Source organism: Lysinibacillus sp. EB271-A1-10B (genome assembly GCF_058791335.1).
This window is the reverse complement of the sequence record NZ_JBYTDL010000001.1, coordinates 175,675-233,345: the sequence shown is the minus strand read 5'-3', so window position 1 is coordinate 233,345 and position 57,671 is coordinate 175,675. Positions and strand designations below refer to the sequence as shown.

The 57,671-nt window shown below is 38.5% G+C and carries 60 protein-coding genes (2 of these 60 only partly in view); all 60 read left to right on the top strand.

Annotated elements, in window-relative coordinates:
- Window positions 1-3,469 carry the 3' portion of a chromosome segregation protein SMC gene (gene smc, locus AC3WSK_RS01145; RefSeq protein WP_492411486.1) on the top strand. 113 nt of this gene lie to the left of the window's left edge, so the window shows 3,469 of its 3,582 coding nt (coding positions 114-3,582); the start codon falls outside the window, past its left edge; the stop codon is at window positions 3,467-3,469.
- Window positions 3,466-4,719 (top strand): signal recognition particle-docking protein FtsY, encoded by a 1,254-nt coding sequence (gene ftsY, locus AC3WSK_RS01140; RefSeq protein WP_492411484.1) that lies wholly within the window; start codon window positions 3,466-3,468, stop codon window positions 4,717-4,719. Before smc ends, ftsY begins: the two co-directional genes overlap by 4 nt.
- 189 nt (window positions 4,720-4,908) lie before the next feature.
- Complete coding sequence (locus tag AC3WSK_RS01135; protein WP_079560437.1) at window positions 4,909-5,244, top strand: putative DNA-binding protein; 336 nt, start codon at window positions 4,909-4,911, stop codon at window positions 5,242-5,244.
- Window positions 5,245-5,256: 12 nt separating this feature from the next.
- Window positions 5,257-6,615, top strand: coding sequence for a signal recognition particle protein (ffh, locus tag AC3WSK_RS01130; RefSeq protein WP_079560438.1), 1,359 nt, complete (start codon window positions 5,257-5,259; stop codon window positions 6,613-6,615).
- Window positions 6,616-6,709: 94 nt separating this feature from the next.
- Window positions 6,710-6,982: a 30S ribosomal protein S16 gene (gene rpsP, locus AC3WSK_RS01125; protein WP_053483320.1), complete on the top strand. Its 273-nt coding sequence runs from the start codon at window positions 6,710-6,712 to the stop codon at window positions 6,980-6,982.
- Between the two features lie 15 nt (window positions 6,983-6,997).
- Complete coding sequence (locus tag AC3WSK_RS01120) at window positions 6,998-7,231, top strand: KH domain-containing protein (protein WP_004269410.1); 234 nt, start codon at window positions 6,998-7,000, stop codon at window positions 7,229-7,231.
- Between the two features lie 389 nt (window positions 7,232-7,620).
- On the top strand, window positions 7,621-8,136 hold the full coding sequence (gene rimM / locus AC3WSK_RS01115; protein ID WP_427482554.1) for a ribosome maturation factor RimM: 516 nt from the start codon (window positions 7,621-7,623) through the stop codon (window positions 8,134-8,136).
- Window positions 8,136-8,873 (top strand): tRNA (guanosine(37)-N1)-methyltransferase TrmD, encoded by a 738-nt coding sequence (gene trmD / locus AC3WSK_RS01110; RefSeq protein WP_427482761.1) that lies wholly within the window; start codon window positions 8,136-8,138, stop codon window positions 8,871-8,873. Before rimM ends, trmD begins: the two co-directional genes overlap by 1 nt.
- 116 nt (window positions 8,874-8,989) lie before the next feature.
- A complete protein-coding gene (rplS, locus tag AC3WSK_RS01105) occupies window positions 8,990-9,334 on the top strand; it encodes a 50S ribosomal protein L19 (RefSeq protein WP_079560440.1) in 345 nt (114 codons plus the stop codon).
- Between the two features lie 106 nt (window positions 9,335-9,440).
- A complete protein-coding gene (gene lepB / locus AC3WSK_RS01100) occupies window positions 9,441-10,010 on the top strand; it encodes a signal peptidase I (protein ID WP_079560441.1) in 570 nt (189 codons plus the stop codon).
- A 56-nt stretch (window positions 10,011-10,066) separates the two neighbouring features.
- Complete coding sequence (ylqF, locus tag AC3WSK_RS01095) at window positions 10,067-10,942, top strand: ribosome biogenesis GTPase YlqF (protein WP_492411480.1); 876 nt, start codon at window positions 10,067-10,069, stop codon at window positions 10,940-10,942.
- 248 nt (window positions 10,943-11,190) lie between these two features.
- A complete protein-coding gene (gene rnhB, locus AC3WSK_RS01090) occupies window positions 11,191-11,949 on the top strand; it encodes a ribonuclease HII (RefSeq protein ID WP_079560443.1) in 759 nt (252 codons plus the stop codon).
- 473 nt (window positions 11,950-12,422) lie between these two features.
- Window positions 12,423-14,315, top strand: a complete 1,893-nt coding sequence (locus AC3WSK_RS01085) for a TP0910 N-terminal domain-containing protein (protein WP_492411478.1) — start codon at window positions 12,423-12,425, stop codon at window positions 14,313-14,315.
- A complete protein-coding gene (locus AC3WSK_RS01080) occupies window positions 14,312-14,614 on the top strand; it encodes an EscU/YscU/HrcU family type III secretion system export apparatus switch protein (RefSeq protein ID WP_079560445.1) in 303 nt (100 codons plus the stop codon). Before AC3WSK_RS01085 ends, AC3WSK_RS01080 begins: the two co-directional genes overlap by 4 nt.
- 160 nt (window positions 14,615-14,774) lie before the next feature.
- Window positions 14,775-15,935 (top strand): ADP-forming succinate--CoA ligase subunit beta, encoded by a 1,161-nt coding sequence (gene sucC, locus AC3WSK_RS01075; protein WP_079560446.1) that lies wholly within the window; start codon window positions 14,775-14,777, stop codon window positions 15,933-15,935.
- A gap of 17 nt (window positions 15,936-15,952) precedes the next feature.
- Window positions 15,953-16,855 (top strand): succinate--CoA ligase subunit alpha, encoded by a 903-nt coding sequence (gene sucD / locus AC3WSK_RS01070; RefSeq protein WP_079560447.1) that lies wholly within the window; start codon window positions 15,953-15,955, stop codon window positions 16,853-16,855.
- Window positions 16,856-17,052: 197 nt separating this feature from the next.
- Window positions 17,053-17,949, top strand: a complete 897-nt coding sequence (dprA, locus tag AC3WSK_RS01065) for a DNA-processing protein DprA (RefSeq protein WP_492411476.1) — start codon at window positions 17,053-17,055, stop codon at window positions 17,947-17,949.
- A 91-nt stretch (window positions 17,950-18,040) separates the two neighbouring features.
- Window positions 18,041-20,119: a type I DNA topoisomerase gene (gene topA / locus AC3WSK_RS01060; protein WP_079560449.1), complete on the top strand. Its 2,079-nt coding sequence runs from the start codon at window positions 18,041-18,043 to the stop codon at window positions 20,117-20,119.
- A gap of 18 nt (window positions 20,120-20,137) precedes the next feature.
- The gene (gene trmFO, locus AC3WSK_RS01055) at window positions 20,138-21,451 is read left to right on the top strand and encodes an FADH(2)-oxidizing methylenetetrahydrofolate--tRNA-(uracil(54)-C(5))-methyltransferase TrmFO (protein ID WP_427482565.1); all 1,314 of its coding nucleotides are present in this window, start codon (window positions 20,138-20,140) and stop codon (window positions 21,449-21,451) included.
- Between the two features lie 540 nt (window positions 21,452-21,991).
- Entirely contained in the window at window positions 21,992-22,891 is a 900-nt protein-coding gene (gene xerC / locus AC3WSK_RS01050) for a tyrosine recombinase XerC (RefSeq protein WP_079560451.1), read from the top strand.
- A gap of 20 nt (window positions 22,892-22,911) precedes the next feature.
- Complete coding sequence (gene hslV, locus AC3WSK_RS01045) at window positions 22,912-23,457, top strand: ATP-dependent protease subunit HslV (RefSeq protein ID WP_079560452.1); 546 nt, start codon at window positions 22,912-22,914, stop codon at window positions 23,455-23,457.
- Complete coding sequence (gene hslU / locus AC3WSK_RS01040) at window positions 23,457-24,857, top strand: ATP-dependent protease ATPase subunit HslU (RefSeq protein ID WP_079560453.1); 1,401 nt, start codon at window positions 23,457-23,459, stop codon at window positions 24,855-24,857. Before hslV ends, hslU begins: the two co-directional genes overlap by 1 nt.
- Window positions 24,858-24,944: 87 nt before the next feature.
- A complete protein-coding gene (gene codY / locus AC3WSK_RS01035; protein WP_049668434.1) occupies window positions 24,945-25,724 on the top strand; it encodes a GTP-sensing pleiotropic transcriptional regulator CodY in 780 nt (259 codons plus the stop codon).
- A gap of 953 nt (window positions 25,725-26,677) precedes the next feature.
- Window positions 26,678-27,070, top strand: coding sequence for a flagellar basal body rod protein FlgB (flgB, locus tag AC3WSK_RS01030; RefSeq protein WP_386826810.1), 393 nt, complete (start codon window positions 26,678-26,680; stop codon window positions 27,068-27,070).
- Window positions 27,071-27,073: 3 nt separating this feature from the next.
- Window positions 27,074-27,535: a flagellar basal body rod protein FlgC gene (gene flgC / locus AC3WSK_RS01025; RefSeq protein ID WP_492411472.1), complete on the top strand. Its 462-nt coding sequence runs from the start codon at window positions 27,074-27,076 to the stop codon at window positions 27,533-27,535.
- A gap of 23 nt (window positions 27,536-27,558) precedes the next feature.
- The gene (gene fliE / locus AC3WSK_RS01020) at window positions 27,559-27,864 is read left to right on the top strand and encodes a flagellar hook-basal body complex protein FliE (protein ID WP_049668437.1); all 306 of its coding nucleotides are present in this window, start codon (window positions 27,559-27,561) and stop codon (window positions 27,862-27,864) included.
- Window positions 27,865-28,206: 342 nt separating this feature from the next.
- Window positions 28,207-29,799 (top strand): flagellar basal-body MS-ring/collar protein FliF, encoded by a 1,593-nt coding sequence (gene fliF / locus AC3WSK_RS01015; protein ID WP_079560457.1) that lies wholly within the window; start codon window positions 28,207-28,209, stop codon window positions 29,797-29,799.
- Between the two features lie 15 nt (window positions 29,800-29,814).
- Complete coding sequence (gene fliG / locus AC3WSK_RS01010) at window positions 29,815-30,828, top strand: flagellar motor switch protein FliG (protein WP_079560458.1); 1,014 nt, start codon at window positions 29,815-29,817, stop codon at window positions 30,826-30,828.
- Window positions 30,821-31,609, top strand: a complete 789-nt coding sequence (fliH, locus tag AC3WSK_RS01005; protein WP_079560459.1) for a flagellar assembly protein FliH — start codon at window positions 30,821-30,823, stop codon at window positions 31,607-31,609. The genes fliG and fliH overlap by 8 nt, the downstream gene beginning before the upstream one ends.
- 5 nt (window positions 31,610-31,614) lie before the next feature.
- Window positions 31,615-32,940, top strand: a complete 1,326-nt coding sequence (gene fliI, locus AC3WSK_RS01000; protein WP_079560460.1) for a flagellar protein export ATPase FliI — start codon at window positions 31,615-31,617, stop codon at window positions 32,938-32,940.
- A 1-nt stretch (window position 32,941) separates the two neighbouring features.
- Window positions 32,942-33,391, top strand: coding sequence for a flagellar export protein FliJ (fliJ, locus tag AC3WSK_RS00995; protein WP_079560461.1), 450 nt, complete (start codon window positions 32,942-32,944; stop codon window positions 33,389-33,391).
- Window positions 33,392-33,395: 4 nt separating this feature from the next.
- Window positions 33,396-34,004, top strand: coding sequence for a MotE family protein (locus AC3WSK_RS00990; RefSeq protein ID WP_427482763.1), 609 nt, complete (start codon window positions 33,396-33,398; stop codon window positions 34,002-34,004).
- Window positions 34,005-34,025: 21 nt separating this feature from the next.
- A complete protein-coding gene (locus tag AC3WSK_RS00985) occupies window positions 34,026-35,309 on the top strand; it encodes a flagellar hook-length control protein FliK (RefSeq protein WP_492411468.1) in 1,284 nt (427 codons plus the stop codon).
- Between the two features lie 2 nt (window positions 35,310-35,311).
- Complete coding sequence (gene flgD / locus AC3WSK_RS00980) at window positions 35,312-36,001, top strand: flagellar hook assembly protein FlgD (RefSeq protein WP_427482573.1); 690 nt, start codon at window positions 35,312-35,314, stop codon at window positions 35,999-36,001.
- Window positions 36,002-36,016: 15 nt separating this feature from the next.
- Window positions 36,017-36,388: a TIGR02530 family flagellar biosynthesis protein gene (locus AC3WSK_RS00975; RefSeq protein WP_079560864.1), complete on the top strand. Its 372-nt coding sequence runs from the start codon at window positions 36,017-36,019 to the stop codon at window positions 36,386-36,388.
- A gap of 79 nt (window positions 36,389-36,467) precedes the next feature.
- Window positions 36,468-37,433 carry a flagellar hook-basal body complex protein gene (locus AC3WSK_RS00970; RefSeq protein ID WP_079560465.1) on the top strand — a complete coding sequence of 322 codons (966 nt, stop codon included), beginning with the start codon at window positions 36,468-36,470 and terminating at the stop codon, window positions 37,431-37,433.
- 114 nt (window positions 37,434-37,547) lie between these two features.
- On the top strand, window positions 37,548-37,769 hold the full coding sequence (locus AC3WSK_RS00965) for a flagellar FlbD family protein (protein WP_049668748.1): 222 nt from the start codon (window positions 37,548-37,550) through the stop codon (window positions 37,767-37,769).
- Window positions 37,759-38,187, top strand: coding sequence for a flagellar basal body-associated protein FliL (gene fliL / locus AC3WSK_RS00960; RefSeq protein ID WP_079560466.1), 429 nt, complete (start codon window positions 37,759-37,761; stop codon window positions 38,185-38,187). The genes AC3WSK_RS00965 and fliL overlap by 11 nt, the downstream gene beginning before the upstream one ends.
- Before the next feature lie 31 nt (window positions 38,188-38,218).
- Window positions 38,219-39,214: a flagellar motor switch protein FliM gene (gene fliM / locus AC3WSK_RS00955; protein ID WP_079560467.1), complete on the top strand. Its 996-nt coding sequence runs from the start codon at window positions 38,219-38,221 to the stop codon at window positions 39,212-39,214.
- Window positions 39,207-40,445 carry a flagellar motor switch phosphatase FliY gene (gene fliY, locus AC3WSK_RS00950; RefSeq protein WP_079560468.1) on the top strand — a complete coding sequence of 413 codons (1,239 nt, stop codon included), beginning with the start codon at window positions 39,207-39,209 and terminating at the stop codon, window positions 40,443-40,445. Before fliM ends, fliY begins: the two co-directional genes overlap by 8 nt.
- Before the next feature lie 21 nt (window positions 40,446-40,466).
- Window positions 40,467-40,829, top strand: coding sequence for a response regulator (locus AC3WSK_RS00945; protein ID WP_079560469.1), 363 nt, complete (start codon window positions 40,467-40,469; stop codon window positions 40,827-40,829).
- Window positions 40,830-40,833: 4 nt separating this feature from the next.
- A complete protein-coding gene (locus AC3WSK_RS00940; RefSeq protein WP_079560470.1) occupies window positions 40,834-41,505 on the top strand; it encodes a flagellar biosynthetic protein FliO in 672 nt (223 codons plus the stop codon).
- Window positions 41,502-42,167 (top strand): flagellar type III secretion system pore protein FliP, encoded by a 666-nt coding sequence (gene fliP / locus AC3WSK_RS00935; protein ID WP_079560471.1) that lies wholly within the window; start codon window positions 41,502-41,504, stop codon window positions 42,165-42,167. Before AC3WSK_RS00940 ends, fliP begins: the two co-directional genes overlap by 4 nt.
- 13 nt (window positions 42,168-42,180) lie before the next feature.
- Window positions 42,181-42,450 carry a flagellar biosynthesis protein FliQ gene (gene fliQ / locus AC3WSK_RS00930; protein WP_079560472.1) on the top strand — a complete coding sequence of 90 codons (270 nt, stop codon included), beginning with the start codon at window positions 42,181-42,183 and terminating at the stop codon, window positions 42,448-42,450.
- A 4-nt stretch (window positions 42,451-42,454) separates the two neighbouring features.
- Window positions 42,455-43,231 carry a flagellar biosynthetic protein FliR gene (gene fliR, locus AC3WSK_RS00925; protein WP_079560473.1) on the top strand — a complete coding sequence of 259 codons (777 nt, stop codon included), beginning with the start codon at window positions 42,455-42,457 and terminating at the stop codon, window positions 43,229-43,231.
- 1 nt (window position 43,232) lies between these two features.
- Entirely contained in the window at window positions 43,233-44,321 is a 1,089-nt protein-coding gene (flhB, locus tag AC3WSK_RS00920) for a flagellar biosynthesis protein FlhB (protein ID WP_079560474.1), read from the top strand.
- Window positions 44,322-44,344: 23 nt separating this feature from the next.
- Complete coding sequence (gene flhA, locus AC3WSK_RS00915) at window positions 44,345-46,378, top strand: flagellar biosynthesis protein FlhA (RefSeq protein ID WP_492411461.1); 2,034 nt, start codon at window positions 44,345-44,347, stop codon at window positions 46,376-46,378.
- Window positions 46,375-47,571 carry a flagellar biosynthesis GTPase FlhF gene (gene flhF, locus AC3WSK_RS00910; RefSeq protein WP_079560476.1) on the top strand — a complete coding sequence of 399 codons (1,197 nt, stop codon included), beginning with the start codon at window positions 46,375-46,377 and terminating at the stop codon, window positions 47,569-47,571. Before flhA ends, flhF begins: the two co-directional genes overlap by 4 nt.
- Entirely contained in the window at window positions 47,568-48,443 is an 876-nt protein-coding gene (locus AC3WSK_RS00905; RefSeq protein WP_427482578.1) for a MinD/ParA family protein, read from the top strand. The genes flhF and AC3WSK_RS00905 overlap by 4 nt, the downstream gene beginning before the upstream one ends.
- Window positions 48,444-49,598, top strand: a complete 1,155-nt coding sequence (locus AC3WSK_RS00900; RefSeq protein WP_427482580.1) for a protein-glutamate methylesterase/protein-glutamine glutaminase — start codon at window positions 48,444-48,446, stop codon at window positions 49,596-49,598.
- Between the two features lie 14 nt (window positions 49,599-49,612).
- Window positions 49,613-51,673: a chemotaxis protein CheW gene (locus AC3WSK_RS00895; RefSeq protein ID WP_492411458.1), complete on the top strand. Its 2,061-nt coding sequence runs from the start codon at window positions 49,613-49,615 to the stop codon at window positions 51,671-51,673.
- 27 nt (window positions 51,674-51,700) lie between these two features.
- Window positions 51,701-52,147: a chemotaxis protein CheW gene (locus tag AC3WSK_RS00890; RefSeq protein WP_079560480.1), complete on the top strand. Its 447-nt coding sequence runs from the start codon at window positions 51,701-51,703 to the stop codon at window positions 52,145-52,147.
- Between the two features lie 9 nt (window positions 52,148-52,156).
- On the top strand, window positions 52,157-52,789 hold the full coding sequence (locus AC3WSK_RS00885) for a chemotaxis protein CheC (protein WP_079560481.1): 633 nt from the start codon (window positions 52,157-52,159) through the stop codon (window positions 52,787-52,789).
- A 3-nt stretch (window positions 52,790-52,792) separates the two neighbouring features.
- Window positions 52,793-53,296, top strand: a complete 504-nt coding sequence (locus tag AC3WSK_RS00880) for a chemotaxis protein CheD (protein ID WP_079560865.1) — start codon at window positions 52,793-52,795, stop codon at window positions 53,294-53,296.
- A complete protein-coding gene (locus AC3WSK_RS00875) occupies window positions 53,296-53,670 on the top strand; it encodes a hypothetical protein (protein WP_079560482.1) in 375 nt (124 codons plus the stop codon). The genes AC3WSK_RS00880 and AC3WSK_RS00875 overlap by 1 nt, the downstream gene beginning before the upstream one ends.
- Before the next feature lie 423 nt (window positions 53,671-54,093).
- A complete protein-coding gene (locus AC3WSK_RS00870; RefSeq protein WP_079560483.1) occupies window positions 54,094-54,864 on the top strand; it encodes a FliA/WhiG family RNA polymerase sigma factor in 771 nt (256 codons plus the stop codon).
- Window positions 54,865-54,900: 36 nt separating this feature from the next.
- Window positions 54,901-55,209: an RNA polymerase subunit sigma gene (locus tag AC3WSK_RS00865; protein ID WP_427482584.1), complete on the top strand. Its 309-nt coding sequence runs from the start codon at window positions 54,901-54,903 to the stop codon at window positions 55,207-55,209.
- 9 nt (window positions 55,210-55,218) lie between these two features.
- Window positions 55,219-55,815, top strand: coding sequence for a DUF6115 domain-containing protein (locus AC3WSK_RS00860; RefSeq protein WP_427482586.1), 597 nt, complete (start codon window positions 55,219-55,221; stop codon window positions 55,813-55,815).
- Between the two features lie 157 nt (window positions 55,816-55,972).
- The gene (gene rpsB / locus AC3WSK_RS00855; protein ID WP_049668466.1) at window positions 55,973-56,692 is read left to right on the top strand and encodes a 30S ribosomal protein S2; all 720 of its coding nucleotides are present in this window, start codon (window positions 55,973-55,975) and stop codon (window positions 56,690-56,692) included.
- 101 nt (window positions 56,693-56,793) lie between these two features.
- A protein-coding gene (gene tsf, locus AC3WSK_RS00850; protein ID WP_079560486.1) for a translation elongation factor Ts crosses the window boundary here: on the top strand, window positions 56,794-57,671 show its 5' portion. The gene runs 10 nt beyond the window's last position; only the first 878 of its 888 coding nucleotides appear in the window; the start codon lies at window positions 56,794-56,796; its stop codon lies off the right edge, out of view.

The following is a 57,671-nucleotide window of genomic DNA, read 5'->3' as shown; positions in this document are numbered from 1 at the left end:
TAATGTCATCGATGCCATTCGTTGGGTACTTGGGGAGCAATCGGCAAAGTCGTTACGTGGGGCAAAGATGGAGGATGTTATTTTTGCTGGGAGTGACTCACGTAAGCCACTGAACTTTGCAGAGGTAACGCTTATTTTAGATAACACAGATGAACAGCTTGCTTTTTCATATACAGAAGTCAGCGTAACAAGACGCGTATACCGTTCAGGTGATAGTGAATATTTACTTAATAACCAGCAGTGTCGCCTGAAGGATATTACGGACTTGTTTATGGACTCGGGACTTGGGAAAGAGGCCTTCTCCATTATTTCGCAGGGCCGTGTCGATGAAATTTTAAATAGCCGACCTGATGACCGTCGTTCAATTTTTGAAGAGGCAGCTGGCGTGTTAAAGTATAAACTAAGAAAGAAGAAGGCAGAGCATAAGCTTGTTGAAACAGATGAAAATTTGTATCGTGTTTTAGATATTTTACATGAGCTAGATAGTCGTCTAGAGCCGTTAGAAATTCAGGCTTCAAGTGCAAGAGATTATGTGCAAATGTCAACAGAGTTAAAGGATTTTGATATCGCCATCCTTGTGCACGATTTAAAAAATTGTGCACAATCTTTGCATGCTCTAAAAACTGAGTACACAGAACTTTATGAAACAGAGCAAAAACAAGCTCATCATATTTCTTCGATAGAAAAGCAAACTGCCAGTATACGTAAGCTTTTAAAAGAGCTAGATGATTATTTAGATACTACTCAGGCCGAGTTTGTTAATGCAACGATGGAGGTAGAGCGTTGGGATGGTCGTAAAGCGTTAATGGCTGAAAAGCGACAAAATGCTTCTAATCAACTACTTCAATTAAATACGGCATTACAAGAAGCAAAAGATGAGGTTGAGTCTCTTATAGCTCAAGAACAAGAGAAAAAAGAGTTGTTTGGTGAAAAGCAGCAAGAGGTATCGGAGCTGAAACAAGGCATTAAGCAATTAGAACAATCTTTAAATCGCTCTGTTTCTGAAATTGAACAAGAAATTGAAGAACAAAAAAACCGATATATCGACTCCTTAAACGAAGAAGCAACGGTGAAAAATGAATTAAAAAATATTGAACAACAAATAGTGCAGCAAAAAGCGATGGCGGCACGAATGTCAGGCCAAACGGATGAAATCGGGCAAGAACTTTCGCAAGTTTTAGCGGAAAAAGAGAAGCTAGTTGTTGCGCATACTACAACAACAAGCGAATTACAGGAAAAGCTTGAGCAATATGAAGCATTGCAAATACAGCTTAAGAACGTGAATGCATCGTTTAATGAAAAGCAGGAAATGCTTTATAAAGCTTATCAGCATCAGCAACAACTTAAGGCTAGAAAAGATACGTTAGCTGAACTGGAAGCTGATTTCTCTGGGTTCTTCCATGGAGTAAAAGAAGTATTATTAGCGCGTGATAAAGGTGAATTAGCTGGGATTGAAGGAGCTGTTGCTGAGTTAATTCAAGTGGATGGGAAATATTCACAGGCTATTGAAACGGCATTGGGGGCAGCCTCTCAGCATATTGTGACAACCGATGAACGATATGCTCAACAGGCGATTCGTTGGTTAAAACAAAAGAGAGCTGGACGCGCAACATTTTTACCGAAGACAGTTATCAAGTCACGAAAAATTAATCTATCTATGATTCAGCTAGCTACTGAGCACCCAGCATTTGTTCAAATGGCTGATGCACTTGTCACGTTCGGTGAAGAGAACCGTACAATTGTCGAGAACCTCCTTGGTAATGTCATCGTTGCATCAAGTTTAGAAGGTGCAAGTCAAATTGCTCGATTATGCGGATTTAGATATCGTGTTGTAACACTTGATGGTGATATCGTCAATGCGGGCGGTTCATTAACAGGTGGTGCAACGAAGCAACAATCTTCACTTTTTACAAGGAAAGCAGAATTAGATGGTTTAATAGTAAAGCTAGAATCGTTGGAAGCAACTATTTATAGTGCTGAACAGTCTGTCTCGGATGAAAAAGAGAAGCTTGCAGTATTGCGAGACAAAGTAGAGCAATTGAAACTTGACGGTGAACAACTTCGAAAAGATGAAATGCAGCAAGCGAGTCGTATTCGTGAGTTAGAGGTTGTCGAGAAAAGCTTATCTGCACGAGTATCTTTTGCTTCTAATGAAACGCAAGATGTAAAAACTCGCGAAGAAGCATTATTAGCTCAAAAGGAAGTGGCCACGGAGCATTTAACTTCATTAGCGACAGAGCTGTTAGAAATAAATGAAACAGTGGAACAACTAAGTAAAGTGAAGCTACAAAGTGAATCGGAAAAAGATGTACTTCGTGAGCAGTCAGCAGAAAAACGCTCGCAGTTAGCGGTAATGCAGGAGCAAATGTCACAAGTGCAAATTGCTACAGCAGAGTTAGCCCTACAATTAAACAAAGCTCGTCAAAAAGTCGACAATATTTCTCAGGAAATAATCTGGCTTCAATCTGATGAATCGACAAATCTTTTAAGCGATGAAGAAGTAGATGAGCAGGTTGCTACGTGGAAAGTGAGAAGAGATTCTCTGCAGGATACTATTTCACAGAAAAAAGATGAAAAAGTAGCACAACAACAAGAGCTTACTACTTTAGAAGAACAGTTGAAAGAATTGCAACGTACGCATAAAGGTTATCTTGAGGCAATCCGTGCAAATGAATTGAAGCGAAGTCGCGTAGAATTCGAAATCAATAATTTCAATGAACAGCTAGAAGAAAATTATCAGCTAACATTTGAAGAAGCTGAAGAATTAGCTCTAGCCATTGAAGATGAAGAGCATATGCGACGTCGAGTGAAATTATTGAAGAAATCTATAGAAGAGCTAGGTCCGGTTAACTTGAGCGCCATTGAGGAGTACGATCGGGTACTTGAACGCCATTCATTTTTAACTGAGCAGCGTGAGGATTTACTTGCTGCACAGGAAACTTTACATGAGGCCATTAAAGAAATGGATGAAGAAATGACGCTACGATTTAGTGAAACATTCTATGCCATTCGAGAGCAATTTAAACGTGTATTCCGTGAATTGTTTGGTGGAGGTCAGGCAGATTTAGTATTATTGGACCCTCAAAACCTGCTAGAAACAGGTATAGAAATTGTAGCTCAACCACCAGGGAAAAAACTACAAAACCTAAGCTTGCTTTCAGGTGGCGAACGTGCACTAACTGCAATCGCTTTATTATTCTCCATTCTAAATATACGACCTGTACCTTTCTGTATTCTCGATGAGGTAGAGGCGGCTTTAGATGAGGCAAATGTCGTTCGATATAGCCAATATTTGAAGAAATTTAGCCGTAATACGCAATTTATTGTAATCACACATCGTAAAGGAACGATGGAGGGAGCAGATGTGCTGTATGGTATTACAATGCAGGAATCTGGTGTATCTAAACTTGTTTCAGTAAAATTAGAAGATGAACCCGTACTTGCGGAGCAAAGGAGCGAACAAGCATGAGTTTTTTTAAACGTTTAAAAGATAAATTGGTAGGCAACCCAGTCGAAGAAGAAAAAGTAAAAGAGATTACTGAAGAAGAAGTTGCTGAACAGAAGCAAGACGAAGCAACTGAGCCTGCTCAAATTGAAGCAACAATAGAGGAAGTTGAAAAAGTCGAGGAAGTTTCTGTAACAGAAAGCTCAATTGAAACAGAAATTCCTGAAGAAATTGACCAAGAACAACTTGAGCAACAAGAAGTACAAGAGGTCGCGCTAGTGGAAGAACCAGTAGAGGAGAAAAAGCCTTCTGCATGGTCTATTACACAAAAGTTCAAGGCTGGACTGGAAAAAACGCGTAATTCATTTACTTCAAAAGTGAATGATCTAGTTGCTCGTTATCGAAAAGTAGACGAAGATTTCTTTGAAGAATTAGAAGACTTATTATTACAGGCGGACGTTGGCTTTGAAACAGTAATGGAGCTAATGGATAAATTACGCTTCGAGGTTCAGCGTAAAAATATCAAAGATACAAACGGAATTCAAACGATTATTTCTGAAAAGCTTGTGGAAATTTATGAGCAAGGAGAAGAAGATTTAATCGAACTTAATATGCAACCTGAAGGGGAGCTTACTGTCATTTTATTCGTTGGGGTAAATGGTGTTGGGAAAACGACTACTATCGGTAAACTTGCCCATCGTCTAAAATCACAAGGTAAAACAGTTGTTTTAGCGGCAGGTGATACATTCCGTGCTGGTGCCATCGACCAATTACAAGTTTGGGGAGACCGTGTTGGCTGTGAAGTGATTAAACAATCGGAAGGCTCAGATCCAGCAGCGGTTATGTACGATGCTATTCGTGCAGCGAAAAACCGTAAAGCAGATGTGTTGATTTGTGATACAGCAGGGCGCCTGCAAAATAAAGTGAACTTAATGAATGAGCTTGAGAAAGTTCATCGAGTAATCTCTCGAGAGATACCGAATGCACCGCATGAAGTACTATTAGCATTAGATGCAACGACAGGTCAAAATGCACTTGTTCAAGCACAAACATTTAAGGAAGCTACAAATGTAACAGGAATCGTTTTAACAAAGCTTGACGGCACTGCTAAAGGTGGTATTGTCCTTGCTATTCGAAATAAATTACACATTCCTGTGAAGTTTGTAGGTCTTGGTGAAAAGATGGATGATTTACAACCATTCGATGCAGAACGCTATGTGTATGGTTTATTTGCGGATGGTTTAGATAAAGAATTACAAAATAATGAGGATTAACAAATAATTGTTAATTGAAGCGCTCGTCTGTGCAGGGGAATCGCGTTGTTTAAAAGGGAAATACTGGCTATAGGTGAAAAACACCTAAAAAGCGGTTAATTAAGGCTTTTAGACAAGGAGATTACCTTGACACAGACGGGCGCTTTTCGATATGATACAAATGACTAATAACGGGAGGAGAAACATTCGATGCTACTTGAAAAAACAACACGCATGAACTTTCTCTTCGACTTTTATCAAGCATTATTAACAGATAAGCAACGAAGTTATATGGAGCTATATTATTTAGATGATCACTCGCTTGGAGAAATCGCTGAATCGTATGGAGTTTCCCGCCAAGCTGTTTATGATAATATTCGTCGAACAGAAGCGATGCTTGAAGAATATGAAGAAAAACTATGTTTATTGGAAAAATTTCAACAACGTACACAAATGCTTGCGCAGCTTACAACAGGGATTACAGAACAAAGTATGACAGGTGAAGAGCAGTTGGCGCTTATAGAACAGTTGAAAGAATGGGATTAGGAGGCGAAAGCAATGGCTTTTGAAGGATTAGCGGAACGACTCCAAGGAACGATCCAAAAGATTAAAGGTAAAGGTAAAGTATCGGAACAAGACGTTAAAGAAATGATGCGAGAAGTCCGATTTGCTTTAATCGAGGCGGATGTTAACTTAAAAGTTGTCAAAGAATTCGTTAAAAAGGTCAGTGAACGTGCTGTCGGCGTGGATGTTATGCAAAGCTTAACGCCAGGTCAGCAAGTTATTAAAATTGTACAAGAGGAATTAACAGAATTAATGGGTGGCGAGCAAAGCCCAATCAAATTTAATACAAAGCCACCGACAGTTATTATGATGGTCGGCTTACAAGGTGCGGGGAAAACGACTACTACTGGTAAATTGGCAAATGTGTTACGTAAAAAATATAATCGTAAGCCATTGCTAGTTGCTGCTGACGTTTATCGTCCAGCGGCTGTTCAACAGCTACAAACATTAGGAAAGCAGTTATCCCTACCTGTTTTTGCGTTAGGAACTGATGTATCTCCAGTAGAAATCGCACGACAGGCAATTGAGTTGGCCAAAGAAGAACATCATGATGTTGTGATAATCGATACAGCAGGGCGCTTGCATATTGATGAAGAATTAATGCAAGAGTTAAAAGATATTCGTGCGTTAAAAGAGCCGGATGAAGTGTTCCTAGTTGTAGATGCTATGACAGGTCAGGATGCTGTAAACGTGGCAGAAAGTTTTAATGAAGCAATCGGTATTACAGGGGTTGTTTTAACAAAGCTTGATGGTGATACACGTGGTGGTGCGGCGTTATCAATTCGTTCCGTTTCGCAGAAGCCGATTAAGTTTGTCGGTATGGGTGAGAAGATGGATGCGCTAGAACCTTTCCATCCAGAGCGTATGGCGTCTCGTATATTAGGTATGGGTGACGTTTTATCGCTTATTGAAAAGGCTCAGGCAAATGTTGATGAAGCTAAGGCTAAAGAACTAGAGGAAAAATTTAAAACTCAGAGCTTTACATTCGATGATTTTGTTGAGCAATTGCAGCAAGTAAAGAAAATGGGTCCACTTGAGGATATTTTAAAAATGTTACCAGGTGCCGGCAAAATCAAAGGTTTAGACAATGTTAAAGTTGATGATAAGCAAATGGGCCGCGTAGAAGCGATTATTTATTCGATGACACCTGCTGAAAAGACGAATCCGGAAATCATTAACGGTAGCCGTAAAAAGCGCATAGCGAAGGGTTCTGGGACATCAATTCAAGAAGTAAATCGTTTAATAAAGCAATTTGATGAAATGAAAAAAATGATGAAGCAAATGACAGGCATGGCAAGTGGCAAAGGAAAGAAAAAGATGAAACTACCAGGCTTTGATTCATTGTTTAAATAATAATTTTTAGGTGTTAAGAAAAAACACTTTACAAACAACCTAAACATTGATAATATACTATCTTGTGTGAAACTTATTCGGAGGTGCTATTAAAATGGCAGTTAAAATTCGCTTAAAACGTATGGGAGCTAAAAAATCTCCTTTCTATCGTATCGTAGTTGCAGACGCTCGTTCACCACGTGACGGTCGTTCAATCGAAACAGTTGGTACTTACAACCCACTAACTCAACCAGCTACTGTAAACATCGATGAAGAGAAAGCTCTTAAATGGTTAACTGACGGTGCAAAACCATCAGATACAGTGCGTAACTTGTTCTCAGAACAAGGAATCATGGAAAAATTCCATAACCAAAAATTCAGTAAATAATCGGGGGCGACGTCTTTGAAGCAGCTGATTGAAGCAATCGTTTTACCGTTAGTCGATTATCCAGAAGAAGTTCGTATTGAGACGGATGAAAATGCAAATCGAATTGTTTATAAACTTTTTGTTCATCCAGAGGATCGAGGGAAAGTCATAGGCAAGCAAGGGCGAGTAGCGAAAGCAATTCGTACAATTGTTTATTCAGCGGCGGGTAGTCACCATCAAAAAAAGACCTACGTCGATATATTGGATTGATAGAAAAGATTTTCACGCTCTTTTACATGCAACAAGCACTGGAGAGTCCTGATAGGTATGTTTACATGCACTTAGGAATTCGAAGTGGCTTTGAGGTAAAGCGGAAAATCTGGACTACAAAGGAAGGAGCTTGCCGGTTCCTTCCTTTTTTCATTATCATCATTACTTTGAGAAGTAATTGAACATAATGACATTAAGGGACTTCTTAGCTGTAACATCGTCCGCCAAAAGTTAATCTGCTACTTTAGGTGAAAGTGAGAGAAGGTTACTTTTGTTCTGGCTAGCTAGTAGCTTGACGGGGATAGGCATGTTTAGCAATTGTGTACTGTGCGAAAGAGAAGTGACAGCACAATTATGTCAAGGCGAAATTCATACGAGGTGAGATTTGAATGGAATGGTTTAATGTAGGTCGTATTGTCAATACACACGGTATTCGCGGTGAGGTGCGTGTGTTATCAACAACAGACTTTGAAGATGAGCGCTTCGCAGTAGGAAATAAGCTTGCGGCGTTTAAAAAAGACGATAAAAAGCCAACATGGGTAACGATTGAATCAATGCGTCGTCATAAAAACTTCATTTTATTAACTTTTGAAGGCATGAACAACATTAACATTGTTGAAACTTTTAAAGAAGGAATGCTTAAAATTACGAAGGATCAAATGACAGATGAATTATTAAAGGAAAATGAATATTTCTTCCATGAAATAATTGGCTGTACAATTGTATCTGAAGAAGGCGAAACGATCGGAGTAGTAGCCGATATTCTTCAAACAGGAGCAAATGATGTATGGGTAGTCAAGGGTAATAAAAAAGAGCATTACATCCCATATATCGAAGACATCGTCAAGGAAATTGATGTGGATGAGAAGAAAATTGTGATCCATGTAATGGAAGGCTTGTTATGATGAATATCAATGTGTTAAGTCTATTTCCTGATATGTTTACAGGCGTTTTTGGTGCATCCATATTAAAGAAAGCACAGGAAAAAGGTGCTGTAAAGCTAGAAGTAACTGATATCCGTGGGTTTTCGGGTAACAAGCATAATCAAGTAGATGATTATCCGTATGGCGGTGGTGCGGGCATGGTATTAAAACCAGAGCCGATGTTTAGCGCTGTCGAGTCTATTACAGAAGGAAGAAATCCTCGTATCATTTTGATGTGTCCACAAGGTGAGCGTTTTACTCAAAAAAAGGCAGAAGAGCTAGCGCAAGAACAAGAACTAGTATTTTTATGTGGTCATTATGAAGGTTATGATGAACGCATTCGCCAACATCTTGTTACAGACGAGATTTCAATTGGAGATTTCGTATTAACTGGTGGCGAACTAGGGGCTATGACGGTTATAGATAGCGTTGTACGACTTCTACCGGGGGTTTTAGGACAAGAGGATTCCCACATACAAGATTCGTTCTCAACAGGCCTTCTAGAGCACCCACATTATACACGACCTGCTGATTTTCGCGGAATGAAAGTCCCTGATATTTTACTATCAGGCAATCATGCGAAGATTGAGCAATGGCGTGAAGAAGAATCTTTGAAAAGAACGTTCGAACGTCGTCCGGATTTACTCGAGAATTATCCGTTAACAGATAAGCAAAAATTGTATTTAGAAAAACTTAAAAACAATAATAAAGATGCTTGATTGCTATCTATATTTATGATAACATCTAATCTGTACTTCTATGTGGAGTACTGAATTACGGTGTTCCGCTGTGGCATAGATTGCGTGCAAGAGCATCTGTCTAAGGAGAGAAAACAATGTCAAACATTATTACAGAAATTACTAAAGCTCAGCTTCGCACGGATCTACCATCTTTCCGTCCAGGTGATACTGTTAAGGTACACGTGAAAGTAGTAGAGGGTACACGTGAACGTGTCCAAGTATACGAAGGTGTAGTAATTAAACGTCGTGGTGGCGGTATTAGCGAAACTTTCACAGTTCGTAAAATTTCTTATGGTGTAGGTGTTGAACGTACATTCCCTGTACACACACCAAAAATCGCTAACTTAGAAGTTGTACGTCGTGGTAAAGTACGTCGTGCTAAACTTTACTACCTACGTAACCTACGTGGTAAAGCTGCTCGTATTAAAGAAATTCGATAATTATGACTTAAAAGTGAGGGGCTTGTACAACAAGCCCCTTTTCTTTTTGCTTGTCATCTTAAATAGCTATCAACTAAAATGAAGTTAGACAAGGGGGCAATTCTCGATGGAAAAACAGGTTAAGGAAAAGAATGAGCTATGGGAATGGACTAAGGCACTTCTAATTGCATTTGCGATTGCAGCGATTATTCGTTATTTTTTATTTACACCTATTGCAGTAGATGGAGAGTCCATGATGCCAACCCTTGAAGATGGCGATCGTATGATTGTGAATAAAATTGGTTATAAAATAGGTGAACCAAAACGCTTTGATATTGTTGTATTCCACGCTCCTGAAAAGAAGAACTATATTAAACGTGTTATTGGGCTACCAGGAGATACTTTGGAATATAAAAATGATCAATTATACATTAACGGCGAACCGATAGACGAACCTTATTTAGATGCTTACAAATCAGAAATTACAGAAGGTACTTTAACAGAGGATTTTAAGTTAAACGACATTGATGTAAACCTAAAAGGAGATGTAATTCCAGAAGGTTATGTTTTCGTTATGGGAGATAATCGTCGATACAGTAAGGATAGTCGTCATATAGGACTTGTCGATCAGAAAGAGATTATTGGTAATACAAGTCTTATTTTCTGGCCGTTTAGTGATATTAAAATTGTAAAGTAATTCTTGAAAGGGAGGGCTAAATACTCCCTTTTTCTTTTAGTTTAGGAGGTATAGATATGACTATACAATGGTTTCCAGGGCATATGGCAAAGGCCCGCAGAGAAGTAACGGAAAAATTAAAGCTCGTTGATATTATTTTTGAATTAATAGATGCACGTTTACCTCTATCTTCCCGAAATCCGATGATAGACGAAGTGATCAATCAAAAACCACGTCTTCTTATTTTAAATAAATCAGATATGGCAGATGAGCATGAAACACGTAAGTGGGTAGAGTACTTTGCGCAACGTGGTCATAAGGCGGTAGCAATTAATTCTCTTGAAGGCAAAGGGTTACAGCAGGTGACAAAGGCTGCTCAAGAAATATTGAAAGAAAAATTTGACCGTATGAAGTCACGTGGCATGAAGCCGAGAGCTATTCGCGCAATGATTGTTGGAATTCCTAACGTAGGGAAATCGACGCTAATTAATCGTCTTGCAAAGAAAAATATAGCCAAAACAGGTAATACGCCTGGGGTAACTAAGGCTCAGCAATGGATAAAGGTTGGGAAGGAGCTTGAATTACTCGATACGCCAGGTATTTTATGGCCGAAATTTGAAGATCAAGAAGTAGGCTACAAATTAGCCTTAACAGGTGCTATAAAGGATACGATAACGAATATGGAGGATTTAGCAGTATATGGTCTACGCTTTTTATCCGTTCATTATCCAGCACGAATGGAAGAGCGCTATGGCTTCCAGATTGTACATGAAGATTTAGTTGAGACTTTCGACCATATCGGTAAACTTCGTCGTGTGTTCGGTCCTGGTGGAGAAATCGATTATGATCAAGTAGCTCAACTAATCGTTCGAGATATTCGTGGTCAACAATTAGGCAAACTAACATTTGACTTTGTTCACGAACAACTTGAAAAAGAAACAGAGCAGCAATAAAGAAAACTGTCATACTCACGTCATAAATCGTGAGCGTGACAGTTTTTCTTTTAGGAATACTTCTTCTTGCCGATAAATGATATAGAGCGTGAAAAAGAAGTTATAATTATTTTGGGATTAGCGTCCTTCTGAAATGAATGTGCATTCAAGTACATATTGTGGAACACGCCAAAATGTTTAGACGAGCCCTTAGCCCGAAAGAAATAAGATTAACGTTTAACTGTAAGAACCAAAAAGGGAGTAAATAGATGAAAACGATTAAAGAAATTACAGCAGCTTTGAAGGAAGCGGAGGAATGGCAAGACTGGATGTCCGGTGTAGAGACAGACGAGCGTGCCGGTGTGCAAAAGGCTTGGCTAAGCTGGAAAAAGCGTCAAGATAAAAAACAACAGCTACTACAGGAACATCAAGCAAAGGTCGATTTCGATCAAAGCTACGGAGGAGAAGATGCCTTCATTGCAGGGGTAGATGAAGCAGGACGTGGACCGTTGGCAGGACCAGTAGTAACAGCTGCTGTTATTTTACCTGCAAACTGTGAAGCGCTAGTCGGATTAAATGATTCAAAGCAATTATCAAAAGATAAACGCAGTGCCTATGCTGCTTTAATAAAGGAGCATGCATTAAGTTATTTTATCCATTTCCAATCAGCGCAACAAATTGATGAATTAAATATTTACGAAGCGACGAAGCAATCGATGAAGACAAGCGTAGAATCGTTATCTATGAAACCTAATTATGTGCTAGTAGATGCTATGACGCTACCAATTTCTATTCCACAGGATTCAATCATTAAAGGAGATGCGAAAAGCTTAGCTATTGCAGCAGCGTCGATATTGGCAAAAACGGCTCGAGATGATTATATGGATCAACTGGATGAGGATTTCCCTATGTATGGTTTTGCTCAGCATGCGGGGTATGGAACAAAGCAGCATTTAATAGCACTGGAAGAATACGGTCCGACTATTCATCATCGCAAATCATTTGAGCCAATTAAGTCAATGCTTTAACTTCTTTCAGCAGATGTCCAAACATTCGCTAAAGTAGAGGAACTCAGTCTAAGAACGCCACGTCCTGTGGCATTACCGAAATGACCGACATCGTGTCGGCCCTCGTGTTGTTGCTGTCGCTGCGCTGTCTCTGCGCTGTCTCTGCGCTGTCGCACAGACAAAAACATGTTGCTGACGCTGCGCTTTCGCACAAAAAACATCTGCAGGCCTAAGCACAAAGCCGATTCCGAACGCAATTATGCCGAGGCATAATTGATAGTATTTTAAAAACATAATAGCATTCAGAAAAAGGCACATCACCAAAAATGATATTTGCTAAAACGATCATGTGCATAAGTTGATTGAGCTCCGACTGGACGCCCCAGGCAAAGCGTCCAGTCGGAGCAGAAATCAACCCCACGCTATAAAATGATAAGCTAAATAAAAATAGAAGCCAATTACGCCAAGGAGTAATTGATGAAAGGAGTATGTATATGACAGCCACATCTTTTAATCCGATTCAAATGCAACAAGCTGCTATAACCTCTGCTAATCAGCCACTTACTTTAAAACAAGGACAAATATTTCAAGGAACAATCAAACAATTATATCCAGATCAAATGGCAGAAATACAGGTTGGTCAACAAAAGTTTATTGCAAAACTCGAAGTACCGCTAAAAGCAGGTGATGCGCATTTCTTTCAAGTAACTGGTACAAGCCCACAAACCGAACTAAAAGTTGTTACGGGTCCTATGGCGCAAACGGCTTCCCAAAGTCAACAGATTAATCAGTTACTTGAATCAATGAATTTACCTAAAACAGCTGAATTACAGCAGCTTCTAGCTCATTTTATGAAGGCGCAGCTACCGATTTCAAAAGAGCAGCTGATGCAGGCAGAAATGTGGTTAAAGGCATTGCCGGAGGGCGTAGCAAAAATGGATGCCCTGCAAGCCATTCAAAAAATGGTAGAGTTTAAAATGCCAATGACAAATGATGTTTTTCAAGCTCTTCTAAGTGGACAAAAAACTGCAGGCATGGTTTCCATAATGGAAAACTTTACGCAGCTTTTAACGAAGGATATAGCTTTATCAGAAAACCTTAAGCAAAATCTAATGCAACAAATACAAGCAATTGCAAAGCCTTTTGAAGTAGAAACAGGTAGTTTGGTCCTTGCTAAGTCCATACAAATATTAACTAATAGTGCGGCTTCTATGAGTGAAAAGATTCAAGCCATGAATAGTTTAAAAGAGGCGGGGATACTACCTCAGCAGGCAACCTTGCAAAATTGGTCCAGCCTTAGCGATGTAAAGCCGATACAGTCAAATCAGCTGCAACAGGCTGGAGAAGTTATTCAAACAATTATAACGACAAAATCTGACAACATTCATCATCTTGTTGATCAGCTTAGATCATGGACAGCGAATCAAAGCTTGTTAACTAATGAACAAAAGCAATCATTAAATGAACTTATTGATCGATTTAAACAGCTACCAGCAACTAAACAAACGCTAGAGATTTTTGCAAAACAAATGCAAGAACACCTTATAAAGGCGTTTTCAGAAAATTCTTCGGCGCGTCTATTTACACAAGACGCGAATGCTCTTTCAGTGAAAGACCATTTATTATCGCTTTTAAAGCATGAAGCAACTACTCCGCTACAAAACGAAGCATTTATGCGAAATCTCATGAGAAATAGTGTTGAATCCCCGCAAGCAATGATTCAGCAAATTGTTACACAAGCGGATGCTCATGTACAAAATTCTATGGACAGTAAAGCAATGGAACATGCGCTTAAAACGGTATTAAAAAATCTAGGAGTTAGCTATGAAGCGACTCTTAGTAATAAGTCAGCCGATTTACAGCAGATTGCACATCAATTAAAACCGCAATTACATACATTATTGCAGGAAGCGCATGTTACTCCGCAGCTGAAGGAAGCTGCAGAAATGTTAATGGCACGTATGAATGGTATGCAGCTAGCATCAGGAGAAAATGGCCATCAGCATCAGCTTATTATGCAAGTGCCATTAGAATTTTTCGGCAAGAAAATGGATGCAACATTACAGTGGAATGGACGCATGAAGGAAGACGGTAAAATTGATGCCAATTACGCACGCATATTATTTTATTTACAAATGGAATCTATGAAAGAAACGGTTATTGATATGCAAGTCCAAAACCGTGTCGTTTCTGTGACAGTATTTAATGAAAATAATGATATTATTCCGCTTGCCGAACCACTAAAAGCAGCGTTAAAAATAGGATTAGCTGAAAAAGAGTATCAACTTTCAGGCGTTTTTATTAAACAATTTGAGAAAGCCCAACCAGAAAAAAACCCTGTAGTAGAACAGCAGGAGGAACATAGTGGGGTGGATTTTCGCATATGAGTGAAGAAAAATTTGCTCGAAAAGAGGCTATCGCCCTCACGTATAAGTTAGGCCGTTTTGATAGTCCAACGGTAGTAGCAAAAGGAAAAGGGAAAGTAGCAGAAAATATATTAGCGCGTGCGAATGAGCATGATGTCCCGATATATGAGGATCCTAACCTCGTTCAATTACTCGGACAATTAGATTTAAATGAGTCAATTCCTGAAGAATTATACGAAGCCGTCGCTGAGGTTTTTGCATTTATTTATCGTTTAGATCAACAACATGCGCAAAAATATAGAAAAAATAGAGAATTCTGATTTTCGGAAATATCTGTTTTAGTACACGAAGTAGAAAAAACCGTCATATTTTTATGTAAAAAATGAATAAAAGACAAGGTATAGACTTTATCAGAATCTTTCGTTAGAATAGATTATGTTAGTAAAACAATTTTGCAAATGTTTGATGGGAGGATGTATTATGAATATCCATGAATATCAAGGGAAAGAGATTCTTAGAAAATATGGTGTAGCTGTACCAAACGGAAAAGTTGCTTTTTCCCCTGATGAAGCTGTGAAAGTAGCGAAGGAACTTGGCTCTAATGTGACTGTAGTCAAGGCGCAAATTCATGCAGGTGGACGCGGGAAAGCAGGGGGCGTGAAAATCGCTAAAAACCTTGACGAGGTGCGTACATATGCAAAAGAATTACTAGGTAAAATTTTAGTAACTCATCAAACAGGTCCTGAAGGAAAAGAAGTAAAACGCTTATATATTGAAGAGGGTTCTGATATTCAAAAAGAATACTATTTAAGTTTAGTATTAGACCGCGCAACATCCCGTGTAACAGTGATGGGATCTGAAGAGGGCGGCATGGATATTGAGGAAGTAGCGGAATCACATCCGGAAAAAATCTTCAAAGAAGTTGTGGATCCTGTTGTAGGGTTAACAGGTTTCCAGGCACGTCGCATGGCGTTCAATATGAATATTCCAGCTAACCTAATAGGGAAAGCTGTTAAATTAATGTTAGGCTTGTATCAAGCGTTTATCGACAAGGATGCTTCTATTGTAGAAATTAATCCACTTGTTATAACTGGACAAGGAGAAGTTCAAGCATTAGATGCTAAATTTAATTTCGATGCAAATGCGTTGTATCGTCATAAAGATATTGTCGAATTACGTGATTTTGATGAAGAAGATCCAAAGGAAATCGAAGCATCAAAATATGACCTTAGCTATATTTCATTAGAAGGCAACATTGGCTGTATGGTTAATGGAGCTGGTCTTGCAATGGCTACGATGGACACAATTAGTTATTACGGCGGAAGCCCTGCTAACTTCTTAGACGTAGGAGGCGGTGCAACGGCTGAAAAAGTAACAGAAGCTTTCAAAATTATCCTTTCTGATCCACATGTAAAAGGCATCTTTGTAAACATTTTTGGCGGAATTATGAAGTGTGACATTATCGCTGAGGGTGTTGTAGCAGCTGCCAAAGAACTTGGCTTAACTGTGCCGTTAGTTGTACGTTTAGAAGGTACAAATGTAGAGCTTGGAAAAGAGATTTTAAATGCATCTGGTTTAAACATCGTTGCAGCGGATTCAATGGCTGACGGTGCACAAAAAATTGTGGGACTAGTAGGCTAAGGAAGGCAGGGAGAACAATGGCTGTATTTATTGATAAAGATACGAAGGTAATTGTGCAAGGGATTACGGGAGAAACAGCGCTTTTCCATACGAAGCAAATGCTTGAGTACGGTACTAAAATTGTAGCTGGTGTAACGCCGGGTAAAGGCGGTCTTGAAATCGAAGGAGTGCCTGTATTTAACACTGTAGCGGAAGCTGTAGCTGCAACAGGTGCAACAACTTCAGTTATTTATGTACCTGCTCCATTCGCGGCAGATGCTATTTTAGAGGCTGTTGATGCTGAATTAGAATTAACGATCTGTATAACTGAGCATATTCCTGTACTTGATATGGTTAAGGTAAAACGTTATATGGGAGGTAAAAAGACTCGTCTAGTCGGTCCTAACTGTCCTGGTGTTATTACAGCGGATGAATGTAAGATTGGTATTATGCCTGGTTACATCCATACAAAAGGGCATGTAGGAGTAGTTTCACGCTCTGGTACATTAACATATGAAGCGGTACACCAGTTAACACAAGCTGGTATCGGTCAAACTACAGCTGTAGGGATCGGTGGAGACCCTGTCAATGGTACGAACTTTATCGATGTTTTGGAAGCGTTTAACAACGATCCAGAAACATATGCAGTTGTGATGATTGGCGAAATTGGAGGGACAGCTGAAGAAGAAGCAGCTGAATGGATTAAAGCGAATATGACGAAACCTGTCGTTGGCTTTATCGGTGGACAAACAGCTCCTCCAGGTAAACGTATGGGTCACGCAGGTGCTATTATCTCAGGTGGTAAAGGAACAGCAGCAGAGAAAATTAAGGCTATGAATGCTGCTGGTATTGAAGTTGCAGAAACGCCATCTGTCATTGGCGACACGCTTATTAAAGTAATCAAAGAAAAAGGGCTATACGAAAAGTGTAAAACCCATTAAAATGGAAGATGTAGCACATTGTGGCTACATCTTTTTCTTTAACTTCTTTCAGCGGGTGTCCAAACACCTGCTGAAAGAAGTTAAAGCTTCCGGCGGATGTCATGGACTCTGCATGAATATGCTTGCTTCTAACTTCCTACTTACTTTTTTGAAAATGCGGTCATTTAATTTCTTCTATTATAAAAGGAGGCTCTTAAATGATTTTTTCAGTTGATACACAAAGATTGCTAGCTTTACATTATATATACCCATTACCACTTCAAAAACTTCAGCGATTATTGTCCCCGGTGGATATACTAAGTTATTTTGAGGAAGTGCACCCCTACGAGATTGCAAAAACACTGCAAATATCATCGAGTAGAGCTTTGGAGATATCCAGGAGTTTTCGACAAATTATGACATTGTCGTTTGCAGAAGCTTATGAAAGGGCCAATATTTCCCCGATACCTTTTCATCATCCTTTTTACCCGGCGCAATTATTTGAAATATCCAGCCCACCTACTGTATTGTATGTGAAAGGTCGGTATTCGCTATTGACGAAAGAAAAACAAGTAGCCATTATAGGTTCTAGAAAGGCTACATCATATACAAAAACTGCGATGGACCTAATCGTGCCACCTCTTGTTGAACACGGATATACAGTTGTAAGCGGGCTTGCAAGAGGGGCAGATACGATCGCTCATGAGACAACTATAAAAGTTGGTGGTTCCACAATTGCAGTGCTTGGTCACGGGTTTAATTATATATACCCTAAGGAAAACCAGTCTCTCTCTGAGCATATGGCGGAGCATCAGTTACTTGTCACAGAGTATCCTCCATATATGAAACCTGAGAAATGGCATTTTCCAATGCGCAACCGAATCATAAGTGGATTGTCCAAAGCTATAGTTGTTACGGAAGCGGCATTAAGAAGTGGCACGCTTATTACAACGGACAATGCATTAGAGCAAGGAAAAGATGTATTTGTTGTACCTGGTCCAATTAATGCAGAGCAGTCAAAGGGCACAAATAAACTACTATTAGAAGGAGCTATTCCAGTGTGTAATGGTCACGAAATCGTTGAAACACTTACGCTCTTTTCTAACAAAAATTGAAAAAAAGTTGCATTATCTTAAAATCTGTTATACATTTTGCAACAGGTAACTTAAAAAATTAGCAATAGACCTCGCTAAGGGGGAGACATAGATGGCGGATTATTTAGTGATTGTAGAATCACCAGCAAAAGCAAAAACAATTGAACGATATTTAGGGAAAAAATATAAAGTGAAAGCGTCAATCGGGCATGTTCGTGATTTACCACGTAGCCAAATGGGCGTTAGTCCAGAAAATAATTATGAACCTAAATATATTACTATTCGTGGTAAAGGGCCTGTTTTACAGGACTTAAAGTCTGCGGCTAAAAAAGTGAAGAAAGTCTTTCTAGCGGCCGATCCAGACCGCGAGGGAGAAGCGATTGCTTGGCACCTTGCGACTGCGTTAAATATCGATATTCAATCAGATTGTCGTGTCGTTTTTAATGAAATTACAAAAGATGCGATTGTAGAATCCTTTAAAAATCCACGTCCTATTAATATGGATTTAGTGGATGCACAGCAAACACGTCGTATACTGGACAGACTTGTTGGTTATAACATTAGTCCGATTCTTTGGAAAAAGGTTAAAAAGGGATTATCGGCAGGGCGAGTACAATCTGTAGCACTACGCATGATTATTGATCGTGAAAATGAAATTAAAAACTTCCAACCGGAAGAATATTGGACAATTGAAGGTTCTTTTGAAAAAGGGAAGAAAACGTTCGATGCGCTTTATTACGGTAATGGCAAAGAAAAAATTAAATTAACAAATGAAGAACAAGTAAAATCTATTTTAAAAAATGTTAAAGGTACAAGTTTTGAAGTTGTTAATGTATCGAAAAAAGAACGTAAACGAAATGCAGCACCTGCTTTTACAACATCTTCTTTACAGCAAGAGGCAGCACGTAAGTTAAATTTCCGTGCTAAGAAAACGATGATGCTTGCGCAACAATTATATGAAGGTATTGATGTTGGTAAAAAAGAGGGGACAGTCGGTTTAATTACTTATATGCGTACCGATTCTACACGTATTTCAGATACAGCAAAAACAGAGGCAGTAGCCTACATTGAATCCAAATACGGCAAAGAATTCATCTCAACAGAGTCGAAGCAGGCTAAAAAAGCATCAAATGCACAAGATGCCCATGAGGCTATTCGCCCAACTAGTACGATGCGAACTCCGGATGAATTAAAGGCAGTGCTTAGTCGCGATCAATTGCGCTTATATCGTTTAATTTGGGAGCGTTTTATCGCAAGTCAGATGGCGCCGGCCGTACTTGATACAGTAGCTGTTGATCTTCAAAATGGTGATGTTTTATTCCGTGCAAACGGCTCGCAAGTTAAATTTGCAGGCTTTATGAAACTCTATATTGAGGGTACAGATGATCAAACAGAAGAGACAAACAAGCTTCTACCTGAAATGGAAGTTGGCGATCAAGTAAAATCTCTTGAAATCGAGCCGAAGCAACATTTCACACAGCCACCACCACGTTATTCAGAGGCGCGTCTTGTAAAAACAATGGAAGAGTTAGGTATAGGGCGCCCGTCCACATATGCACCGACCCTCGATACAATTCAGCGCCGTGGCTATGTCGTATTAGATGCGAAACGATTTATGCCGACAGAGCTAGGAGAAATCGTGCACCAACTCGTACTAGAGTTTTTCCCTGATATCATAAATATCGAATTCACAGCACAGATGGAACAAGATTTGGATGATATTGAAGAAGGTGGTCGTCAGTGGAAAGAAGTTGTGCATGAGTTTTATAAGGATTTTGAGGTCCATGTAAAATATGCAGATGAGGCTATGGAAAAGGTTGTTATAAAAGATGAACCGGCTGGCGAGGATTGTGAGCTTTGTGGATCTCCAATGGTCTTTAAGCTTGGACGATACGGAAAATTTATGGCTTGTTCAAACTTCCCGGATTGCCGCAATACAAAAGCTATTATGAAACCTATTGGCGTAAAATGTCCTTCTTGTGAAACAGGCGAAATTGTAGAACGAAAGAGTAAAACAAAGCGTTTATTCTATGGTTGCAATCAGTACCCTGAGTGTGAATTTGTTTCATGGGACAAGCCAATTAGTAGACCATGTCCGAAATGTAGTGCATTATTAGTAGAGAAAAAAATTAAAAAAGGTGTTCAAATTCAGTGTACGAAATGTGACTATGAAGAGACACCTACTCAATGATAGAAAGATGGTAAGAACATGACTGAACAAGTAGTAAATGTAATAGGCGCAGGGCTTGCAGGCAGTGAGGCTGCTTGGCAAATTGCTCAACGTGGTGTGAAAGTTAAACTTTATGAAATGCGTCCAGTAAAGCAAACACCAGCTCACCATACTGATAAATTTGCGGAGCTTGTTTGTTCGAACTCACTACGTGCAAATGGATTAACGAATGCCGTAGGTGTGATTAAAGAAGAAATGCGTATTTTAGACTCTGTAATTATGAAGGCAGCCGATGCATGTTCAGTACCAGCAGGCGGTGCCTTAGCAGTGGATCGACATGAATTTGCAGGCTATGTGACAGAAGCGGTGAAAAATCATCCTCTTGTGGAAGTTATTCATGAAGAAGTCACTGAAATTCCAGAAGGTATTACTGTTATTGCCACAGGGCCACTAACATCGAAAGCTTTAGCTGAAAAAGTTCAGGGCTTAACAGGTTTAGATTATCTATATTTCTATGATGCAGCAGCACCAATTATTGAAAAAGATAGCATCGATATGGAAAAAGTTTATTTAAAATCTCGTTACGATAAAGGGGAAGCAGCTTATTTAAACTGTCCTATGACAAAGGAAGAATTTGATCGTTTCCGTCTAGCGTTAATCGAGGCAGAGGTTGTGCCATTAAAAGAATTTGAAAAAGAAATTTACTTTGAAGGATGTATGCCTATCGAAGTAATGGCTGCTCGCGGTGAGAAAACAATGTTATTTGGACCGATGAAGCCAGTAGGTCTAGAAGATCCAAAAACAGGGAAACGACCTTATGCAGTTGTCCAGTTACGTCAAGACGATGCAGCAGGAACTCTTTACAATATCGTTGGCTTCCAAACGCACTTAAAATGGGGACCACAGAAAGAAGTACTGCAATTAATTCCGGGATTAGAGAATGTGGAAATCGTTCGTTATGGCGTAATGCATAGAAATACATTCATTAATTCGCCAAAGGTTCTAGAGAAAACGTACCAACTTCGTGAGCATAAAAATATTTTCTTTGCTGGTCAAATGACAGGTGTAGAAGGATATGTTGAATCTGCTGGTAGTGGATTAATTGCCGGTATTAATGCAGCTCGATTAGCATTAGGACAAGAGCAAATTATCTTCCCGTTTGAAACGGCTTTAGGTAGTATGGCGCGTTATATAACAGAAGCGCAATCGAAAAATTTCCAGCCGATGAACGTTAACTTCGGAATTTTCCCTGAACTACCACCAGGACGTCGTTCGAAGCCAGAGCGTGCAGAGATGCATGCTACGCGTGCAATAAGCACAATTCGTAATTTTGTGAATTCACAAACAATTTGATTGCAAAAAGCCTCTAAAAGTTGGTATACTCTTAGAGGCTTTTTCTTTTTTGTAGCAAAATGCTAATTTACACGTGTTTTATTATTTTGTATGGAGATTTTCTCAAAATATAAACATTTTCACTTGCTATATGATGAAGATAGGTATAGTGTCAATATGTATGTTTTGTACATTAACGATACCCAAAGTGACAAACTAAAGAGGATCATCGAAAATTGACATTCTTTTAATGGCAAGTGAAAGCACTTTAGGCTCATCAGCCAACGTTGAGGGTGGCATTTGTAAAAATGTATGCCGTTTATATAAGTTGATTGGAAGTGTAGACTAAGCGACTCCTTAGGGATCCAGCAATAGAGGGACGAAGGCTAAAACCATCATGTCCTGTGATAATGCCTTCGTGATCAACATCCTTTTGCCCAAGTGGCTCACTGGACGCCTTTAGGAAAGAGGTCATGTGGAACGAAAAATCAACCACTCGTTATGGTGATGCCCTGTAATTTGAGAAGATTATCAATAAATCCATTGGTGGTGAATCTTTTTATGTTAGTTTCGTCCCAAGATGCACTTGAACAGTTTATGCTTTATATCCAAATTGAAAAAAACTTCTCTGTTCATACAGTGCGAGAATATGAATCGGACCTACTAGATTTTTTAGCGTTTTTGCAAGCGGAGGGCGTAAATGATTTAGCTAGCGTTGAGTATATACATGCACGTCTTTATGTAACAAAGTTGTACGATGAAAAGAGAGCAAGATCATCTGTATCAAGGAAAATCTCCTCAATACGCTCCTTCTTTCGCTTTCTAAATAAACAGCACGGATTAGATGATGGGGCATTTCGATCACTTTATCATCCGAAAAAAGAATCACGTTTACCTAGCTTTTTCTACGAGGAAGAATTGAAGCAGCTATTTGATGCGAATGTCGGCGATGATTTGAAATCATTAAGAAATATAGCTATATTGGAGCTGTTATATGCGACAGGTATTCGTGTAAGTGAGCTCACCTCAATTCAAGTAGAAGATGTTGATTTCCATTATTCGATTATTAGGGTAATGGGAAAAGGGCGAAAAGAACGTATTATTCCATTCGGGCAATTTGCGAGTTTAGCTATGCAGGATTACATAGAACAAGCTCGTCCACGATTGATGAAAAACACAAGTCATCAGCAATTGTTTGTCAACATGCGCGGTGGGGAACTTACTCCACGAGGTGTACGTCATATTTTAACAGAAATGATTGACAAAGCCTCGCTCCATACGAAAATATATCCACATATGCTTCGCCATACTTTTGCCACACATTTATTGAATAATGGCGCAGATTTACGTACGGTGCAGGAGTTATTAGGCCATGCTCATTTAACTTCTACACAAGTTTACACTCATGTAACAAAAGAGCATCTACGTCAAACATATATGAATGCTCATCCAAGGGCATAATAAGCTAAGGAGGAAGGCGAATGGGACAAATTCATGCGACAACGATATTTGCAGTTCATCATAACGGAGGTTGCGCGATGGCAGGTGATGGTCAAGTGACCCTGGGAAATGCGGTTGTTATGAAAGGTACAGCAAGGAAGGTCAGACGTCTGTTTAATGGTCAGGTGCTTGCCGGGTTTGCGGGATCGGTTGCTGATGCTTTTACACTTTTTGAAATGTTTGAAGGAAAGTTAAATGAATACAATGGTAACTTACAACGTGCAGCAGTAGAAGTTGCTAAGCAATGGCGCGGTGATAAAATGCTACGTCAATTAGAGGCTATGCTACTTGTAATGGATAAAAGTACACTCCTTCTTGTTTCGGGTACGGGAGAAGTAATTGAACCGGATGATGGAGTTTTGGCAATTGGTTCTGGGGGTAACTATGCATTATCAGCAGGCCGTGCCCTGAAAAAGTATGCAGGTGATACAATGTCTGCTCGTGAAATTGCAGAAGCGGCATTAGAAACCGCTGCTGGAATCTGTGTGTTTACGAATCATAATATTATCGTGGAGGCGCTTAACTAATGACAAAAAATAATTTAACGCCAAGACAAATTACTGAGCATTTGGATCGTTATATCGTTGGACAAAATGAAGCGAAGCGAGCGGTAGCTATTGCACTACGTAATCGATATCGTCGCTCGCTGCTAAGTGATGAGATGAAGGCTGAGGTAATTCCGAAAAATATTTTGATGATTGGACCTACAGGTGTCGGAAAAACAGAAATTGCACGAAGAATTGCAAAGCTAACGGGTGCACCATTTGTAAAAGTTGAAGCAACGAAGTTTACAGAAGTAGGATATGTAGGGCGAGACGTAGAGTCAATGGTACGTGATGTAGTAGAAGCTTCACATCGTCTTGTAAAAGAAGAAATGATGGAGTCTGTGAAGGACCAAGCCGAAGAATTAGCAAACGAAGCGATAGTTAAGTTGTTAGTTCCTTCATTACGAAAAAAACAGTCCATGCAAAATCCGTTTGAAATGTTATTTGGCGGAAAAGAACAGCAAGCCAATGATGATTCTTCTTCTGAAGAAACTGAAGTACGCTCCAAACGTGCGCAAATCGCTATCGATTTACGTAATGGTAAATTAGAAAATGAATGGATTACAGTTGAAGTAACTGAACAAAATCCTTCTATTTTTGATGCGTTACAAGGAACAGGTATGGATATGTCTGCAAACAATGGCATGCAGGATATGCTGTCTAGTTTAATGCCTAAAAAGCAGAAAAAACGTCGTCTACAAGTGAAAGATGCACGTCGTATTTTAACGATCGAGGAAGCAAATAAACTCATAGATGCAGACGAAGTTGCTCAAGAGGCCATTTCAAGAGCAGAACAATCAGGTATTATTTTTATTGATGAAATTGATAAAATCGCTAGTAAGGATAGTAACTCCTCTGCAAACGTATCGCGTGAAGGTGTGCAACGTGATATTCTACCAATTGTTGAAGGTTCTACTGTAACGACAAAATACGGTGCTGTAAAAACTGACTTTATGCTTTTCATTGCTGCTGGAGCGTTTCATATGTCGAAGCCTTCAGATTTAATTCCTGAATTGCAAGGTCGTTTCCCGATTCGAGTGGAGCTTGAAAAATTAACTAAACAAGATTTTGTACGTATTTTGCAAGAACCAGATCAATCACTTATTTTGCAATACAAGGCATTATTAGAAACTGAAGGCGTGGAGATAAACTTTACGGAAGACGCGATTGAGCGAATTGCAGAAATCGCAACTGAGGTCAATCAGGAGACTGATAATATTGGAGCTCGACGTTTGCACACAATTTTAGAACGCTTATTAGAAGAATTATCATTTGAAGCTGCTGAAATTGCACCTGCAAATATTCCAATCACTGCTGCTTATGTAGATCAAAAACTTGCGGGTATAGTAAAAAACAAAGATTTGTCACAGTTTATATTGTAAGATAAGGCTGAATAGTTTTATTAAGTTGAAAAAACATTTAGAATATTAAGAAAATACTCTTCGGATTATTTATAGGAGGAACATATAATGAATTTATTAGAAAAAACGCGTAAAATTAACTCGATGCTCCAAGCATCTGCTGGTAAACCGGTAAACTTTAAAGAAATGGCAGATACATTAGGAGATATTATCGACAGTAATGTTTATATTGTAAGCCGTAAAGGGAAGCTTTTAGGTATTTCAATTCACCAACAAATTGAAAATGAGCGTATGAAAAAGATGTTCGAAGAGCGTCAATTCCCAGAAGAATATACACATAGCTTGTTTACAATTTCTGAGACATCTTCAAACTTAGATATTAATGACGAACATACTGCTTTCCCAGTTGAAAACAAAGAGTTATTCCAAAATGCATTAACAACGATCGTACCGATTGTTGGTGGTGGTGAGCGTCTTGGTACATTAATTCTTGCTCGTTTATCTTCACAATTTGAGGATGATGATTTAATTTTAGCTGAGTACGGTGCAACAGTAGTTGGTATGGAAATTTTACGTGAGAAATCTGAGGAAATTGAAGAGGAAGCTCGTAGCAAAGCTGTTGTACAAATGGCAATCAATTCACTTTCATACAGTGAGTTAGAGGCTATTGAACATATCTTTGAAGAGCTTGATGGCCATGAAGGCTTACTTGTTGCTTCAAAAATTGCAGACCGAGTTGGTATTACACGTTCAGTAATCGTAAACGCATTACGTAAACTAGAATCTGCAGGTGTAATCGAATCTCGCTCTTTAGGTATGAAAGGTACTTACATTAAAGTACTGAACGATAAATTCCTAAATGCATTAGCTGAAATTAAAATGAAATAATAAAATAGCGTCCTTTTGGGACGTTCTGAGGCATCTGGAATAATTTTGTTCCAGATGCCTTTTATTATATAGAGAATAAAAATCGCTAAGGGAAACTTTGTGATCGTTGTGGCCTTCCGATTCCCTTTCCAGACTGCTTACTTTCCTATGAAGAGCGTCGACCACCACTTCCTCCTCTTTAGTCCCTATATTGGCACTGCGCTTACGTACAAAAAAACCCGTGTTGCTGTCGCTAAATTAACACTGTGCTTTCTCACAAATTTGTTGGCCTAAAGCCTTCGGCGGATTTGACACAAAAAATTCATTGGAAACACAAAGGTATCTGGGATAATCTTGTTCAGATGCCTTTTGTAATTCGACGAAGTTTCGACGAAATTTGCGGTTGAGTTTACATGCTTTAATTATGTCGAATCATGTTTTAGTACTAAATAGGGGGGAGGAATCATCTATATTTTAATCCTTTCGCTCATTTTTTATAGGTATGTTTTCGACCTTCCTAGACGCTAATGTCATTGCTTTATCCCTAAATTTGTCTTTTGACATATGCGCTACTTTTTGCGTAAGTGAAAAAAACATATGCTCCAATTGTTACTTGTAAGACAGTATGGAATGACTATTCTGAATTTTGCGTAATATTATAGCCTTATGTTTAAATAGTAAAAAGGAACTCTAATTTAGACATTGTGTCTACTGTTGTTTTGGTAAAAAAAGGAATAAAATAGATCCTAAAACCGTAAACACTGTCGAAATGGTGTAAATAGACTAGTATTGAGTAGGGTGGCTATGAATCCAGTAATATCAAGGGATACGGAAGTATTGTCCTGGTTATTTGTGAATAAAAATGGGTCGTTTATACTATCAAAAAGTGACAAAAGACAATAGACACTACGTATCATCTTAATTACAATTGTATTATTGGATAAAATAAGAAGTACATGAATGAGGTGAGCTTTTTGGATTTGTTTGGAGGAACTATTAGTAAGCTGGAAAACGGACTTTCTTATGCAACTTTGAATCATAAAACGATCGCTAATAACATTGCGAATGTCGATACGCCGAACTATAAGGCGAAAAATGTAAGTTTTAAAGATATGTTGGAGAAAGAACAACAAATGTCAATTTCGGCATATCGTACGGATAATAGACATTTTGATTTCGCGATTCGACAATCAACGCCTGGTGTGAATAATATAAATGGTTTGCGATATCGAAATAATGGTAATGCCGTAGATATGGATGCTGAACAGACAAAGCTTGCGGAAAACCAAATTTATTACAACGCATTAATTGAACGCATGAACGGTAAGCTAAATACTCTAAATACGGTTATTAAAGGAGGTAAGTAATAGATGTCTATTTTCCATGGTATGAATACTACTGCCTCAGCATTAACGGCACAGCGTTTACGAATGGATGTAGTTTCGTCAAATATGGCGAACATGGATACAACGCGCGGTAGACAAGTGAACGGGGAGTGGGAACCATACCGCAGAAAGTCTGTAACGCTTACGGCGCAAGAGGGACAGTTTTCAAAGATCTTTAATGCCGCGGTTGGCAAAAATGCAAAGAGTGGTGTTGGCAACGGCGTAAAAGTTACACAAATAAAAGAAGATAGAGAAACACCTTTCAAACTTGTGTATGATCCAACTCATCCAGATGCAAATGCAGATGGCTATGTAAATATGCCGAATGTAGATCCATTAAAAGAAATGGTAGATTTAATGTCAGCTACTCGTTCCTACGAGGCAAACATAACTGTATTGAATGCAAATAAATCCATGCTGACAAAGGCTTTAGAGATTGGAAGATAAATAAGAGGAAAGGAAGATACATAATGACAATTTCGTCCGTTTCACAAATGACACCTACGCAGGTTGTAAATGAAACAAATAAACTTAATACGACACCTTATGAAGCACAACAGAGCTTTGCGAACTCGTTAAAAGAAGCAATATCAAAGGTTAATGATCAACAAATTACTTCTGATAACCTTACTCAAAAGTTAATTAATGGTGGAGATGTAGAGTTGCACGAAGTGATGATTGCATCACAAAAGGCGAGCATTACATTAAATGCAACAATTGAAGTTCGCAATAAGGTGATTGAAGCTTACCAAGAAATAATGCGTATGAGTGTCTAACTTTATTTGAATAAGCACTATTGAAGTAAAGAATTTATCCCATATTTTAAATGGATGATTGATGTGGAGGTTGGATGACTCCTAAGGGATCACGTTCATGATACAGAAGGTGATAGCCTTGAAGTGAGTGAGACAATAGAAAAACGAAGGCAAATACATCATATCTTATGATTATGCTTTCGTGGCCAACATCCTGATTGCCCCAAATGGTTTATCGGACGCTCCTAGTCGAAACGGAAATCAATACGTTATGGTGATGATAATGATTGAATGTTATGGGATATCACTGTTTTCGCGAATTATTAGATGGATAGGTTGTTCACTATAACCGGAGGATTCATAATGAATGAACGATTGACGAAAATAAAAAACGACACCAGCCAATTTTGGACAAGTCGTAGTAAAAAACAAAAATTTGTAATGATTGGTTCTGTGGTAGGAGTACTAGCACTTGCTGCCGTTATTACACTTTTTGCTACAAAAATTACATATGTACCACTTTATAAGGATTTATCGACAAGAGAAATCGGACAAGTGAAGGAAGCGTTAGATACCCAAGGTGTAAAATATGAACTTGCACCGGGGGGGACATCGATTTTAGTGCCTGAGGAACAAGTTGATTCATTGTTAGTACAGTTAGCATCGGAAGGATATCCGCAAACGGGGTCGATTGATTACTCTTTCGCAAATAGCTCTGGATTTGGTATGACAGATAATGAGTTTAACCTATTAAAAAAAGCTGCGACTGAAACAGAAATCGCAAAGCTCATTAAAAATCTAGAGGGTGTAAAAGATGCAAAGGTAATGATTAACATTCCAGAAGAGGGCGTATTTTTAAAAGATGTTAAAGAAGAAGCGACTGCATCTATTGTTTTAAATACTGACCCGGGCTATAAATTTACAGAGCAACAAATTGCCACTATGTACAATCTAGTTGCAAAAAGTGTTCCAAATTTAAATACGGATAATATTGTTATTTCTAACCAATTTTCTGAGTACTTTGATCTAAATGCTGCAACTACTGATGGGGCTTCAACTACGACAGCTGAAGGTCAGTTACAAGCGAAGAAATTGGTTGAGCGTGATCTACAACGTCAAGTCCAAAATATGCTAGGTACGCTTATGGGACAAGACAAAGTAATCGTTTCTGTGACAACAGACATTGATTTCAAAAAAGAAGTTCGTGAAGAAAACCTAGTAACACCAGTTGACGAAGAGAATATGGAAGGAATCGCGATTAGTGCTCAACGTATTACAGAGCAATATTCTGGTACAGGGGCTGCAGCCACTGGTACACCTGAAGCTGAAACGACGACGGATAACTTCACAACGTATAACGAAGGTGTAAATGGTGACGGGGAATATGAACGTACTGAAGAAACAATTAATAATGACGTAAACCGTATACGTAAAGATATCCAAGAGGCACCATATAAAATTCAAGATATTGGTATCCAAGTAATTGTTGAACCACCGACAGCAACTGACGCGGCAACATTACCAGATGGGATTCGTGAGGATATCCAGCAAATTTTAAGTACGATTGTTCGTACGACGATTTCTAAAGATGTAGCAGCTGAGCTTACTCAAGATCAAATCGATGAAAAAGTAGCTGTTTCAGTGCATCCTTTAAATGGTAAAGCAACAGAGACAGCTAGCGAAAAATCTGTTATTCCATGGTGGGTTTGGGTAATCGGCGGCATTTTACTTGCTGTTATAGTATTGCTTGCATTCTTCATTGTCCGTTCACGTAAACGTGCACAGGAAGAAGAAGAACTAAGTATCCTAGATGAACAAGAAGAACTAATGATTGAAGATATAAATGAAGAAATTGAAACGGAAGCTACAATGCGTCGTAAGCAGCTTGAAAAAATGGCAAAAGAAAAGCCAGACGATTTTGCGAAGTTACTGCGTAGTTGGATTGCGGAAGACTAACTAGGAGGTTCGGCTGTGTCCAAGAAAGATAAGGAATTAACAGGCAAACAAAAGGCCGCTCTCTTGTTAATTTCATTAGGGCCTGAGGTTTCAGCTTCTGTCTATAAACACTTAACAGAAGAAGAAATTGAACGTTTAACATTAGAGATTTCAAGCGTAAAAAAAGTAGAAGCAAATGTGAAAGAGGAAATTATTGAAGAGTTCCACAATATTGCACTTGCGCAAGATTATATTACACAGGGTGGTATTGGTTACGCGAAGACAGTATTGGAGAAAGCTCTTGGTGTAGAACAGGCGCAAACAATTATTAATCGCCTTACATCTTCTTTACAAGTACGTCCTTTTGACTTTGCGCGTAGAGCTGATCCAGCACAAATTTTTAACTTTATTCAAAATGAACATCCACAAACAATTGCCCTTATCCTCTCTTATTTAGAGGCAGGGCAAGCGGGTGTGATTTTATCTTCATTACCACAGGAAGTACAGGCTGATATTGCTAAGCGTATTGCTGTAATGGATTCAACTTCCCCAGAAGTTATTAGTGAAATTGAATCTGTTTTAGAGCGTAAGTTATCATCGACTGTGACACAAGATTACACTGAAACGGGTGGCATTGATGCAGTTGTTGAAGTGTTAAATGGTGTAGATCGACAAACGGAAAAAACGATTCTCGATGCACTCGAAATTCAAGATCCAGAGCTTGCAGAAGAAATCAAAAAACGTATGTTTGTATTCGAAGATATTGTTACGCTTGACAATCGTTCGATACAACGTGTTATTCGCGATTGTGAAAATGAAGACTTACTGCTTTCAATGAAAGTTTCTAGTGAAGAAGTAAAAGACATTATTTTCCGCAATATGTCACAACGTATGGCTGAGACATTTAAGGAAGAAATGGAAATTATGGGTCCTGTTCGACTGCGTGACGTAGAGGAAGCGCAATCTCGAATTGTTGCGGTCATTCGTCGCTTAGAGGATGCTGGTGAGATTATTATTGCACGTGGTGGAGGAGATGACGTCATTGTCTAGAATCATCCGTTCTGTACATACACAGTCCAATGGTGATCATGTCAAAAAGATTCAAATCCGTGAAATGTTTGAGCTGCATGAGATAGAAAATGGAGAAATTCAACCTCAAAAACAGATTACTATGGAAGAAGTGCTAGAAGAGCGCGAGCGCTTGCTTGCGGAAGCTAGAGCTACTATACAGGCTGAACGCGAGGCTTTTGAACAAGAAAAGCAAATATTCTCCCAGGAAATTGAACATTTAAAGCAAGACTGGGAAGAAGAACGACCTAATCGAGTGCAAGAAGCTTATGATGAAGGATTTGGTCAAGGTTATGAGGATGGGACAAACAAAGCGAATGAAGCGATGGCGCAATCTCTCCAAACGGCCAATGAAATAATTATTCAAGCGGGGGAGAATGCTCGGAAATATATTGAAGAACAAGAATCGATTATTTTAGAGCTAGGCTTAACCGCCGCAGAGCGAATTATTGATACATCTTTAGAGCGAGACAACGAATTATTTGTGTCAATCGTTCGTAGAGGGCTTAAAGAAGCAAGAGAAATGAAAGAAATAAAAATCTATGTTTCACCTACTTACTATGCATTAATTACTGGTAATCGTGATGAACTAGCTGAAATGTTCCCAACTGACGTACCATTTATGATTTTTGTAAATGAAGATTTAGAAAATGAAACAGATTGTTATATAGAAACAAATCATGGTCGTATTGTTGTAAGTATCGATGAGCAATTAAACGAACTAAGATTGAAGTTACATGAAATATTAGAAAGTAAGGAATGATCTAGATGAAAACGGCTCAATTAATCGAACAAATTCCTCAAATACCAACCTTTAAAAAGTTTGGTAGAGTTACTAGAGTTGTCGGCTTGATGATTGAGTCGCAAGGTCCAGATAGTTCCATTGGTGACGTTTGTAAAATTTATGTGGAAACTTCTAAAAACGGTCATCAAATTATCTTGGCAGAGGTTGTAGGCTTCAAAGATGAAATTGTCGTCTTAATGCCTTTTACCTCCCTAAGAGAAATATCAATTGGCTGTCTAGTTGAAGGTACAGGGGCACCACTTGAAGTAAAAGTTGGCCCCGAACTAATCGGTAAAGTACTTGATTCTATGGGGAATCCAATAGATGGAACTTTATTACCGAAAGGATTAATGTCAGTTCCGACAGAGCAGGACCCACCAAATCCGCTAACACGCCCACCTATTAATGAAAGACTTGAAGTAGGTGTTAAAGCAATTGATGGCATGCTTACAGTGGGTAATGGACAACGTGTTGGTATTTTCGCAGGATCTGGGGTCGGGAAAAGTACATTGCTCGGTATGATTGCGCGAAATACACAAGCGGATTTAAACGTAATCGCATTAATTGGAGAGCGTGGTCGTGAAGTTCGTGAGTTTATAGAGCGAGACTTAGGGCCAGAGGGTTTAAGTCGTTCTATAGTTGTTGCTGCCACTTCTGATCAGCCTGCGCTGATGCGTATTAAAGGAGCCTTTACTGCAACAGCGATTGCCGAATACTTTAGAAATCGTGGTTTAAATGTCATGTTGATGATGGACTCCGTGACTCGTGTTGCTATGGCACAGCGTGAGATTGGTCTTGCGACAGGTGAACCTCCAGCTCAAAAAGGGTACACACCATCTGTTTTTGCGATTTTACCTAAATTATTAGAGCGCACAGGCACTAATGAGAAAGGCTCTATTACTGCATTTTATACAGTATTAGTAGATGGTGATGATATGAATGAGCCGATTGCAGATACTGTGCGAGGGATTTTAGACGGTCATATAGTACTTGATCGAAACCTTGCCAATAAAGGTCAATATCCAGCTATTAATGTATTAAAAAGCGTCAGCCGTTTGATGAATCATGTGGCAGAACCAGAGCACAAAAAGGCTGCGGAACGATTAAGAGAACTTTATTATACATATGACAAGTCGGAAGATCTAATTAATATCGGTGCATATAAGAAAGGAACGTCAAAAGAAATTGATGAAGCTATTTACTATGAACCGCTCATTACCGCTTATTTAAAGCAAGGATATTTAGATAAAGTGACCCTTGAGGAAAGTATGAATGAGTTAATTTCATTATCGAACGGTGGTGGACATTAGGGTGGTAAGTTATATTTATCGTTTTGAGAAAGTGTTAGCCATTCGAGAGCAGGAAAAAAATGAAACTGAAATTGCCTATAAAGAATCTGTACGTTCTTTTGAAGAAGTAGCGACAAAGTTATATGAGTTGTTAAAAAAGAAAGAAGATTTAATAGAGTTTCAACAGGAGCGTTTAACTGTAGGTTCATCAATAGAGGAAGTTCATCATTATGCACGTTTTATTGATAGCCTCGAAAAAACAATTGCTGATGTACAGCAGAAAGTTGTTCAAGCTCGTGCAAAAATGAATTGGCACGAAGAAAAATTATTAGAAAAAAACTTGGAAGTACGTAAATTTGAAAAAATGCGAGAAAAAGATTTCAAAGTGTTCCAGCAAGAGCAGGATCGTATCGAAGGCATTTTTTTAGATGAGATTTCAACGCTTACGTATAACAAGAGGGAAATCAGGTGATTTCATGGTGAAAAAAGACAATCGACTTAAGACGGAATTAGAAGAACAACCGCCTAAACGTAAATCAGGAGGCCTTCGAAAGTTTTTTACATGGTTTGTAATACCGGTTATGTTTGTAGCGGCAATTTTACTTGTTGTTGCAACCCTAATGAATACGAATGTCTTTGATTTAGGGAAGAAGGCATTTGAAAGTTTACCATTCGTTCCTTCTGAAGAACAACAAGCAAAAGATGCAGTAGTAAATAATGATTCGAAGGTTGTAAATTTACAGGCTGAAATACAAGAAAAAGAAGCAGAAATTGTACAGCTACAAAAAAAGATCGATACATCAACAACTGAAAAAGAAAAGTTAACGACAGAAAATGAGCAGCTGAAATTTGAAGTTGAAAAATTAAATAGGGAGCAAAGTGACGTAAAGCGTGACTTTACTGATATTTTAAAAACATTCGATAAGATGTCCCCTAAAGCAGCTGCGCCAGTTCTAATTAAAATGAGTGATACAGAAGCACTACGTATTTTAACAAATTTAAAGCCAGATAAATTAGCGGCGATTCTAGAAAAAATGGAACCACAAGATGCAGCTAAATATACAGAAATGATGGCTAAACAATAAGAACATCTGAAAGGAGGTGAAATGATGGATGTATCAATGATGCAAATGATGTCTAAGGCTTTACCAACTAAAAACGCGGCTACAAAGTCTTCGACAACAGGCGATTCCGATGTGAAAGCAAATGGACCGTCGAACAAAGAAAAGTTAGCAACGTTTGGATCAGTGTTTGGAAAGGTTATTTCTTCTTCAGATAAAACACAGCAGCAAACACAGTCAACAGATACAAAAGATACCTCTGATTTAGCAGCAGTTTTAAATGCTGAGTCTATAGAAGAAGTACTAGATGTACTAGGTATCCCACATGACGATGGCTTGTTAATGCTTCAAATTGGTGAAGAAGGTAAAGCTGTTGCAATAGATGAAATGTTAAATCTTGATCATTTAATGGATGCATTGGGGATTGATACTGAGCAACTCCAACAATTAGTACAACAGTTGCTAGGGGAAGATCAAGAAGCAAGAGATATATGGGAGCTTTTAGCACTAGTGGATGCTCAGGCACCAGCGCTTCAAACACAAATCGTAGCAGCTATACAAGGTGAAGGACAAGTGACACCGAAAGAAATAGCGCCATTGCTTCAAGTATTAAAGTTAGCACAGCTAGTTGGACAAAAAACAGACTTAACAGCTTCACAAGAAAACGTGCTAACTAACGTCAAGAGTCTTTTGACAACGATGCAAACACAAGTTGAGACGCTTCAAACGGCACAGCAAGTAACAACGAAAACAACAGTAACACTTCCGTTACAAGGCTTTCAGAAAGTAGTTCAACAAGTTCAAGTTACAAAACAGACAGACACAAGTGCGAATGAAATGGTGACTTCCAATACAGTCCAAACAAAAGCAGATACGTTCCAAGTGACACTACCTGCTGCAAAACCGGCGCAGTCAGAGGCATTATTAAAAGAGATGCAAGCAATTATCAATAGAGCCCAAATCTCGAATGCACAAGGTATTACACGCTTAACATTGAAATTGTATCCAGAAAATCTAGGAACAATTCGTATCGAGCTTGTGCAAAATGACGGTGTCCTTACAGCACGTTTGCTTGCTTCAACAGCACAAGGTCGTGAATTACTTGATAGTCAAGCACATCAATTAAAGCAAGCCTTTGTACAGCAAAATATTCAAGTGGATCGTCTTGATATTGCCCAAACCTTACAAGATGCAGATCGTCAACAACGTGACCAAAGCTTCTTCAATAATTTCTTTAAGCAACAACAGCAAGAAGAGGAAGAGCACAAAAGCGACGATGACGATGAAGGCAAGTCCTTTAGTGACTATCTAATAAGTGAGGAGGTATAAATATGGCAGATACAAAGACTGATAAAATGACTGGAAAAATAACGGATGACTTATACTATCAGAATTATAAGAAGCCAGTAAGGCAAACAGGTAATAAAGAACTCGGTAAGGATGCTTTTCTTCAATTGTTAATTACGCAATTGCAACATCAGGATCCAACAAATCCTATGGACGACCGAGACTTTATTGCTCAAATGGCACAATTCTCTTCTTTAGAGCAAATGCAAAATATGACAAAGGCGATGGAATCATTACTTGCTTCACAGCAACAAACACAGATGATGAGTTATTCATCTTTTATTGGTAAGGAAGTAAAATGGCATGAGTTAACAGATGAGAAAGATGAAAAAGGTAACTATGTAGTCAACGAAGGATCAGGTGTTATTGAGTCATTAAAATTTGTTGATGGTAGTGTAGAGTTCTTATTAACTGATGGTAAGAAAATACAACCTGGCAATATCTCGGAAATTTTAGGCGGTTCAGAAACGAATTCGAATGATAACAATACTGAAAAAGAATCTCCTCTTGTACAAGCAAGCAAGCTAATTGGTAAAAAAGTTACCTATAAAGACGGCGAGCAAGAACTACAAGGGCGTATCGTTTCTGTTTCGAGTAAAGATGGCGTTATTTATTACGTATTAGATAATGACAAAAAATTAACACAAAAAGAATTTACCGAAATAACCGAATAAAGGTGGAGAAGAATGATGGATCAGTTTTCATTGCATCGTGTACCATTACATCCATCTATTCGCCAGACACAACCAACGCCAATAAAATCACAGCAATCTTTTAAAGCTCATTTACAAGAAGCTACCAAGCAACAAGAACTGAAAGTGAGCAAGCATGCGCATGAACGTATTATCCAGCGTAATATTGCGATTACTGAACAAGAATGGCAGGTTGTATCGGACAAGGTATTTGAAGCGCACTCAAAAGGTGTCAAACAACCATTAGTCTTGATGGATCAAGCAGCTTTAATTGTCAGTGCTAAAAATGCTACTGTCATTACAGCGATGGACCGCACGGAAGCAAAACAGCAAATATTTACAAATATTGATGGCACAATCGTGCTGTAAGGGCTGGACCTGTGATAGGAGGCCTAGGTGTGCTGATTGATAGAGGCACACAATTAATAGACGAAGGGAGAACGACATTATGTTACGTTCTATGTATTCTGGTATTTCAGGTTTAAAAAACTTCCAAACAAAGCTGGATGTAATTGGTAATAATATTTCTAACGTTAATACTTACGGCTTTAAAAAAGGACGTGTAGTATTTAAAGATTTAATGTCTCAAACGTCAGCGAGTGCCTCTTCACCGACTCAAACTCGTGGTGGTATTAACGCTAAACAAATCGGTTTAGGTTCACAACTTGCTGCAATCGATACAATTCACGGTTCAGGTTCAATGCAAACAACGTTTCGCGAGTTAGACTTAGCTATAGCTGGTGATGGATTCTTCATGGTAGGTGATGCAAATGGTGCACCTAATGAAGACGGGGACCTAGATGCTGAAGGTTACAGCAATATTCTCTATACACGTGCTGGTAACTTCTACATGGATAGAAATGGATATCTAGTGAATGCCGATGGTAAATATTTAGTAGGTCACGCAAATGATGAGTTATCCATTTCTGCTGATGGCGATTCAATCGATGGTGCTCAAGCTGAGGAACATAAAGCAGACAATGGACTTGCTGATATAGAAGGTAATATCGCTGAGGGTCTGGATTTCGCAACTGAAATTTCACCGATTCGTATCCCTACAACAGCACAATCAATGTCAATTAGTCAGGATGGTACAGTTGAGTATGTAGACTATAAAGGTGATAAACAATATGCAGGTCAACTTATACTTTCAAAGTTCCCAAATGCTGGTGGTCTTGAAAAAGTGGGTGGTAACTACTACCAAACTTCAGCAAACTCTGGACAACCATACGCTCAAGTTGGAACAGTAGGAGGGGTTGGTGCCGTTCAAGCTGGTACCCTAGAAATGTCCAATGTAGACCTTTCAGAGGAGTTTACAGAAATGATTGTAGCGCAACGTGGTTTCCAAGCAAATACACGTATAATCACAACTTCTGATGAAGTTCTTCAAGAGCTTGTAAATTTAAAACGCTAAGTAATTTGTAAGTAAGAAATACCAGTTAAGATTTCAAGATGCTCAAAATTAAAAACATAATTTCATATGAGGGAGGGTCGGGCCGGCTCTCGAGCTAGACCCGGCCCTATTTCAATGATTGAACTAACACGTTTAAATGGCAAAGCATTTACATTGAATGCTTTATACATAGAAACGGTCGAATCTTTTCCAGATACGACCATTACATTAACGACTGGAACCAAAATCATTGTTTTACAGAGTGAAGATGAGGTGCGACAAAAGGTAACTGCCTTTTATAAAAATATACAAATACTATCAAACCCGCATCTACGAGGTGAAGAAGATGAAGAATAATAAAGTGTTAACGATGATTATCATCGTACTAGTAGCAATCATACTTATCGGGGGTATTGGGTTTGTGTTATATACCCAATTTAATAAGCCAGCAGGATCTCTTGAGCCAACCATTGATGAAATCGTAGAAGCTTCTGTAGAAATTCCAGAAATTACGACAAATCTAGCTGATAACAAAATTGTACGCATATCGTTAAAAATTCAAACAACAAATAAAGATGCTGGTACTGAGTTAACGAAGCGTGATTTCCAAGTGAAAAACATTGTTATTCAAGAGCTTTCTGAAATGGAGCAAAAGGATTTAGAAGGTAAGAAAGGTAAACAAATTTTCCAACAATCATTAAAAACACGATTAAATGAACTGATGCAAGAGGGAGAAGTTCAGGAAATTTATATTACCTCCTTCATCACACAATAATAAAGAAACTGCTTGAAATGGAGGTGGGCAAATGGCAGGAGATGTATTATCTCAATCAGAGATAGATGCGCTGCTTTCCGCAATATCAACCGGGGAAATGTCAGCTGATGATATAAAAAAAGAGGACGAGGTGCGTAAGGTTAAAGTGTATGACTTTAAACGTGCACTACGTTTCTCAAAAGATCAAATCCGAAGTTTGACCCGAATACATGAAAATTTTGCACGATTACTGACAACTTTCTTTTCTGCACAGCTGAGAAGCTATGTGCAGATTACTGTTGCATCAGTGGACCAAATACCATTTGAAGAGTTTGTACGTTCGATTCCGAATATGACACTCATTAATGTGTTTGAAGTGCCGCCATTAGATGGTAATATCTTAATGGAAATAAACCCAAACATTGCCTACTCTATGTTAGATCGTTTAATGGGCGGTAGTGGGGCGAGTCATAGTAATGTGGATAACTTAACAGAAATTGAAACTAAAATTATGACAAACCTTTTTGAACGCTCATTCGACAATTTACGCGAGGCATGGGAAAATGTTGCGGAAATTGATCCGATTTTAGTGGAGCTTGAGGTCAACCCTCAATTTTTACAAATGATTTCGCCAAATGAAACGGTTGTCGTTATTTCCTTAAATACGATAATCGGTGAGACAAGCGGTATGATCAATATTTGTATTCCGCATGTTGTATTGGAGCCTATTGTTCCAAATCTTTCTGTTCGCTACTGGATGCAGGCAAATACAAAAGAAATGTCTCCAGAGCAAACAAAGATGCTTGAAACAAGCGTGAAACAAGCACAACTACCGGTTTCTGTTGAACTAGGTATTACCGACATTACCATTGAGGATTTCCTCACTATGCAGATTGGGGATGTCATTCAATTAGAACAAAAAATTGAAGATCCATTACTATTAAAGGTAGGAACATTACCGAAATTTACGGTTCAACCAGGAAAACAAGGTAAAAAATTAGCAATCCAGATTATCGACCCTTTGAAAGGAGGAGACGAAGATGAGTGATGAAATGCTCTCCCAAGAAGAAATTGAAGCGTTATTAAGGGGCGAAACGTTGGAAGATAAAAACAGCGGCACTGAAGCTTCTACAAGTGAGGATATGAATGATTTAAGAGTAGAGGATTACCTCGATTCGTTTGCCCAAGATGCGTTAGGTGAAGTAGGAAATATATCTTTTGGAAGCTCTGCCACAGCGCTTTCAGCGTTATTAGGGCAAAAGGTAGATATTACTACCCCAAGTATTTCAATGATTAACCGAAATAAATTAGAAGAGGAATTTCCTCATCCTTATGTAGCCGTACAGGTTGAATATACAATCGGATTAACAGGTATGAATTTACTCGTTATTAAGCAATCTGATGCAGCGATAATTGCTGATTTAATGTTAGGTGGAGATGGCTTAAATCCGAAACCAGATTTAGGTGAGATTCAGCTAAGTGCCGTGCAAGAAGCTATGAATCAAATGATGGGTTCTGCGGCTACTTCAATGTCGACAGTATTTAATAAAAAAGTGGATATTTCTCCACCCACTATCGATTTAATGAATATTTCTCAAAATGAAGGACGAGAAAATATTCCTGAAGATGATTTACTCGTAAAAGTATCGTTCAGATTGAGAATTGGTAATTTAATTGATTCGAATATCATGCAATTATTACCGCTGAAATTTAGTCAAAACATTGTCAAATCTTTATTAGGAGAAACAGAATCAATCGAGGAACCTGTGGCTGCAACACTAGTACCTGAAGCGCCAGTAGCACCGTCGCCTGTCCAACAACAAGCGCCTATGCAACCACAAGCACCTGTAACACCGCCACCTGCGCAGCCAGTATATCAACAGCAGCCAGCGCCGGTGCAGCAACCAATGTATCAAGAGCAACAGCCGATTCCGCAAGCAACAAGACCTGTTCAACCGGTCAATGTTCAACAAGCACAGTTTGCTAGTTTTGATCCGAACGTTATCTCGCAATCTGAAGCTAGAAATTTAAATATGCTACTTGATATTCCATTGCAAGTTACTGTAGAGTTAGGACGTACAAAGCGTTCTGTAAAAGAGATATTAGAACTATCTAGTGGTTCGATTATTGAACTAGATAAATTAGCTGGTGAACCAGTTGATATTTTAGTTAATAGCCGTTTAATAGCTAAAGGTGAAGTCGTTGTTATTGATGAAAACTTCGGTGTCCGTATTACAGATGTTTTAAGTCAAGCAGAGCGTTTGAATAATTTAAGATAGTTTCAATTGGAGGAGTTAACCATGTCTAAAAGAATTTTGATTGTAGACGATGCTGCATTCATGCGCATGATGATCAAGGATATTTTATCGAAGAATGGATTTGAAGTTGTTGGGGAGGCAGCTGATGGTTTGCAGGCTGTTGAAAAGTACAACGAATTAAAGCCAGATTTAGTAACAATGGATATTACAATGCCAGAGATGGACGGTATTGCAGCTCTTAAAGCAATTAAGGGTTCACATCCAAATGCAACTGTCATTATGTGTTCAGCAATGGGACAACAAGCAATGGTAATCGATGCAATTCAAGCAGGTGCGAAAGACTTTATTGTGAAACCTTTCCAAGCTGATCGTGTAATTGAAGCGATTCAAAAAGCTCTAGGATGATTGAATGCAAATGTTAAAATCATTTCGTCTAACGATGATTTTCGCATTTCTTGTATCCTTCCTGTTTTTGTACCCTACAACGACTTCTGTATATGCAGAATCTGACACGAATTTTGTGAGTGACTGCATTAAAGGAGATTGTAAAGAAGATAGTACTCCAGCTGCTAAGAAAGATTCAGATATACCAGCGGCTGGAGGCTTATCTGCGTGGGAATACATAAAAATGGTTTTGGCGCTTATTTTTGTTGTAGCTTTATTTTATGGATTAATGAAGTTTTTAAATAAAAGAAATTTAAACTTTCAACGTAATCAATTAGTACAAAATTTAGGCGGTTTATCACTAGGTGCCCAAAAGTCAGTACAACTATTACAAGTAGGTAAAACACTTTATTTAGTTGGGATCGGTGAGGATGTCCAGCTATTACGTGAAATTACTGATCCCGATGAAGTTGCAACACTTTTAGCACTATATAATGAACGACAAGAACTTGCAGCAACATCACCGTATATTGCAGAAGTATTATCTAAGTTTAAGAGAAAAAATAATGAGAGTTCATCCGTACAGCAAAAACAAACCTCTTTTGGTGAGCTGTTCGAAAAAAAGATTTCCGAAATTAAACAGGAGCGCAATGAAGAACTGGAGAAATGGAAGCAAAAGGAGAATGATGATAAATGAATGATGTAATCAGTATTTTTTCCAACAGCGACCCGACAAATGTCTCCAGCTCTGTGAAGCTTCTATTACTGTTAACAGTTCTTTCACTGGCACCGAGTATTTTAATTTTGATGACATCGTTTACACGAATTGTTATTGTGTTATCGTTTACGCGTACTGCATTGGCGACACAGCAAATGCCACCAAACCAGGTCATTGTAGGTCTTGCTTTATTTTTAACTTTCTTTATCATGGCCCCAACATTTCAAGAGGTCAACAAAGAGGCATTACAGCCATTGTTTTCTGAGGAAATTGGCATTGAAGAAGCGTATGATCGTGCCAGTGAGCCTTTTAAAGAGTTTATGAGTAAGCATACAAGGCAAAAGGATCTTGATTTATTTTTAAAGTATAATAAGGCAGAAAAGCCAGCATCTGTAGAAGAAATTCCTCTTACAATGCTAGTACCTGCTTTTGCATTGAGTGAGATTAAAACAGCGTTTCAAATCGGCTTTATGATTTTTATTCCATTCCTAGTAATCGATATGATTGTCGCAAGTACGCTAATGTCGATGGGGATGATGATGTTACCACCGGTTATGATTTCATTGCCGTTTAAGATTTTATTATTTGTACTCGTGGATGGTTGGTATCTTGTGATGAAATCATTACTAGAAAGTTTTTAGGGGATGATACAGTATGACAGGTGAATTGGTTATTTCAATTGCAGAGCGTGCCATTATGATTATCCTTCTAACAAGCGGTCCGCTACTATTAGTTGCTTTAATCACTGGTTTAGCGGTAAGTATTTTTCAGGCAACAACATCGATTCAAGAGCAAACTTTAGCATTCGTTCCAAAAATCATCGCTGTATTTGCAGCCATCGTATTTTTCGGTCCTTGGATGTTATCACAAGTGACTAGCTATGCGAGAGACATTTTTGAGAATTTAACGCGTTATATAGGGTGAGAAGATGAATGAATTAATCCCGCATTTTACGGTTTTCTTATTAGTACTTGTGCGCGTATCGGCATTTTTTGTCACGGTGCCCTTTTTCTCGTACAGAACGATTCCGCCACAAGTTAAAATAACTCTCGCATTAGTTTTAGCTTGGATGATGTATTACACAATTGACGTCGAACCATTTGTATTTAATGGTGATTACATACTTTTAGTGATGAAAGAAGCGCTCATTGGACTGTTGCTCGGTTTAGTAGGCTATATCATCATGTCGGCAATTCAAATTGCCGGAAGCTTTATAGATTTTCAAATGGGTTTTGCCATTGCCAATATTATCGACCCGCAAACAGGTGCACAAAGTCCATTGATCGGACAATTTTTTAATACGCTAGCATTACTTTTCCTACTAGCTATCAATGGACATCATATGATTCTCGATGGAATTTATTATAGTTATCAATTTTTACCGATGGATCAAGGATTTCCTAATTTCGCAAATGAGGGTTATATAGAGTTTATCATCACAACATTTACAGCTGTTTTTGCGATTGCCTTTCAAATGGCTGCTCCTGTTGTAGCAACTTTATTTTTAGTCGACTTGGCGCTAGGGATCACAGCGAAAACTGTACCACAATTAAATATTTTTGTTGTCGGTTTTCCTATTAAAATAGGTGTTAGTTTTCTAGTATTATTTACAATGATGGCTGTAATGATTCAAGTTATTCAAAAGCTTATTACCATTATGATTTATGCTATGCGTGATGTAATGGCTATTTTAGGTGGTGGGTAAAATGAGGCTACTGCTGGATTTAGATTTACAGTATTTTGCGGGAGAAAAAACGGAAAAGGCGACACCTAAAAAACGACAAGATGCTCGAAAAAAAGGTCAGGTTGTTAAAAGTCAGGATATTTCCAGTGCAATTGTCATGCTCATGGTATTTATCTTTTTATTCTTCTTTGCAGGTTCACTGCGAGACGATCTTTTAGCTTTTTTCAGGCAAACTTTTATTCATAACATACGCGTAGAAACACTAACAATTGATAGTGTGATGAGCTTATTTACAGAAACATTAGTGCAAATGGCTTTTATTATTGTCCCAATAATGGGAATTGCATTTGTTGGAGCATTAGCAGGTAACTTCCTACAGTTCGGTTTCCTATTTACATTAGAGCCGATGAAGTTTGATTTAAAAAAAATGGACCCAATCAAAGGGTTGAAAAAAATATTTTCTGTAAAAGCCATTATAGAGCTTCTCAAGTCAGTATTAAAGATTGGCTTTATTGGTGGCGTTACGACAATTATCGTTTGGACGAATTTGCCGGAAGTTTTGGCGTTATCCTTTAAAAGCCCATGGATGACTCTTATTACAGTGGGTAAGCTTGTTGGTATCATGGGGATTGCTGCTTCGCTCGTCTTACTATGTGTATCCCTTTTAGACTGGATGTATCAAAAACATGATTACGAAAAAAATCTTAAAATGTCTAAACAAGACATTAAAGATGAATATAAAAATAGTGAGGGCGATCCGCTGATAAAATCGAAAATTAAACAACGCCAACGCGAAATGGCGATGCGTCGGATGATGTCAGAGGTTCCAAATGCCGATGTTGTCATAACAAACCCAACTCACTATGCGATTGCCATCAAATATGATGATGAAAGTATGGATGCCCCACGCATCGTTGCAAAGGGTACGGACTTTATCGCTCAAAAAATTAAACTGATTGCGAAAGAACATGATGTAGTTATGGTTGAAAATAGACCATTAGCACGGGCAATGTACGATCAAGTAGAAATTGGCGATCAAGTACCAGAAGAGTTTTTCAAAGCAATAGCAGAAGTGCTTGCTTATGTTTATCGAATTAAGCGGAAAATTTAAAGCTTTTAGTAGGAGGGACACAAATGAAAGTTCGCGATATAGGGGTATTAGGTGCGGTTATTTTAATCGTTGCGATGCTCATCATCCCTCTTCCTCCGTGGATGTTAAGTTTCTTAATCGTCATTAATATTACATTAGGATTAATAGTACTTTTAACAGCAATGAGTATGAAGGAAGCATTAGACTTTTCTATTTTTCCTTCAGTTATTTTATTGTTAACTTTGTTCCGGCTCGGACTGAGTGTTTCTACAACACGTGCCATCTTAGCAAAAGGTGATGCTGGTTCTGTTGTAGAAACGTTTGGGGACTTTGTAGTCGGCGGTAATGTGCTAGTTGGTTTAGTTGTATTCTTAATTCTTGTGTTAATTCAGTTTATCGTTATTACAAAAGGAGCGGAGCGTGTAGCTGAAGTAGCAGCACGTTTCACACTTGATGCGATGCCAGGTAAACAAATGAGTATTGATGCTGACTTAAATGCAGGAGTTATTTCTGAGCGGGAAGCACGTGAACGACGCGAGAAAGTAGCGGGTGAAGCGGACTTCTACGGAGCGATGGATGGTGCCACAAAGTTCGTAAAAGGGGATGCCATTGCCTCAATGGTCATGGTTATTATCAACTTATTATTTGGTATCATCATCGGTGTTGTGCAGATGGGGCTTCCATTTGCAGATGCAGCAAATCATTTTTCTAAGTTAACAGTGGGAGATGGTATTGTCTCACAAATTCCTGCGCTACTGATTTCTACAGCGACAGGGATTGTCGTAACGCGTGCATCTTCTAAAGGAAGTCTTGGTGAAGATATTACAGGACAGTTATTTGCCCAAGCAAAACTGCTTTATGTAGCGGGTGGAACAATACTTTTACTAGGATTTTTCACACCTATTCCCCTTTGGATAACAATTCCAATTGGAGGTTCACTAATTGCTGGTGCTTATATGATGGATCATAAAAAACCAGAGGATGAAGAAGAATTACTTGAGATTGAGGAAGAAGTGGCAACAGACGGCATGAAGAGCCCTGAAAACGTTGTGAATTTATTAAATGTGGACCCAATCGAGTTTGAGTTTGGCTATGGTTTAATACCGTTAGTAGATGCTGCACAAGGCGGCGATTTATTAGATCGAGTTATAATGATACGTCGACAGTTAGCATTAGAATTAGGGATTGTCATTCCAGTTGTCCGTATTCGCGATAATATTCAATTACAACCAAATGAATATCGAATTAAAATAAAGGGTAATGAAATGGCACGTGGTGAACTTCTGCTTGATCATTATTTAGCAATGAGTCCAGGAGATGATGATACTATCGAAGGAATTGACACGGTTGAACCGTCATTTGGCCTACCTGCAAAATGGATTACGGAGCAAGTGAAAGAGGATGCCGAAATGTTTGGCTACACAGTTGTTGACCCACCGAGTGTTGTGTCGACTCACTTAACGGAAATGATTCGTGCAAATGCTTATGAATTACTCGGTCGTCAAGAGACGAAGCAGTTAATCGATCATTTACGTGAAACGCATCCAATTTTAGTTGAAGAGTTAACACCTGCTCCATTATCGACTGGAGAAATTCAAAAGGTACTAGGTAAACTTCTACGAGAAAATGTGTCAGTGCGAAACTTACCAATTATTTTTGAGACTCTAGCAGACTATGCAAAATTAACGAGTGATACCGATATATTAACTGAGTATGTACGTCAAGCATTGGCACGTCAAATTACTTCTCAATACGTAGGGGACAGCTCGTCATTAAAAGTTATTACTGTTTCCGGTAAAGTAGAAAAATTAATTGCTGATAGTATTCAACAAACGGATCATGGAAATTATTTAGCGATGGATCCACAAGATTCTCAAACGATTTTAGAGACCATTGCTGCAGAAGTGGAACGCGTTTCCTTTATGGAACAATCTGCTATTATTTTATGCTCTCCAGCAGTTCGTATGTATTTACGTCAACTTACGGAGCGCTATTTCCCGCAAATTCCAGTTCTATCTTACAACGAACTTGATGCTACGGTTGAAATTCAAAGTGTTGGGGTGGTGAATGTTGAATGAAAATGAAAAAATATTATGCATCCTCCATACCAGAAGCGATGAAGCTTGTGCGTGCTGAATTAGGTGAGGACGCTGTCATTTTGAACTCAAAAGTAGTCGTTACAAAAAAGTTTTTTGGAATCATTAAAAAGAAGAGCTTTGAAGTTGTTGCAGGTATTGATTCAATGGAGCCAAGTAATATGGCTCCAGCACCTGTAGCTTTACCTACATCAACAACTAAACATGAAAGTGCAAGGTTACAAGAGATTACGAACGCTGTTCAAGCTAAAATACACCAAGTACAGCCGCAGAATGATGCGCCCTTATATGGGGAAGCCAGCATTTCTGAAGATTTGAGGAAGGAAATTGCAGATTTAAAATCTTTAATGCATTCGATGCATAAGAAGACTATCCAAGATCAATATCCAGATGAACTCTTATCCTTCATTGAATACTTAAGACAGCAAGAGCTAAGTGAGGAGCTCATCACAACGATTGGTGATGAGCTTTTTACGCATGTCAAAGAAGCGTCAGACATCAATTTTTCTCAATGTAAGATGATTACGAAAAGCTTATTGCGCAAAGAGTTAGAGGATCTACCAGTTGGAGGTATATCCTATGAAAAAAAATATATTAATGTGTTAGGACCAACAGGTGTCGGCAAGACTACGACAATTGCTAAAATGGCTGCTAGAGCAGTTTTAGAAAAAAAGAAAAAAGTAGGATTTATCACGACAGATACTTACCGTATTGCCGCAATTGAGCAACTAAAAACGTATGCTGGACTGTTACAGGCTCCTGTTGAAATTGCTTATAATGCAACAGATTTTGAACAAGCAATCCACCGATTGGCCCATTTAGATATAGTGTTTATAGATACGGCAGGCCGCAATTATAAAGAGGTAAAATATGTAGACGATTTACAGCGTCTTATAAAATTTGATGATCAAGCAGAGTCCTTCTTAGTACTTGCAATGACAACAAAAGAAAAGGACATGGCAAACATTATCGAGCAATTTAAGCAATTACCAATTGAAAAATTCATTTTTACAAAGATTGATGAAACAAATTCTATTGGCACAATGATTAATTTAATGATTAAATATAATAAGGGACTTGCTTACTATACGAATGGTCAAGAAGTACCAGAAGATATTGAAGAAGCTGATCTAGAAGCAGTACTAAATTTATTTTTTCAAGGTGAAGAAAAATGAGAGACCAAGCTGAAACATTACGCTTGAAAATGTTGAAACAGCAGGGTGAATTAGGTAGGGCAATTGCGGTTGTAAGCGGCAAAGGTGGGGTTGGTAAAAGTAACTTCACGACGAATTTTGCCATTACATTGGCCAATAAAGGGAAAAAAGTTGTCATCGTTGATATGGATATTGGTATGGGCAATATCAATATTTTAATCGGAAAAAATGTTTCTTATAGTTTAAAAGATTACTTGGAAGGAAATGAGTTACTGGATGATGTAATATTTGAAGGTCCTTACAATTTAAGGTATATTTCAGGTGGGTCTGGTATGTCGGGCGTCTTAGAATGGTCAGAGGCAATGTTTGAACGACTCGTTCACGCATTTGAGCAACTCCAACAAACCTTTGATTACATTTTGTTCGATATGGGAGCAGGAGCTACTAATTGGTCATTAGATTTATTAACGTCTATAGATGAAATTATTGTTTTATCTACGGCAGAGCCAACATCGATAACAGACGCTTATTCAATGATGAAATATATTCATATGCGAGATGCGGACAAGCAATTTTATGTACTCTGTAACCGAGCTTATAGTAAAGAAGAAGGACTGGAAACCAATGAGCGACTAAAGCTTACGATGAAACGGTTTTTGGACAAAGAGGTTACGATACTAGGCTCATTACCTGAAGATTCTGCTGTGCGTAAGGCTGTGCGTGAGCAGGTGCCTTTTTCACTTGCCTATCCAGACGCACTTATTACAAAGACACTTCAACTTATAGTGGCGCGTTTTATGGAGCACCGTGTGGAAGAAGTTCATGCACATGATCAGTCAGCAGGTAAATTTTTAACAAAATTAAGAAATATTTTTTCGAAAGGACGTGATTAATTGGACTTTTTACATAAAAGCAAGCTATTAGTTGTTGATGATTCTGCTTTTATGAGAAAGCTAATTAGTGACTTTTTTGTTGGCAACTCGAAGGTTGAAGTAGTTGGAACAGCACGAAATGGGAAAGATGCGGTAAAAAAGATTCAAACATTGCAGCCAACAGTTGTGACGATGGATATTGAGATGCCTGAAATGAATGGGCTTGATGCTTTAAAAGAAATTATGACTGTATGTCCAGTACCTGTTGTTATGCTCTCTAGTACAACTCAACGAGGAGCAGAAAATGCCTTATCAGCAATTGAATTTGGGGCAGTAGATTTTGTCGCAAAGCCGAGCGGATCAATTTCTCTTGATTTACATAAAATCCAAACTGAACTTGTCCACAAGGTTGAACAAGCATCATTGGTACCTATTTCAAAATTAAAGAAACCTTCTAGTACTAAAAGACAACAAGAACAGCCATTACAAGCGAGTATCATTAGAAGAAATTCACTTAGTGAAGACAGGGTGACTCCTTCTGTCAATGTTTTTCCGACAAGGGCAGAACTATCAAAGTCACCTGTAGAATGGAGTAAAGTAGGTCGGAAAATTGTACTGATAGGTACCTCCACAGGCGGGCCTAGAGCTTTACAAGAAGTAATTACCAAAATCCCAAAATCAATTCAAGCTCCCATTTTAATTGTCCAGCATATGCCTGCAGGATTTACAAAATCTCTTGCTAATCGTCTGGATCAATTGAGTGAAATTACCGTAAAAGAAGCTGAGCAAGGTGATATTCTGCAAAATGGAGTAGCGTATATTGCCCCTGGTGGGTATCATTTAAAACTTAGAAAAATAGGTACTTCCTTTGGTATAGTCCTTGATAATGATGAACCACCTAGATCTGGACATCGACCTTCAGTAGATGTGATGTTTGAAGACGTGAGCCAATTTAAAGATTTTGATAAAGTGGCTGTTATTATGACGGGCATGGGCCATGATGGGTCTAACGGACTAAAAGTACTAAAAAGTACTGGAAATGTGATGGCAATCGCTGAGTCAGCAGAAACTTGCATTGTGTATGGTATGCCGAAAGCGGCAGTGGAAACGCAGCTTGTCGATGAAGTAGCAGATGTAGATGATATTGCACAAACAATAATGAAATATTTGCCTTAAAGGGGTGTCCTCTTATGGAAGTCAATCAATATTTAGAGATGTTTATTGAAGAAAGTAAAGACCATTTACAAGCATGTAGTGAACATTTATTAGAACTAGAAAAAAATCCAGATGATTTGGCGATTGTCGGAGAAATTTTCCGCTCTGCGCATACATTAAAAGGTATGTCTGCGACAATGGGCTTTGAAGATTTAGCGGATTTAACTCATAAAATGGAAAATGTGTTGGACGCGATCCGAAACGAAAAAATCCATGTATCTCCTGAAATTTTAGATGTTGTTTTTGAGTCTGTAGACCATCTAGAAGAAATGGTGATGGACATTGCGAATGGCGGAGATGGAAAACGTGATGTATCTTCAACTGTTGCTCAATTAAAGCGTATTGAATTAGGTGAAGAAGCGATTCCTGAAGTGGTAGGAACTACTGAGACACCAACTACAGCTGTAGCAAGTACATTAGAGTATGACGGCTTTGAGCAAACAGTTATTTCACAATCTGCTGAGCAAGGTTTCAATGCATTTGAAATTTCAGTGAAATTACGTGAGGACTGTCTTTTAAAAGCAGCACGAGTATTTATGGTGTTTGAGATTTTAGAAAAAGATGGGGAAGTTATTAAATCAAGTCCATCTGTTGAAAAGCTTGAAGACGAACAGTTCGATCAACAATTTTACGTAGCTTTTGTAACAAAAGAATCTGCTGAAGATATGCAGAAAAAGATTATGAAAGTTTCAGAAGTTGATGAAGTGATTGTCGCCGCTATAGAGCCAAAGCAACATAGTGAAAAAGGACAAGCCATTCAAGAAGTAGCAGCAACGGTAGAAGTAGAGGCTAAACCTGCTACGGATCCAGAAAAAAATAATGCAGCACCTAAACCTGCAACAGCAGCGGCTCCTGCTAAGGCGGATAAAAGCCATGCGCCTGTTGGTAATAAAACAATTCGTGTGAATATCGATCGACTTGATATATTAATGAATCTATTTGAAGAGCTTGTAATCGATCGAGGACGACTACAGTCTATTGCAACTGAGGTTAACCATGGAGAGTTAAATGAAACAGTAGAGCGCATGAGCCGCGTCATGGGTGATTTACAAACGATTATTTTAACGATGCGTATGGTTCCGGTTGAAACAGTATTCAATCGCTTCCCGAAAATGATTCGTCAGTTATCTCGTGATCTAAACAAGAAAATTAACCTCGAAATTATTGGTGCTGAAACAGAACTAGATCGTACAGTAATCGATGAAATTGGGGATCCACTTGTTCATTTAATTCGTAACTCTGTTGACCACGGTATTGAAAATCCTACGACTCGCCTTGCGAAAGGTAAGCCAGAAGAAGGAACAGTTGTATTGCGTGCTTATCATAGTGGTAACTATGTCTTCATTGAAATTGAAGATGATGGAGCAGGTATTAACCGTGAAAAAGTACTAGCGAAAGCCATTTCTAAAGGTATCGTTACACAAGAACAATCATTTTCGATGTCAGATAAGCAAATTAATGAGCTTATTTTGGCTTCAGGGTTTTCAACAGCAGATGTTATTTCTGACGTATCAGGTCGAGGTGTTGGATTAGATGTTGTTAAAACAACAATCGAATCATTGGGTGGAAATATTTCAATTGAATCTACACAAGATGTAGGCTCAGTATTCTCGATTCAATTACCTCTGACATTATCAATTATTTCTGTCATGTTAGTAGAAATCGAAAAAGAAATTTATGCAATTCCACTTTCATCAATTATTGAAACTTCAATTATCCGTTCGTCAGAAATTATGAATGCACATAATCAAAAAGTAATCGATTTCCGTGGCAAAGTAGTACCACTAGTATTTTTAGAAGAAATCTTTGAGGTACCTCGCAAAGAACCACAGGGTGACGAATTCCATTCAGTGGTCATCGTTCGAAAAGGTGAGAAACTTGCTGGTTTAGTTGTGGATTCATTCATTGGCCAACAAGAAATTGTGCTGAAATCATTAGGAAATTACTTAACGAATATCTTTGCAATTTCAGGTGCAACAATTTTAGGTAACGGGAAAGTTGCCTTAATCGTGGATTGTAACGCACTTATTAAATAAGGTGAATGAATAAGAGAGGTGTAAACAATGACAAACGCAGTGGAACAAGAAAGTATTAAAGTAATTGTTTTTCAACTAGCAGATAAAGAATATGCGATTCCAGTGTCACATGTACAAGGGATTGAAAAACTAATGCATATTACACGTGTACCGAAAACGGAAAAATACGTAAAAGGTGTTATTAACCTACGCGGTGTCGTAACGCCAATTGTTGATTTACGTGAACGATTTGAATTACCGATCTCTGAGCATGAAGAAACAACACGCATCATCATTATTTCATTAGAAGATATGGAAGTAGGTTTCGTCGTTGACTCTGCAAATGATGTGTTAGACATCCCAGCTGACTCGATTGAACCACAGCCTGAAGTAGTAGGTTCACTGGAAGAAGAGTTTATTTCAGGAGTAGCCAAAATAGATAAACGATTATTAATTTTATTGCATTTAGAGAAAGTATTAAATCCACTAAAGTAGGGATCGATAATGACATATAATCAAAAGATTACATCACTACATTTAGACGTATTAAAGGAAATTGGTAATATAGGTGCTGCGCATGCTGCGACAGCACTTTCCAATTTGCTTGGTAAAAAAATTGATATGCGAGTACCAAAGGTTGAAATGGTTTCCTTTAATGACATGATGGAGCTTGCAGGAGGATCTGAAAATGTCGTAGTAGGAATCTATTTACGCATTGAAGGTGATGCTGAAGGTAGTATGTTCTTTATCCTGCCAATTGAACAAGCAAATCGTTTTATCCGTCGTCTCATATTTGATGAATCATTCGACTTTAAAAAACGACCTGTTTCAGAGTTGGGGTTATCCGCTATGCAGGAAATGGGTAATATTTTATCCGGCTCTTATTTATCGGCATTGTCTGACTTTACGAGTTTGAAAATTTATCCAACTGTACCAGGACTAAGTGTTGACATGTTTGGTGCCATTATTAGTATTGGCTTGATTGAATTATCACACGTTAGCGATAATGTGATCGTCATAAACACATCCATTTTTGAAGACGGTGTAGAGGACCAGGAAACAGTAAGAGGTCATTTCTTCTTATTACCAGATCCAGACTCATTTGATGCTATTTTTAAAGCATTAGGAGTTTCATAAATGATGCTAAACAGTAGTGATGGCCAAGTTATAAAAGTTGGAATTGCACAAATGGATGTAGTAAAGTTACCAAATACGATAAGAACATCAGGTCTTGGGTCTTGTGTAGGAGTCATTTTATATGACGAATCAAAAAAAATTGCTGGTTTAATACATGTGATGTTGCCAGATTCGAGTTTAGGTAGACAAGAGTCAATAAATGTGGCTAAATTTGCTGACACAGGCATTGCGGCAATGATTGACTTATTAAAGTTAGAAGGCGTTCAAAAATTCAAGCTAAAGGCAAAAATTGCGGGTGGTGCGCAAATGTTTCAATTCACTTCAGATAAAGACTCCATGCGCATCGGCCCACGTAATGTAGAAGCTGTAAAGCATGAGCTGAAGCGTCATGGAATTCGTTTAGTTGCCGAAGACACAGGCGGCAACAGTGGTAGAACAATTGAATTTAATCCTGCGACGTCGACATTACATATTCGAACGGTTAACCAAGGAGTGAGCGAAATATAATGTTCGGTTCTATTTTTTATAACCTATGGGGTGCGTTAATTGCCTTTTCTATATATTTTTTTAGTACATTTCTAAAACCCTATACACCATTACGTATTATCGTAGGGTCATTTGTGGCGGGAATAATTATGTTTTTCGTCATGTATATTGTCAGATTTTTAATTGCTTACGTTTTATTCACACCTGAGGACGATGAAGAACTCGTTGAAGGTGAGCATGAAGAAAATGAATCTGAGAATCCAGAGGAAGAAAATCAAGAAGCACCGACGGCTAATTCAACCGTGGAGTTTCAAGATGAGAACTCGGAAGAGATTGCTCAGGCTGTACGAACGATGATGAATCGTGAGGCGGATCAACAATTAAATAATGCTTAAAAAAGGGAGTCGCAAGTAGCGGCTCTTTTTAGTTATCTTAATTCTTTTGCAAATTCTTATTTTATAGCTTAGGGTGTTTTAACGGATTTTGACTATATCCGAACTAACAGATACTGACACATAAATGTAAAGAATCTGTGATAGAGTACGAGAAACAAATGAAATTATAGTCGATTCTTGTTATAATATAGGAAAGAATTAGATGGGTTTTTATGTTAAGGTCTAATAACTAGTAACGCTTTGTTGTTTATGCCGAGGCATAATGTATTTTCTTTCAATAAATGTTTACGTAGCGAAAGTGAAACGTCAGTTACAAGTGTGTTCGTAACGAAAGTGAAACGTCAGTTACAAATGTTTTTTGTATTGATATAAGACAGTGGCAAACAGGCGCATAAATGCGTTTTTCTTAGAGAGGTGGATTACATGACACAACCAATTCTGAACGATGAACAAAAGCTGTGGAACCGCTGGATAAATGAACGTGATCCAGATGCAGGTGATTTGCTTATAAAAAAATATATTTCGCTAGTATCTTATCATGTACAACGTATTGGAGCGAGCTTACCAAAGAGTGTATCGCGAGACGATTTAATGAGCTTAGGTATGGTAGGTCTGTTTGATGCGTTGAATAAATTTGATATTAATAGAGACTTGAAATTTGATACATATGCTTCTTTTAGAGTAAGAGGAGCCATTATTGATGGTTTACGTAAAGAAGATTGGTTGCCACGGTCAGCACGTGAAAAGGCGAAAAAGTTAGATGTACAGATTGAGCAGTTAGAACAAAAATATATGCGTCATGTAACACCTGAGGAACTTGCGGAACATATGGCTTTACCTGTTGAGGACGTTTACCAAACTGTACAGGAGCATTTCTTCTCAAATGTTCTTTCCATTAATGAGCAGCAAGATCAAGAGGAGACTGATGGAAAGTCATTTGTTATTCGTGATGATACGACGAAGACACCTGAGCAAGCTGTCGTTAAGTCAGAACTGCTTGGGGATTTAGCGGAAAATATCCAAAAGCTCAATGATAAGGAGCAGCTAGTACTTAGTTTGTTTTATACGGAGGAATTAACACTAACAGAAATTGGAGAAATGCTTGAATTATCTACATCACGTATTTCACAAATCCACTCTAAGGCGCTATTAAAGCTACGGAAATTATTAACTAATGAAATGATTAATGCATAATAATCCTTGTATACATATCGTTGAAGGAGGGGTCTTATGAGTTTAAAGGGTGTCGAACTACAAATAGCTATTCCCAAAACATTTGAAGCAGGAAAAATGGCTGATCAGGCACAACAACAAACTTTGGCTCAGCAAGCACATGCAAATGAAGCGTTAAAAAAAGAAGTAGAACGCAAGCAAAAAATTGTGAATACTTCAGAGGGTGCGGATGGGATAAGTGAAGATGAAGAAGCAGGTGGCGAGTATATAAAAGGTACTCGAAAAAAGAAAAATAAGGATAACGAGAAGCCAGAAACGCAAGCGCAGCATCCGTTTAAAGGGAATTTCGTGGATTTTAGTGGATAGGAGTTTACTATGACAATCATACTAATTGCGGTTCTATTTATTTTACAGCTACTTTCATTTTATTTCCTTATTATATTAAATACGAAGCTAGCAAAATTTAAGGACTTAGAAAAAAAACAGGAGCGCTTAATGCGTGAAATGGATGACACCATCAGTGTCTATTTAGCTGAGATGAAAGATGAAAATGATCGCCTCATTCAAGAGCTGCAAAGAGTTTCAAAGTCTGAAACTCAAACGAATGCTGTGGAACAGGAAGAACAGATTGTGAGACAACAGGAGAAGGAACAGCAACCTTCTCTGACAAAGGAAGGAAGCACAGTAGATGGTTCTATTGGTCTAGATCAGGAACCTCGCGTTTATGTGCCCAAAAATATCGTAGCCAATGCGTATTCACGCCAGCAGCAATCTGGAGCTAAAGCTGAAGCTAAGGTGGTACATTCGGCCCGACAAGCAAGTGAGGCAACCGAAAAGGAAGAAGCTAAGCCATTAACATTGGAACAACAAGCTATTAATTTAGCGAAACAAGGGAAAACATCAGAAGAAATTGCAAAACAGCTTCAAAAAGGAAAAACAGAAATCGAGCTTTTATTGAAATTTCACAACTAAAACAGTTGCGAATAGGGTAAAGCTATGATATAGTTGCAAATGGTGTTATTAATACACACGCATTTTGATGTAGTAAGTGGTGCTCTAAGCTTAGGGTAGCTTGTTGCAAGTGATAAATGCGGAGGATAAAAACCAAACATACTAGGAGGAAATACACATGTCAGTAATTTCTATGAAACAATTACTTGAAGCTGGTGTACATTTCGGTCACCAAACTCGTCGTTGGAACCCAAAAATGAAGAAATATATCTTCGTTGAGCGTAACGGGATCTACATCATCGACTTACAAAAAACTGTTAAAAAATTAGAGGAAGCTTATGACTTCATGCGTCAAGTTGGTCAAGACGGTGGTAAAGTTCTTTTCGTTGGTACGAAAAAACAAGCACAAGAAGCGATCAAAGATGAAGCTGAACGTTCAGGCAACTACTACATCAACCAACGTTGGTTAGGTGGTACTCTTACAAACTTCGGTACTATTCAAAAACGTGTTGCACGTATGAAAGCAATCGAAAAAATGGAAGAAGATGGAACTTTCGAAGTTCTTCCTAAAAAAGAAGTAATCCAACTTAAAAAAGAACACGAACGTCTAATCAAATTCTTAGGCGGTATCCGTGATATGCACGCTCTTCCAGACGTAATGTTCGTGGTTGACCCACGTAAAGAACGCATTGCTGTTGCAGAAGCTATTAAATTAAACATCCCTCTAGTAGGTATTGTTGATACAAACTGTGATCCAGATGAAATCGACTACGTAATCCCTGCTAATGACGATGCTATTCGCGCTGTTAAACTTTTAACTGCTAAAATGGCTGACGCTTTAATCGAGTCAAAACAAGGTGAAGAAGAAGCTCCAGCTGTAGAAGCTGCTGCTGAGTAATTCACGTTTAGAAAAAGGTGATAAGTGGCTCAGGACCCTTATCACCTTTTTTAGAACCTATCACTAAAATTTGTACAACCAATTTGAGGAGGAAACACTAAATGGCAAACATTACTGCACAATTAGTAAAAGAATTACGCGAAAAAACTGGCGCTGGAATGATGGATTGTAAAAAAGCGTTAGTACAAACTGATGGCGATTTAGATGCTGCAATCGATTTCCTACGTGAAAAAGGTCTTTCTTCAGCTGCTAAAAAAGCTGACCGTATCGCTGCAGAAGGTACAACTTATATCTTAGAACAAGGTAACGAAGCAATCATCCTTGAAGTAAACGCTGAAACTGACTTCGTTTCTAAAAACGAAAAATTCCAAGTGTTAGTTGCTTCTTTAGCTGAGCAATTACTTGCTGCTAAACCTGCAACAGTTGAAGCTGCATTAGAGCTTGCAAATGCTGAAGGTGTGAAAATTGCTGACCAAATTTCAACTGCAGTTGCAACAATCGGTGAAAAAATCACTCTTCGTCGTTACGAAGTGAAAACAAAAACTGATGCAGATGCATTCGGTTCTTATTTACACATGGGCGGTCGTATCGGTGTGTTAGTTACTTTAGAAGGTTCTGCAGATGCTTCTGCTGCAAAAGATGTTGCAATGCATATCGCTGCTATTAACCCTACTTACGTTTCTCGCGATGAAGTTTCTGCTGAAGAAGTTGAACGTGAGCGTAAAGTATTAACTGAACAAGCTCTTAACGAAGGTAAACCAGAAAACATCGTAGCAAAAATGGTTGAAGGTCGTCTTGGTAAATACTTCGAAGATGTTTGCTTACTTGACCAAACATTCGTTAAAAACTCAGATCAAAAAGTACGTGATTTCGTTGCTTCAACTGGCGGTTCAGTAAACGGCTTCGTACGTTATGCTGTTGGTGAAGGTATCGAAAAACGTGAAGACAACTTCGCTGAAGAAGTAATGAGCCAAGTTAA

What these genes read in the sequence shown, in the direction of transcription:
- ftsY (WP_492411484.1), top strand. Translation starts at nt 3,466, where the DNA reads ATGAGTTTTTTTAAACGTTTAAAAGATAAATTGGTAGGCAACCCAGTC.
- AC3WSK_RS01135 (WP_079560437.1), top strand. Translation starts at nt 4,909, where the DNA reads ATGCTACTTGAAAAAACAACACGCATGAACTTTCTCTTCGACTTTTAT.
- ffh (WP_079560438.1), top strand. Translation starts at nt 5,257, where the DNA reads ATGGCTTTTGAAGGATTAGCGGAACGACTCCAAGGAACGATCCAAAAG.
- rpsP (WP_053483320.1), top strand. Translation starts at nt 6,710, where the DNA reads ATGGCAGTTAAAATTCGCTTAAAACGTATGGGAGCTAAAAAATCTCCT.
- rimM (WP_427482554.1), top strand. Translation starts at nt 7,621, where the DNA reads ATGGAATGGTTTAATGTAGGTCGTATTGTCAATACACACGGTATTCGC.
- trmD (WP_427482761.1), top strand. Translation starts at nt 8,136, where the DNA reads ATGAATATCAATGTGTTAAGTCTATTTCCTGATATGTTTACAGGCGTT.
- rplS (WP_079560440.1), top strand. Translation starts at nt 8,990, where the DNA reads ATGTCAAACATTATTACAGAAATTACTAAAGCTCAGCTTCGCACGGAT.
- lepB (WP_079560441.1), top strand. Translation starts at nt 9,441, where the DNA reads ATGGAAAAACAGGTTAAGGAAAAGAATGAGCTATGGGAATGGACTAAG.
- ylqF (WP_492411480.1), top strand. Translation starts at nt 10,067, where the DNA reads ATGACTATACAATGGTTTCCAGGGCATATGGCAAAGGCCCGCAGAGAA.
- rnhB (WP_079560443.1), top strand. Translation starts at nt 11,191, where the DNA reads ATGAAAACGATTAAAGAAATTACAGCAGCTTTGAAGGAAGCGGAGGAA.
- AC3WSK_RS01085 (WP_492411478.1), top strand. Translation starts at nt 12,423, where the DNA reads ATGACAGCCACATCTTTTAATCCGATTCAAATGCAACAAGCTGCTATA.
- AC3WSK_RS01080 (WP_079560445.1), top strand. Translation starts at nt 14,312, where the DNA reads ATGAGTGAAGAAAAATTTGCTCGAAAAGAGGCTATCGCCCTCACGTAT.
- sucC (WP_079560446.1), top strand. Translation starts at nt 14,775, where the DNA reads ATGAATATCCATGAATATCAAGGGAAAGAGATTCTTAGAAAATATGGT.
- sucD (WP_079560447.1), top strand. Translation starts at nt 15,953, where the DNA reads ATGGCTGTATTTATTGATAAAGATACGAAGGTAATTGTGCAAGGGATT.
- dprA (WP_492411476.1), top strand. Translation starts at nt 17,053, where the DNA reads ATGATTTTTTCAGTTGATACACAAAGATTGCTAGCTTTACATTATATA.
- topA (WP_079560449.1), top strand. Translation starts at nt 18,041, where the DNA reads ATGGCGGATTATTTAGTGATTGTAGAATCACCAGCAAAAGCAAAAACA.
- trmFO (WP_427482565.1), top strand. Translation starts at nt 20,138, where the DNA reads ATGACTGAACAAGTAGTAAATGTAATAGGCGCAGGGCTTGCAGGCAGT.
- xerC (WP_079560451.1), top strand. Translation starts at nt 21,992, where the DNA reads ATGTTAGTTTCGTCCCAAGATGCACTTGAACAGTTTATGCTTTATATC.
- hslV (WP_079560452.1), top strand. Translation starts at nt 22,912, where the DNA reads ATGGGACAAATTCATGCGACAACGATATTTGCAGTTCATCATAACGGA.
- hslU (WP_079560453.1), top strand. Translation starts at nt 23,457, where the DNA reads ATGACAAAAAATAATTTAACGCCAAGACAAATTACTGAGCATTTGGAT.
- codY (WP_049668434.1), top strand. Translation starts at nt 24,945, where the DNA reads ATGAATTTATTAGAAAAAACGCGTAAAATTAACTCGATGCTCCAAGCA.
- flgC (WP_492411472.1), top strand. Translation starts at nt 27,074, where the DNA reads ATGTCTATTTTCCATGGTATGAATACTACTGCCTCAGCATTAACGGCA.
- fliE (WP_049668437.1), top strand. Translation starts at nt 27,559, where the DNA reads ATGACAATTTCGTCCGTTTCACAAATGACACCTACGCAGGTTGTAAAT.
- fliF (WP_079560457.1), top strand. Translation starts at nt 28,207, where the DNA reads ATGAATGAACGATTGACGAAAATAAAAAACGACACCAGCCAATTTTGG.
- fliI (WP_079560460.1), top strand. Translation starts at nt 31,615, where the DNA reads ATGAAAACGGCTCAATTAATCGAACAAATTCCTCAAATACCAACCTTT.
- AC3WSK_RS00990 (WP_427482763.1), top strand. Translation starts at nt 33,396, where the DNA reads ATGGTGAAAAAAGACAATCGACTTAAGACGGAATTAGAAGAACAACCG.
- AC3WSK_RS00985 (WP_492411468.1), top strand. Translation starts at nt 34,026, where the DNA reads ATGATGGATGTATCAATGATGCAAATGATGTCTAAGGCTTTACCAACT.
- flgD (WP_427482573.1), top strand. Translation starts at nt 35,312, where the DNA reads ATGGCAGATACAAAGACTGATAAAATGACTGGAAAAATAACGGATGAC.
- AC3WSK_RS00975 (WP_079560864.1), top strand. Translation starts at nt 36,017, where the DNA reads ATGGATCAGTTTTCATTGCATCGTGTACCATTACATCCATCTATTCGC.
- AC3WSK_RS00970 (WP_079560465.1), top strand. Translation starts at nt 36,468, where the DNA reads ATGTTACGTTCTATGTATTCTGGTATTTCAGGTTTAAAAAACTTCCAA.
- AC3WSK_RS00965 (WP_049668748.1), top strand. Translation starts at nt 37,548, where the DNA reads ATGATTGAACTAACACGTTTAAATGGCAAAGCATTTACATTGAATGCT.
- fliL (WP_079560466.1), top strand. Translation starts at nt 37,759, where the DNA reads ATGAAGAATAATAAAGTGTTAACGATGATTATCATCGTACTAGTAGCA.
- fliM (WP_079560467.1), top strand. Translation starts at nt 38,219, where the DNA reads ATGGCAGGAGATGTATTATCTCAATCAGAGATAGATGCGCTGCTTTCC.
- fliY (WP_079560468.1), top strand. Translation starts at nt 39,207, where the DNA reads ATGAGTGATGAAATGCTCTCCCAAGAAGAAATTGAAGCGTTATTAAGG.
- AC3WSK_RS00945 (WP_079560469.1), top strand. Translation starts at nt 40,467, where the DNA reads ATGTCTAAAAGAATTTTGATTGTAGACGATGCTGCATTCATGCGCATG.
- AC3WSK_RS00940 (WP_079560470.1), top strand. Translation starts at nt 40,834, where the DNA reads ATGCAAATGTTAAAATCATTTCGTCTAACGATGATTTTCGCATTTCTT.
- fliP (WP_079560471.1), top strand. Translation starts at nt 41,502, where the DNA reads ATGAATGATGTAATCAGTATTTTTTCCAACAGCGACCCGACAAATGTC.
- fliQ (WP_079560472.1), top strand. Translation starts at nt 42,181, where the DNA reads ATGACAGGTGAATTGGTTATTTCAATTGCAGAGCGTGCCATTATGATT.
- fliR (WP_079560473.1), top strand. Translation starts at nt 42,455, where the DNA reads ATGAATGAATTAATCCCGCATTTTACGGTTTTCTTATTAGTACTTGTG.
- flhB (WP_079560474.1), top strand. Translation starts at nt 43,233, where the DNA reads ATGAGGCTACTGCTGGATTTAGATTTACAGTATTTTGCGGGAGAAAAA.
- flhA (WP_492411461.1), top strand. Translation starts at nt 44,345, where the DNA reads ATGAAAGTTCGCGATATAGGGGTATTAGGTGCGGTTATTTTAATCGTT.
- flhF (WP_079560476.1), top strand. Translation starts at nt 46,375, where the DNA reads ATGAAAATGAAAAAATATTATGCATCCTCCATACCAGAAGCGATGAAG.
- AC3WSK_RS00905 (WP_427482578.1), top strand. Translation starts at nt 47,568, where the DNA reads ATGAGAGACCAAGCTGAAACATTACGCTTGAAAATGTTGAAACAGCAG.
- AC3WSK_RS00895 (WP_492411458.1), top strand. Translation starts at nt 49,613, where the DNA reads ATGGAAGTCAATCAATATTTAGAGATGTTTATTGAAGAAAGTAAAGAC.
- AC3WSK_RS00890 (WP_079560480.1), top strand. Translation starts at nt 51,701, where the DNA reads ATGACAAACGCAGTGGAACAAGAAAGTATTAAAGTAATTGTTTTTCAA.
- AC3WSK_RS00885 (WP_079560481.1), top strand. Translation starts at nt 52,157, where the DNA reads ATGACATATAATCAAAAGATTACATCACTACATTTAGACGTATTAAAG.
- AC3WSK_RS00880 (WP_079560865.1), top strand. Translation starts at nt 52,793, where the DNA reads ATGCTAAACAGTAGTGATGGCCAAGTTATAAAAGTTGGAATTGCACAA.
- AC3WSK_RS00875 (WP_079560482.1), top strand. Translation starts at nt 53,296, where the DNA reads ATGTTCGGTTCTATTTTTTATAACCTATGGGGTGCGTTAATTGCCTTT.
- AC3WSK_RS00870 (WP_079560483.1), top strand. Translation starts at nt 54,094, where the DNA reads ATGACACAACCAATTCTGAACGATGAACAAAAGCTGTGGAACCGCTGG.
- AC3WSK_RS00865 (WP_427482584.1), top strand. Translation starts at nt 54,901, where the DNA reads ATGAGTTTAAAGGGTGTCGAACTACAAATAGCTATTCCCAAAACATTT.
- AC3WSK_RS00860 (WP_427482586.1), top strand. Translation starts at nt 55,219, where the DNA reads ATGACAATCATACTAATTGCGGTTCTATTTATTTTACAGCTACTTTCA.
- rpsB (WP_049668466.1), top strand. Translation starts at nt 55,973, where the DNA reads ATGTCAGTAATTTCTATGAAACAATTACTTGAAGCTGGTGTACATTTC.